This is a genomic window from Streptomyces sp. CB01881 (assembly GCF_002953255.1).
Taxonomy (GTDB): Bacteria; Actinomycetota; Actinomycetes; order Streptomycetales; family Streptomycetaceae; genus Kitasatospora.
Genome location: NZ_CP026498.1, coordinates 5,287,040 through 5,330,702 on the forward strand (window position 1 = coordinate 5,287,040; position 43,663 = coordinate 5,330,702).

Sequence of the window (43,663 nt, forward strand, 5' to 3'; positions counted from 1 at the left end):
GCCCACTGGTTGCAGGGGCAGGTCGCGGTGGCTCTGCACCCACTTGGAGAAGTACTCGTTGATGATGGTCTCGGAGGTGGGCCGGACGACGACCGGCTCGTCCAGCTGCTTGCCACCGCCGTGGGTGACCACCGCGAGCTCGGGGGCGAAGCCCTCGACGTGCTCCGCTTCCTTGGTCAGGTAGGACTGCGGGATGAACATCGGGAAGTAGGCGTTCTGCGCGCCGGCCTTCTTGATGCGGGCGTCCATCTCCTGCTGCATCCGCTCCCACAGGCCGTAGCCGTACGGTCGGATGACCATGGTGCCGCGCACCGGACCGTTGTCGGCCAGCTCGGCCTTGTTGATGAGGTCCTGGTACCAGCGCGGGAAGTCGTCCGCCTGGGGGGTGAGAACGGGTGCCTTTGCCATGGGGCGAATGGTACGGGGAGCAGGGCCCTGACTTCGAATCGGTAACGGGCCCGGCAGCGGATCGGCCGTCGGGACGACCGGCCCGACGGCCCGCACCACACCTGAACAGCAACGGGATCGGCCATGGGTCGGTCAGCGGGTCGGGCACCGGGGCCGGCAACGGGTCGGGCGACGGGACCGGCAACGCGGCTGCTGCCGGGGGGCGCACGACCGCGACACGCGCGCACCACCCTGCACCCCTCTGGACGCCACGCCCGAGCCGCTGTTCGCTGGAGTGGGGCGGGACTTTGGGGGAGCCGTAGCAGCACACCGAAGGACCGGATGGGAGGCCGCGATGGCTTCAGCTCGAACGACCGGCACAACCGTACGACCCGCGGGCGCACGACCGCACGACCCGCTGCCCCCGGCAGCGTGGCCCGCGCGGGCGCGCGACTGGGCGGAGATCCAGGAACGCATGTTGGTGCCGCTCTACGAAGCGGTCTACGACCGCCTGGAGGTCGGCCCGGCGACCAGCGTGCTGGGTCTGGGCTGCCGGTCGGGCCTGGCCCTGCTGCTGGCGGCCGGACGGGGTGCCCAGGTCGCCGGACTGGAGCCGCAGGACGAGCTGCGCGAGCTGGCCCGGGGGCGTCGGCTCCAGGTGGGCGCGAGTGCCCGGACGGCGTCGGCCGTCCCCCGCTCGGCCCATTCGCTGGTCACGGTTTTCGAGCAACTGCCCGGGGCCGCGGAACCACAGCGCGTGGTGACCGAGGCGGCCCGGCTGACGCTGCGCGGCGGACACGTGGTGCTGGCCGCCTGGGGCCCGCCGGAGCGCTGCGAGAGCGCGGCCGTGCTGGACGTGGCCCGCCGGATGGCGGGGCGCACCACCGCGCGCGACCCGTTCGGGCTGAGTACGCCCGGCGCCCTGGAGGACCTCCTGGCACCGGCCGGCCTGCGCCCGGCCGGCAGCGGCCGGGTGGGCTGCCCGTTCGCCTACCCGGACCTCGACAGCGCGGTGCGCGGGCTGCTCTCCACCGGTCTGTACGACGCGGCGGCGGAGTTCTCGGGGCTGCCGCTGGTGGCGAAGGAACTGGCGGAGGTGCTGCACCCGTACCTGCGCGCGGACGGCTCGGTCCGGATGGAGAACGTCTTCCGCTACCTGGTCGCCGAACAACCCCGCTGACCACCCGATCGCCCGACTCCCCGCCACCCGACCGCCCCGACCGCCCCGACCGCCAGACCGCCCGACCGCCCGCCTGCGGCAAGCGCAGCGACGGCACACCGGAGGGGCGCCCGCACCCACCGCGAGCGCCCCTCACCAGCCCGCCCCCGACGGACCCACCCCGACGGACAACCCGTCCCGATGGACACCCACCCCGACGGACAACCCGCCCCCGGACAGCCCTCACGCACCAACACCCCCGTCCGTGCAGGCGCCTCAGGCCTGGTCGAGCGCCTTCCGCGGCACCCCCGCCGCCCGGTACGCCTCCTCCTCGTCCAGCGTCTCCGCCTCCAGCAGGGCCGCCGCCAGCGCGTCCAGCCGGTCCCGCTGCTCGGTCAGCAGCCGGAGCGCCTCGTCGTAGCACTCGGAGACGATCCGCCGGGCCTCCTCGTCCACCGCGTCCAGCGTGGTCGGCGCGGCGGAGAGCCCGTAGGCGCCCTGGGGGTCGGAGGGGACGGCGGTGAGCCGGCCGACGCGCTCGCTCATGCCCCAGCGGCCGGCCATGCCGCGGGCGATGTTGGTGACCTGCTCCAGGTCGCTCTCCGCGCCGGTGGTGATGACGCCGTAGACGACCTGCTCGGCGGCCATCCCGCCGAGCGCGCCGATGATCCGCCCGCGCAGGTAGGGCTCGGTGTACGAGTAGCGGTCGGTCTCGGGGGTGGAGAGGGTGACGCCGAGGGCGCGGCCGCGCGGCACGATGGTGATCTTGCGAACCGGGTCGGCGCCCGGTTGGAGCATGCCGAGCAGCGCGTGGCCGCTCTCGTGGTACGCGGTGCGCTCCCGCTCGTCCTGCGGCATCACCAGCGGCCGGACGGCGCCCAGCTGGACCTTCTCCAGCGCGTCCGAGAGGTCCCGCTCCCCCACCGCGTCCTGCTTGCGCTTGACGGCCAGCAGGGCGGCCTCGTTGACCAGGTTGGCCAGGTCGGCGCCGGTCATGCCGGGGGTGACCTTGGCCAGCTGGGCGAGGTCGGTGCCCCCGGCGAGCGGGACGGTCCTGGTGTGGATGCGCAGGATCGCGGCGCGGCCGTCCCGGTCGGGCGGGCTGACGGTGATCCGGCGGTCGAACCGGCCGGGGCGCAGCAGGGCCGGGTCGAGGACGTCGGCCCGGTTGGTGGCCGCGATGACGATGACGCCCTCGGAGCCGGTGAAGCCGTCCATCTCGGTGAGGATCTGGTTGAGCGTCTGCTCGCGTTCGTCGTGGCCGCCCATGCCGCCGCTGCCGCCGCGCTGGCGGCCGATGGTGTCGATCTCGTCGATGAAGATGATCGAGGGGGCGACCTTCCGGGCCTCGGTGAAGAGGTCCCGGACCCGGCTGGCGCCGACGCCGACGATCATCTCGATGAACTCGGAGGCGGAGGCGGAGAAGAACGGCACGTCGGCCTCGCCGGCGACGGCCCGGGCCAGCAGGGTCTTGCCGGTGCCGGGCGAGCCGCTGAGCAGGACGCCGCGGGGCATCTTGGCGCCGAGCCTGCGGTACTGCTGGGGGTTCTTCAGAAAGTCGACCACCTCGGCGAGTTCGGCCTCGACCTCGTCGATGCCGGCCACGTCGGCGAAGGTGGTGCGCTTGCCGGACTCGGCGGCGACCGGTTTGGGCGGGGCCTTGCGGCCGAGTGCGCCACCGCCCAGGCCGCCGGCCATCCGGCGGGCGAGCAGTACCCAGACCAGGATGAGCAGCAGCATCGGGGCGAGCGAGATCAGCAGGTTGGCGAGGAAGCTGCGCTGCTGGACCACCGGCTTGGCGGTGACCTCGACGCCCTGCTGCTGGAGGGTGGTCCAGAGGCTGTCACCGGCGAAGGAGGGCCGCTGGGTGTCGAAGTCGGTGTAGTCGCCCTTGCCGCCGTCCGGCTTGGGCGCGGCGTTCTTCAGGGTGCCCTCGATGGCGTCGCCCTTGGAGTAGATCTTGGTGACGTTGCCCTTGTTCAGCTGGTTGTTGAACTCGGTGTAGGAGATCGTGGTGGCGCCGGCGTTGCCGAAGAAGGACAGCAGCAGGTCGGTGATCAGGAAGACCACCAGCGCGGTGAGGATGAGGCCGGTCCAGCCGCCGGGCATCCTGCGGCGCGGGGGCGGCGGGGGCGGTGCACCCTCGGAGCGCCAGGGCTGGTCGGGGATCTGGCGCGGCGGCGCTGGTTCGGTCACCTGTCGGACAATACGGATATCTGCTCGGGTGATCCATCCGCAACGCCGCCCCCCGGACCCCCGGCCCCAGGCCCCCGGCCCCCGAACCCCGGCCCCCGGGCCGCCGGAAGCACCCTCCCCCGACGGCTACGCCGCCGCGGAGCCCGGCCACTCCTCGGCGGTCAGCGCGAACCGCTCGTGGTCCCGCCATTCGCCCTGCAGGAACAGCATCCGGGGCGTGAACCCCTCGTGCCGGAAGCCCAGCCGCTTGGCCAGCCCGATCGAACGCCCGTTGTCCGGCTGCACGTTGATCTCCAGCCGGTGCAGTCCGAGCCCGCCGGCCGCCTGCGGGGCGAAGCAGCTGTCCAGCACCAGCCGCATGCCCTCGGTCATCCGGCCGGTGCCGGCGAACGGCAGGTACGCGTCGTAGCCGAGCGCCGCGTTGCAGAACCGCCCCATCACGATGTTGGCCACGTTGACCTTGCCGACCAGCCCGCCGGTCTCCCGGTCGAAGATCAGGAAGGTCCGCAGCCCGGCGCCCTGCCGCTCCATGAGGTCCGGCAGGCCGTCCGGCTCCACCGGGTTCCACCGTCGGATGTGCTCGGCGGACCGTCGGACCGCCTCGGCGTACGCAACCACGTCCTCGGCCCGCGGGGCCCTGATCGTCACTCTCACCCCCTCATCATCGGACATGCGGATCATCCGACATGCGAACGGCCGCACCAGACCGGCCAACGCCACCCCGGACGCGTGAAAGGCCTTACCGGACCTGCGGACGGGCGCACGGGACCGGCGAACGCCTGCCCGGACATGCGAACGGCCCGCCGCCCGGAGGAAAACCGGACGGCGGGCCGAGCGAGGCTGCGCAGCGGACCTACAGCAGGTCCTTGAACTCCTTCGGCAGCTCGAAGTCGGCCGGGCCCTTGCCCGCGCCGATCCCGAACGCGCCGCCCTCGGCCGGGGCCTGGCCGCCGCCCGCGCCGAGCGCGCGGCGCTCGGCGGCCGCGGCCTCCTCCTGCGCGCGCTTCAGCGGGTTGCCGCTCTTGCGCTTGCCCTTGGCCGCCGGGGCCTTCTTCGCGGACTTCTTCGAGCCGCCGCCCATGCCCGGGATTCCCGGCATCCCGGGGATGCCCTTGCCGGAGGCCATCGCCGACATCATCTTGCGGGCGTCGAAGAACCGCTCGACCAGGTTGTTGACCTCGCCGACCTGGACGCCCGAACCCTTCGCGATGCGGGCGCGGCGCGAACCGTTGATGATCTTCGGGTCGGTCCGCTCGGCCGGGGTCATCGACTTGATGATGGCGCCGACGCGGTCGACGTCCTTGTCGTCGATGTTGTTGATCTGCTCGCGGATCTGGCCCATCCCGGGCAGCATGCCCAGCAGCTTGGAGATCGAGCCCATCTTCCGGACCTGCTCCAGCTGGGCCAGGAAGTCGTCGAGCGTGAAGTCCTTGCCGCCGCCCTGCAGCTTGGAGGCGATCTTCTCGGCCTCGGCCTGCGAGAAGGTCTGCTCGGCCTTCTCGATCAGCGACAGCATGTCGCCCATGCCGAGGATGCGCGAGGCCATCCGGTCCGGGTGGAAGGCGTCGAAGTCGTCGACCTTCTCACCGTTGGAGGCGAACATGATCTGGCGGCCGGTGACGTGCGCGACCGAGAGCGCGGCACCACCGCGGGCGTCGCCGTCGAGCTTGGAGAGCACCACGCCGGTGAAGTCGACGCCGTCGAGGAAGGCCTGGGCGGTGGTGACCGCGTCCTGGCCGATCATCGCGTCGACGACGAACAGGACCTCGTCCGGGTTGACCACGGCCCGGATGTCGGCGGCCTGCTGCATCAGCTCGGCGTCGATGCCGAGGCGGCCGGCGGTGTCGACGATGACGACGTCGTACTGCTTCTGCTTCGCGTACTCGATCGAGTCGCGGGCGACCTGCACCGGGTCGCCGACACCGTTGCCCGGCTGCGGGCCGTAGAAGGCCACGCCCGCGCGGTCGGCCACGACCTGGAGCTGGTTGACGGCGTTGGGGCGCTGGAGGTCGCAGGCGACCAGCAGCGGGGTGTGCTTCTGCTTCTTCAGCCAGTGGCCGAGCTTGCCCGCGAGGGTGGTCTTACCGGCACCCTGGAGACCGGCGAGCATGATCACCGTCGGGCCGCTCTTGGCGAACCTCACCCGGCGGGTCTCGCCACCGAGGATCGCGATGAGCTCCTCGTTGACGATCTTGATGATCTGCTGCGCCGGGTTCAGCGCGCCGGAGACCTCGGCGCCGAGCGCCCGCTCCTTGACCTGCTTGATGAAGGCCCGCACGACCGGCAGCGCGACGTCCGCCTCCAGCAGCGCGATGCGGATCTCGCGGGCGGTGGCGTCGATGTCCGCCTCGCTGAGGCGGCCCTTGCCACGGAGGTTCTTGAACGTCGCTGCGAGGCGATCGGAAAGGGTGTCGAACACGTCGTCGCGGGTCCTCTGCGGCATCGGTATCGGTACGGTCGTCGTCCCCAAGGGTATCCGGCCGCCCTGGGAACGGTCTCCACCCCCGGGACGACCGGCCCCGGAGCGTTCCCCGGAGCACGCCGGGAGCACCGCCGAGCACGCCCGGAACACCGCCGAGCACGCCCGGAGCGTTCCCGGACCACCCCCCGCCCCGACCCCGGGAGGCCGCTCCCGGGGCGCGGGGTTCAGCCCAGCGCCGCCCGGACCGCCGCCGCGACCTCTCCGGCCCGCTGGGCGGTGAGCGGCCGGCCCGCGTCGTCGGTCAGGTAGAAGGAGTCGACGGCGTCGGCGCCGAGCGTGGAGACGTGCGCGGTCCGGACCCGGACGCCGGCGCCGTCCAGCGCCCGCCCGATCCGGTGCAGCAGGCCGGGCGCGTCGTGGGCGCGCACCTCCAGCACGGTCGCGGTGGCCGAGGCCACCGCGGGGGCCACCGCGACCAGCGGCGGCGGGGTCGGGATGCCGCGCCGGCGCGGGGCGGCCGCGTCGCGCTCGGCGAGCCGGCGCGAGACGTCCAGCGAACCGTCGAGCGCCCTGCGCAGGTCGGCCCGGAGCCGGGCCGCCTCCGGCAGCTCCCCGAACTCGGCCGCCACCGTCCAGGAGAGCAGCAGCACCGGGCCGGCACCGATCGGGTCCAGCTCGCGCAGGCCCGCCGAGCGGACGGTCAGCCGGTGCAGGGCCAGCACCCCGGCGACGGTGCCGAGCAACCCCGGCTGATCCGGGACGGCGAGGGTCAGCCGCACGCCCATCGGCTCGGTGCCGGGACCCCCTCCACCCGGCCGGCCCGGCCCCGCGGCCAGGCCCGCCTCACCCGTCAGGCCCGACTCACCCGTCAGAGCCGGCTCACCCCTCAGGCCCGCCTCCCCGGCCTGGGCCGCCACCTCGGCCTGTGCCAGCAGCGAGAGCGCCGGACCGCACGTCCGGGCCGCCTCCACCGCGAGCCGCTCCTGCTCCGCGGTCGGCGCGGCCTCCCCGGGATGGGGGTACCCCCGGCCGAAGGCCCGGGGAGGGTACGCGCCGGCCAGCTGGGCGGCGGCCCTGGCGGCCAGGCCGTCCACCAGCGAGGCCCGCCAGCGGCTCCAGGCGGCCGGGCCGGTCGCGGTCGCATCGGCCTCGGTCAGCGCGTGCAGCAGCTCCAGCTGCGGCAGGGTCGCGACCACCTTGGTGATCGCCTCCACGGTCGCGGGATCGTCCGGGTCCCGCCGGGTCGCGGTGTCCACCAGGGTCAGGTGGTGGCGGACCAGCATCGCCAGGGTCTCGACCGACTCCCGGTCGAAGCCCATCCGGACCGCCACGTCACGGACGATCACCTCGCCCGCCTCGCTGTGGTCGCCGGGCCAGCCCTTGCCGATGTCGTGCAGCAGCGCGGCCACCAGCAGCAGGTCCGGCCGGGCCACCCGGCGGGTCATCGCGGCGGCCCGCACCGCCGTCTCGACCAGGTGCCGGTCGACCGTCCAGCGGTGCACGGCGTTGCGCTGCGGGCGGCAGCGGACCCGCTCCCAGTCGGGCAGCAGCCGGGTGATCAGCCCCTCCGCCTCCAGTGCCTCCCACACCGGCAGACAGGCCTCGCCCGCGCCGAGCAGCGTGACCAGCTGCTCGCGGGCCTCGTCCGGCCAGGGCACCGGCAGCGGCCGGCACTCGGAGGCCAGCCGGCGCACCGTCGAGTAGGAGATGGTCAGGCCGTTCTGCGCGGCGGCGGCCGCGGCGCGCAGCGGCAGCACCGGGTCGGCGGCCGGGCGCGCTCCCTGGGCGAGCACCGCCTCGCCGTCCTGCTCGACCACGCCCTCGGCCAGCGGACGGCGCTCGACGGCGCCACGGGCCACCGCGCCCGCTCCGCGCCCGGCACCGGTGAACGGGAAGGAGAGCCGGGAGGTGCGCCGCCCCCGGCCCGCGCGGGCGGCCAGCACCCGGTCCACCGCCCGCCAGGTGACGTCGCTCGCGTAGGCGATGGTGCGGGCGGCCTCGTAGACCTGGCGCAGCAGGGTGTCGGCGTCCAGCACACCGAGCCGCTCGGCGACCTGGTCCTGGTCCTGGAGGCTGAGCCGCTCGGTGGCCCGGCCGGTGGCCAGGTGCAGGGCGTCCCGGACGTCGGCCAGGCGCATCGCGGCGGCGTCCAGGCCGTCCCGCGGGGCGTCCGCCAGCCAGGTGGCGGCGATCGCGTTGAGCGCGACGACGTCCCGCAGGCCGCCGCGGGCCTCCTTGAGGTCCGGCTCCAGCAGGAAGGAGAGCTCGCCGTGCCGTTCGGCCCGCTCCCGGCCGAGTTCGCGCAGCTCGGGCAGGCGTGCGGGGGCGGCGGCGCGCCAGTCGGCGAGGACGGCGGAGCGCAGCGAGGCGGTGAGCGCCGGGTCTCCGGCGACGTGGCGGGCGTCCAGCAGGCCGAGCTGCGCCTTGAGGTCGGCGGCCGCCACCGCGCGGGCCTCGGCGGGGGTGCGCACCGAGTGGTCGAGTGCGGTGCCGGTGTCCCAGACCGGGTACCAGATCCGTTCGGGCAGCGCGGGGTCGAGCGGGCCGTCGTGCAGCAGCAGGACGTCGAGGTCGCTGCGCGGGGAGAGTTCGCCGCGCCCGTAGCCGCCGACGGCGACCAGGGCGACGCCGACCGGGGCTCCGGCCGCCGTGAGCAGGCCGGCCAGCCAGTCGTCGGTGAGCGCGGCCAGCGCGGCGCGGCGGGCGCTGCCGGCGGGGCCGGGCTCGTCCAGCAGCCGGGCACGGGCGGCGCCGTAGTCGCAGGGGTCGTCGGTTTCGGTGGCCATGCGAAGTCCCCGTCCGTCGTGCGGTTGAACCAACGGCGCCGATACGCCGTCGGCGGACCCGCGACCGGGGGCCGGCCGCAGGTCCGCCTGCGTGATCAAGCTGAATGCTAGAGCGTGTCCTAGAGGGCGTCGGGGCCGCGCTCGCCGGTCCGCACCCGGACGGCGGTCTCGACCGGGATGCTCCAGACCTTGCCGTCCCCGATCTTGCCGGTCCGGGCCGCCTTGACCAGGACGTCGATCAGCTGCTCGGCGTCGTCGTCCTCGACCAGGACCTCGATTCTGACCTTGGGCACCAGGTCCACGGTGTACTCCGCGCCCCGGTAGACCTCGGTGTGGCCGCGCTGGCGGCCGTAGCCGCTGGCTTCGGTGACGGTCAGGCCGTGTACCCCGAAGGCCTGCAGGGCGGCCTTCACGTCGTCCAGGCGGTGCGGCTTGATGACTGCGGTGATGAGCTTCATCAGGCGTCGACCTCGGTCTTCTCGGTGTTCTTCTCCGCAGGCTTCCCGGCGGGCTTCCCGGTGCTCTTCGCAGCGGCCGACGCGGCGGCCGGTGCAGCGGCGGGGGCGGCGACCACGGCCGCGGCCGGGGCGGGGGTGCTCCTGGCCAGGCCGGCGCCCAGGGCGCTGAAGTCGTACGCGGACTCGGCGTGCTCGGCCTGGTCGATGCCGGCGACCTCGACCTCCTCGGCGACCCGGAAGCCGACCGTCTTGTCGATCGCCTTGGCCAGCAGCCAGGAGAGCACGAAGGAGTAGGCGGCGACCACGGCCACGCCCATCGCCTGCTTGCCGAGCTGCTCCAGGCCGCCGCCGTAGAAGAGGCCCTTGGCGGTCTGGCCGACGGTGCCGGTGGCGAAGAGGCCGACCAGCAGCGAGCCGATCGCACCGCCGACCGCGTGCACGCCGACCACGTCGAGCGAGTCGTCGAACCCGAAGCGGTACTTGAGGCTGATCGCGGCGGCGCAGACGGCGCCGGCGATCAGGCCGATCGCCACCGCGCCGAGCGGGCTGACCGAGCCGCAGGCCGGGGTGATGGCGACCAGGCCGGCCACCGCGCCGGAGGCGGCGCCGAGCGTGGTGAAGGCGCCGTGCCGCAGCTTCTCGTAGGCCAGCCAGCCGACCAGCGCGGCGCCCGTGGCGACCTGGGTGTTGACCAGGGCCATCGCGGCGACGCCGTTGGCGGCCAGTGCCGAGCCCGCGTTGAAGCCGAACCAGCCGAACCAGAGCAGCCCGGAGCCGAGCATCACCAGCGGCAGGCTGTGCGGGCGCATCGGGTCCTTCCGGAACCCGACCCGCTTGCCCAGCACCAGGCAGAGCGCCAGGCCCGCGACGCCCGCGTTGATGTGCACGGCGGTGCCGCCGGCGAAGTCGATCACGCCGTTGCGGTCGCCGAGCCAGCCGCCGTTGCCGCCGTCGAAGAAGAAGACCCAGTGCGCGACCGGGAAGTACACGACGGTCACCCAGAGCGCGATGAACAGGCCCCAGGCCGTGAACTTGGCGCGGTCCGCGATCGCACCGCTGATCAGCGCCGGGGTGATGATCGCGAACATCAGCTGGAAGGCGGAGAACGCGGTGACCGGGATCGTCCCGGTCAGGTCGTTCAGCCCGATGCCGCGCATCCCGAGGAAGTCCAGGTTGCCGATCAGACCGGCGCCCGCGTCGGGCCCGAAGCTGAGCGAGTACCCGTAGAGGACCCAGAGCACGCTGACGATGCCGAGCGAGAGGAAGCTCATCGCCAGCATGTTGAGCGTGCTCTTGGCCCTGACCATGCCTCCGTAGAAGAAGGCCAGGCCCGGGGTCATCACCATGACCAGGGCCGCACAAATGAGCACGAAGGCGGTATCGCCCGCGCTGAAGCCGTCCGGCATCGGCGTCTCCTCATGAATGGAAGCCGCTCCACACCCGGGTTACCTGTCCCGTGCCACCCGGGGTGTCGGCGATGAGAAGGAGAGTGCCGAAGGCTGGTTTCGGCCGATGCGGCCCGTTGTTTCGCGACCGTGACGACGGCGACGGTGGGGTTACGCCTGCGTGAACCACGGCCGTGCCGCGCCGCCGGATGGGCTACCGTGCCGCCGCACGGCACGGGGAGTGCGGCAACGGCCACCGACCGTGGCGGCGGCGGCCGTCACGGTCGGCGGGGTTCGCGGTGGGCGGGGTTCGCGGTGGGCGGGTTCGCGGTGGGCGGGTTCGCGCGCGGCGGGGTTCACGGGCGGCGGGCGCGGGCCGGACCGCGCGGACGGGCCGGACCACGCGGACGGGTCAGACCACCGAGACGTACTCCGGGATGTCCTGGACCACCCGCTCCTGGAGCCGGCTCACCGCGTCCACGCCCCTGAACCGGACGGAGGCGGCCTCCGTGGTCTTGCGCACCCGCGAGTTGAGCCGCTCCGAACGCACCTTGCCGGCGATCTCCACCGCCTGCTCGGCGTACTCCACGGCCTGCTCCGGCTCCTTCTGCAGCAGGTGGACGCTGGCCATGCCGATCAGGTTGAAGGCGTAGGAGCGGACGTGGTCGCCGTCCTGGCGGAAGAGGTCGACCGCGCGCTCCATCACCGGGGCGGACATCGAGGCGTACAGCTCGGCGTTGTCGGAGTGGTAGGCGAGGTCGCGGAAGGAGTGCGCGTTCTCCGCGTTCAGCTCGGCCGGTGAGAAGAACTTCAGCCAGTCCGGGTCGCCGTCGCCCTCGCGGATGTCGGTGAAGGTGTCCTCGGCCAGCCGGACCGCGCGGGCACAGCGGTTCACCTCGCCGATGGTGGCGTACGCGCGGGCCTCCATCGCGTACAGCAGGGACTGCTGGCGCGGGGTGGCGGTGTCGCGGCTGCCGTACTGGGCCAGGTGGATCAGCTCCAGGGCGTCCTCGCCGCGGTTGAGGTGGATCATCTGGCGGCTCATGTCGGTGAGGATCAGCGCGCCGAACGGGCGGTCGCCGGCCTCCTTGGCCGCGTGCAGCGCCAGCACGTAGTACTTCTGCGCGCTCGGGTGCATGCCGACGTCGTACGACATCCAGCCGGCCAGGTGGGCCAGCTCGGCGGTGAGCCGGAACAGCCGCCGGGTGGTCTGCTCGGGGTACGTCTCCTGGAGCAGGTCGGTGACCTCGTGCAGCTGGCCGACGACGGCCTTGCGGCGCAGCCCGCCGCCGTTCTGGGCGTCCCACTGGCGGAACATGACGGTCGTCTGCTCCAGCAGTTCCAGCTCGGGCTCGGAGAGCCGGCCGGTGAACGGCTCGCCGCCGTTGGCCGCGGTGAGGATGGGGGTGGGAATGCCGGTCGGACCGGGGGCCAGCCAGCGCTGCATCGGCTCGATGAGCGCGGCGCCGGCCGTCAGGGCGAGCGAGGTGCCGAGGAAGCCGCGCCGGTTGAGCATCAGGTCGCTGCGCGAGTAGTCGCTGATCAGCTGGACGGTCTGCGGCGCGCTCCACGGCAGGTCGACGCCGCCGCCCACGGTGGAGACCGGGATGGCGGCCCGGAGCCCGAGGTCCTCGATGGAGACCACGGAGCCGAAGCGCTCGGAGAACAGCTCCGACATGATCTTGGGGATCGGCTCGCGGGGCTGCTCGCCGTCGAGCCAGCGGCGCACCCGCGAGGTGTCGGTGGAGACGTGGTGGGCGCCGATCTGGCGGGCCCGGCGGTTGACCTGGCGCGCCAGTTCGCCCTTGGACCAACCGCTACGGGTGAACCACGTGGTCAGCTTCTCATTGGGTTGCTTCTCTGCCATGGGAACGTCCCCATCCCGCCCGGCCCCTGCTGCGGGGCCCCCGATCGTGACCGCCCGACGGTTGCGGGCTCTTGCCAGACGTGCCGTACCTGAGGTGCCGCCGGGAGCGCGGGCCGGTGCCGCCGGCCGAAGCCGGGTGCCGGACCGTTCGCCGCAGCGGCCTTCCGGGGCCGTCGCCCCGCCTCCGTTGTTCCGCGTTGTTCCGTACCGCTGTTTGAACCGCTGTTTGAAACCGCTGTCGTACTGGTGTGCCATCCTTGCGAAGGGACCGTCGGTTTCCCCAACTCCCGTCCCCCGAGGGCCTGGAGCGGACTCGACGACGACGTCCGTGTGCTGAACGTAATGCCCCGTGTGGTACCCGTGGGAGCGGCCCTGGCGAAACGCCACCTTTCGCCACCCCCATGAGTGAACCGAAGCAAGTCCGCACACGCTTCACTGGATAGTCCCGACGGCCCGGCATATGCGGGCTGCCAAGTCCCCACCGGCCCCCCTGCTCAGACCGGCAACACACGGCGGCCACCGGCGAGTTTGCCGCCGAGCCGGCCGACCACCATCCCGCGCACCCGACGATCCGGCACCGGCCCCGCCCCCCACAAGGCGGCGCCCGAGGCGCGACCCCGCAAATGGCGCACGCCACGCGCTGCGCGCCGCCACCGCACAACGCACCACGCAATGGACAATCAACACAAAGTCACCATCCCGTAACCATCGGCAACGAGAACCTGTTGGGGGAGGCATGGACAACCTGTTCGGCGAACTTCGACTGGGGCACCTGCGGTTGGCCCCGCTGAGCGCGCGCCGCCGCACCCGGGCCACCGCGTCCCAGGCGGCCGCGGAGTACACCGGCCGCTGGGGCTGGGCGGTCGCCGTCGGCAACCCGGCCGGCCCGGTCACCACACCGGCCCGCTGCCACTGCGGCACCCCCCGCTGCGCCGCACCCGGCCTGCACCCCGCGCCCGGCGGCCAGCCGGCCGCCCGCTCCGGCGCCGACGTCTCCGTACTGTTCCCCACCGGCCGCGCCTTCGACGTCCTGGACGTCCCCGAGCAGGCCGGGCTCCAGGCCCTGGTCCGGCTGGAGCGGATGGGCACCCAGGTCGGCCCGGTGCTGGCCTCCCCCACCGGCCGGCTGCAGTTCCTGGTCGCCGCCGGCACCGCCCGCCGACTGCCCGACCTCCTCTACCGGATGGGCTGGGACGACGCCGCGCTCGACCTCATCTGCCACGGCGAGGGCAACTACGTCGCCGCCCCGCCCACCGTCCTCGGGAGCCTCGGCCCGGTCCGCTGGCTGCGCCGGCCGACCCGCGACAACGCCGGCTGCCCGCCCGAGGCCCGGCTGCTGCTCGGCACCCTCGCCTACGCCTGCCACCGCGGCCGCGAACGCTCCGCCGAGCCCGCCTGGCTCGCCTCGTAGGCAGCCGCTCCTGGCCACCCCTCGCAGGCACCGGCCGCACGTACCGCCCGGACGCGCCGCCGGCCCCTCCCGCCCGCCACCTCCACACCGGCGGAGAACGCAGGCGCCGGCGGAGAACGCGGACACCGGCTGGGAAGGCAGGCACCGGCGGAGAACGCCGAAGGGCCCGCCCCTCGCGAGGCGGACCCTTCACCGGTGGAGCGGTGCCCGGGATCAGTCCCCGATCAGCGCGTCCACGAAGGCACCCGGCTCGAACGGCGCCAGGTCGTCCGCGCCCTCGCCGAGACCGATCAGCTTCACCGGCACGCCCAGCTCCCGCTGGACCGCGACCACGATGCCGCCCTTGGCGGTGCCGTCCAGCTTGGTCAGCACGATGCCGGTGATGTCGACCACCTCGGCGAAGACCCGGGCCTGGACCAGGCCGTTCTGGCCGGTGGTGGCGTCCAGCACCAACAGCACCTCGTCCACCGGGCCGTGCTTCTCGACGACCCGCTTGACCTTGCCCAGCTCGTCCATCAGGCCGGTCTTGGTGTGCAGCCGGCCGGCGGTGTCCACCAGGACGGTGTCGGCGCCCTCGGCGATGCCCTCCTTGACCGCGTCGAACGCGATCGAGGCCGGGTCGCCGCCCTCCGGGCCGCGCACCGTGCGCGCGCCGACCCGCTCGCCCCAGGTCTGCAGCTGGTCGGCGGCGGCGGCACGGAAGGTGTCGGCGGCGCCGAGCACCACCTTGCGGCCGTCGGCGACCAGGACGCGGGCCAGCTTGCCGGTGGTGGTGGTCTTGCCGACGCCGTTGACGCCGACCACCAGGACGACGGCCGGGCCCGCCTGGTGCTTGGTGGAGTGCACGGTGCGGTCGGCGTCCTTGCCGATCAGCTCGACCAGCTCCTCGCGGAGCAGCCCGCGCAGCTCGTCCGGGGTGCGGGTGCCGAGCACCTTCACCCGGGTGCGCAGCCGCTCGACGAGCTCCTGGGTGGGGGTCACGCCGACGTCGGCGGTCAGCAGGGTCTCCTCGACCTCCTCCCAGGTGTCCTCGTCCAGGTGCTCGCGGGCGAGCAGCGAGAGCAGGCCCTTGCCGAGCGAGTTCTGCGAACGGGAGAGCCGGGAGCGCAGCCGGACCAGCCGGCCGGCGGTGGGCTCGGGGACTTCGAGGGCCGGGGCCTCCTCGACCTCCTCGGCCGTCTCGGGGACGGCCTCGGCCTCGGGGAGCTCCACCTCCTCGACGGTGCGCCGGGGCTCCTCGGTCGGCGGCGCGGCCTCCTCGCCGACCTGGGGCTCCTGCGGGGTCGGAGGCGCCGTGATGACCGGCGCCTGCGACTTCGGGGGCAGCTGCTGGCGTCGTCTGCCGGAAACGACGAGGCCGGCGATCGCAGCGATGGCGATCACCGCGATGACTACGGCGAGGATCACGTATTCCACATAAATCTCCTTATCGGGATCCCACGACAGAGTGATCCTTCGGTCACCGACGCACGGAGCGCCGCCGCCTCCCTTACGCTGACGCCGTGCCGTCGGGCACCGGTCAGGGCTTGGCCGTCATGAGGTCGTCAAGCGGCTGGGTCAGAAGCCCCCTCGCACGCGAGGGGGAGGAGTCACAACCCGTCCAGTATCGGTGATCGGGTCGCCCGCGGGCATCCGCCCCGGCGTTGGCCGGTGGATCAGTCCGCCGGGCCGGAGGCGGTCGCCTCCTCGTACTGCCGGGGCCGCGTCGCGCGCGTGCCGCGCTCGCGGTGCTCTCCCCCGGTCCGGCGGCCGGCAGGTTCCGCCGCGCGCAGGCGCTGGCTGATCACCTGGGAGATGCCGTCGCCCTTCATGGTCACGCCGTAGAGGGCGTCGGCCGATTCCATGGTCAGCTTCTGGTGGGTGATCACGATCAGCTGGGAGCTCTCCCGCAGCTCCTCCATGATCCCGATCAGCCGGCGCAGGTTGGTCTCGTCCAGCGCCGCCTCCACCTCGTCCATGACGTAGAACGGGCTGGGACGGGCCTTGAAGATCGACACCAGCAGTGCCACCGCGGTCAGCGAGCGCTCGCCGCCGGAGAGCAGTGACAGCCGCTTGACCCTCTTGCCCGGCGGACGGGCCTCCACCTCGACACCGGTGGCCAGCATGTTGTCCGGGTCGGTCAGCACCAGCCGTCCCTCCCCGCCGGGGAAGAGCCGTGCGAAGACGCCCTCGAACTGGGCGGCGGTGTCGTGGTACGCCGAGGTGAACAGCTGCTCGACCCGCTCGTCGACGTCCTTGACGATGTCGAGGAGGTCCCGCCGGCTCCGCTTGAGGTCGTCCAGCTGCTCGCCGAGGAACCTGTGCCGCTCCTCCAGCGCCGCGAACTCCTCCAGCGCCAGCGGGTTCACCTTGCCGAGCTGCTGGTAGGCCTTCTCGGCCGCCCTCAGCCGCTTCTCCTGCTCGGCCCGGTCGTACGGGCGCGGCTCGCCGGGCTCCCGCCCGTCCTCGGGCGGCGACGGCGGGACGAGCCGGTCCGGCCCGTACTCGCCGAGCAGCTCGCCGCCCTCGATGCCGAACTCCTCCAGCACCCGCGCCTCCAGCTGCTCGATCCGCAGCCGCTTCTCCGCCCGCAGGACCTCGTCCCGGTGCCCGGCGTCGACCAGCTTGTCCAGCTCGGCCTTGAGTTCGCGGCCGTGCTCGCGGTGCTCCCTGAGCTCCGCCTCGCGCTCGGCGCGCGCCTGCTCGACGGCGGCCCGCCCGGCGTCCGCGCGGGCCAGCGACGCCTCCAGGCAGGCGAGCAGCTGCCGGGCGCCCGCGGCGACGGCGTCCGCCACCCCGGCGTCGTGCTCGGCACGCCGACGGCGCTCGGCGGCCCGGGCGCGCGCCTCGCGCTCGGCGCGGGCGGCCCGGTCCAGCTGGTCGGCGCGGCCGTTGAGGGCCCGCACCCGCTCCTCGTGGGTGCGTACGGCCAGCCGCGCCTCCAGTTCGGCCTGCCGGGCGGCGGTGGCGGCCTGGATCAGCCGCTGCTGCTCGGCGGCGTCCGGCTCGTCCTCGCCCGCGTCCGCCGACTCCTCGGCCGTGGCCAGCCGTTCGGCCAGCTCCTCCGCGGTGGCGAGCAGTTGGGCGAGCCCCTGCTCCGCGCGGCCGGCTGCGGCGGCCAGCCGCTCGGCCTCTCCGGCGGCGGCCCGGGACTGCCCGCCGAGGCGGCCGAGGACACCCGCCACTTCGGCCCGCTCCTTCTCGGCCTGCCGTCGCCGGGCGGCCAGTTGCTCCAGCCCGGCGGCCGACTCCCCGCGCAGCCCGGTGAGTTCGGCCAGCCGTGCGGCCGACTCGGTACAGCGGACGTCCAGCCGCCCGATCGCCCGGGCGGTCTCGTCCACCGCCGCCTGGGTCTCCAGCAGGCTGGGCGCGCCGCCCGAGCCGCCGTGGGCGAAGCCGGTGCCGAGCCGGTCGCCGTCGGCGGTGACGGCGGCCAGGCCGGGGTGGGCGGAGACCACCCGGAGCGCCTCGTCGAGCGTGCCCACCACCGCGACGCCGGCCAGCAGGGCGCGTACGGCCGGCAGCAACTCGGCAGGTCCGTCCACCAGTTCAGAGGCCCAACGGGCGCCGGCCGGCAACTCCCCCGGGGCGGGGCCGGGTTCGGGGGCTCCGGCGATCAGCAGCGCGGCCCGCCCCGCGTCCTCCTTGCGCAGCAGCCGCAGCGCCTCGGCGGCGGTGCCGGGCGAGTCGACCGCCACCGCGTCCGCCGCCACGCCGAACGCCGCGGCGAGGGCGGTCTCGTGGCCGGGGGCGACGGTCAGCAGCTCGGCCGCCGGGCCGAGCAGCCCGGCCGGGCGGTCGTCGGACGCCAGCAGCGTGCCGCTGCCGTCCTTGCGGCGCAGGCCGAGCGCCAGCGCCTCGTGCCGCGCGGTCAGCCCGGCCCGTTCGCGCTCGGCGGCACCGGCGGCCTCGCGGGCGTCGGCCAGGTCGCGCTCGGCGGCGGCGAGCCGTTCGCGGGCGGCCTCGTGCGCAGCTTCGGCGCGCTCGTCGTCCCCCGCCGTGCCGTCGACCTGCGCGCGCAGGTCCTCGTACTCCTGCCGGGCGGCCTCGGCGCGCAGCAGCGCCTCGTCCCGGGCCTCGGCGAGCCGGCCGATCTCGGCCTGCGCGGCGGCGGCCTTGGAGCGGGCGGCCGCGGCCTGCCCCTGGAGCCGGGCCAGGCCCTCCCGGCGGTCGGCGATGGCCCGGGCGGCGTCCTTCAGCCGCCGCTCCTCCGCGTCGAGCGAGCGTTCCAGCCCGCTCCTGGTCTCGACCGCCTCGGCCAGCGCGTACTGCGCCTCCTCCAGCGCCTCGGCCAGCGCGGCCTCCTCCTCCCGGACCCGCCCGGCCTCCCGTTCCAGCTCCTCCGGGTCGCGGCCGGGCCGCTCCTCGGCCTGACCGCCGGCGGCCGCGTGCCGGGCGCGTGCCTCGGCCAGGCCGACGGTGCCGCGGGTGCGTTCGGCCAGCGCCGAGAGCCGGTACCAGGTCTGCCGGGCCGCCTCCAGGCTCGGGCCGAGCTGCTGGACCTGCGCCTCCAGCACGGCCTCGCGCTGCACGGCGCGGGCCAGTTCCTGTTCGACGGTGGAGCGGCGCAGCTTGAGCGCCAGCTCGTCGGCGACCTCGGCCTCGACGGCCCGGCGCAGGGTCAGCAGGTCGTCGGCGAGCAGCCGGAGACGGGCGTCGCGCAGGTCGGCCTGGATGCCCGCGGCGCGGCGGGCGATCTTCGCCTGCCGGCCGAGCGGGCCGAGCTGGCGGCGGAGTTCGGCCACCAGGTCCTGGACGCGGTTGAGGTTGACCTGCATCGCGTCCAGCTTCCGCAGCGCCTTCTCCTTGCGCTTGCGGTGCTTGAGGACGCCGGCGGCCTCCTCGATGAAGGCGCGGCGGCCCATCGGGTCGGCGTGCAGGACGGAGTCGAGCTGGCCCTGGCCGACGATGACGTGCATCTCGCGGCCGATGCCGGAGTCGGAGAGCAGCTCCTGGATGTCGAGCAGCCGGCAGGTGTCGCCGTTGAGCGCGTACTCGCTGCCGCCGTTGCGGAACATCGTCCGGGTGATGGTCACCTCGGCGTACTCGATCGGCAGCGCGCCGTCGGAGTTGTCGATGGTGAGGCTGACCTCGGCGCGGCCCAGCGGGGCGCGCCCGCTGGTCCCGGCGAAGATGACGTCCTCCATCTTGCCGCCGCGCAGCGACTTGGCGCCCTGCTCCCCCATCACCCAGGAGAGCGCGTCGACGACGTTGGACTTGCCGGAGCCGTTGGGGCCGACCACGCAGGTGATCCCGGGTTCGAACCGCAGGGTGGTGGCGGAGGCGAAGGACTTGAACCCGCGCAGCGTCAGACTCTTCAGGTGCACGCGCCGGTCTCCTCATCGCTCGCCAGGGCCCCGGCTTGCGACTGTATCCGGCCCACCCGCCCCACCTGCCCGGACGCTCCCCGGACACGACGAAGGGACGCCACACAGGGCGTCCCTTGCAAGCTGCGTCCCTTTCGGGGCGGCTCAGTGCACAACGGCGTCGATCTGCGAGGACCGGGCGGGACTCAGGTGAGAGCCGGCTCCCGCTGGTCCAGATCGATGCTGCTGAGCAGCGAGTGCTCGTCAGCGACAGCGGTGAGAGCGTCGTTCTCAGCCTGCATCCGAAGGAGCTCGGACTCCAGGTCCTGGACGCGCTGCTGAAGCCGTCGCATCTCGGAGAGCATTCGCGGGTCGGGGCCGCCGACGTACCCGAGAAGCGCCTTTGCCATGATGAATGGTCCTCCACGCTGAGTGACCGAACCGGAACGGTACAGGTCTAGGGGGAAGGGGGACGCACGCGCGGCGCGCACCGGCGGTGCTGGCTGGGCACCATGGCACAACCACCGTGAGCTGGGCCCACGGGGTATACGCCTACCGGATAAACGCGGTCGTGTGCGCGGGCTTCAAGCGTCTCACCAAAGACGGAAAGGGTCAACACGATCACCCCACGCTACCGCGCCCCTGTCACCTGCATGGCGGTGTGGTCACGCCAGGCGGTCTCGGGCCGGTCTCCACCAGGTGCTCGTGGATCATCGTTCGATGCGGAGTCAACCACGAGTCTGCCCCGATGGCAACCGCATGACACCGGCAGTTGCCGATCATTTCGGGTGCGACCCGCGGCGACGGGCCCGTCACCCGCTCGGGTGCCCGGTTCAGCGGATCTCGAAGCCCTCGTAGCCGGTGCCGACGGCCGTCCAGATCTCGGTCACCCCGGAGACGGCGCCGGGCGTGTCCGGGCCGCGCAGCAGGGCCAGCAGCTCCTCGCAGTCGGCGGCGAGACCCTCGGCCACCACCTGGACCCGGCCGTCGCCGAGGTTGCTCGCGTACCCGGTCAGGCCGATCTCCAGTGCACGCGCCCTGGTCCACCAGCGGAAGCCGACCTGCTGGACCTTGCCCCGCACCCAGGCGGTCGCCCGGACCGGTTCATCACTGTGCGCGTCACGACCGTGCATGCCCCGACCCTATCCGGCCCGGCGGCACCCTGCGTCACGGCGCGATGGGGCCCTCCACCGTCCAGCCCGGGCTGTGGATCTCCACGTGGAGGTCCTCGCGCCGCCCCTCCCCGCCGCAGGTCCGGCAGACCCAGGCCGGGTCGTAGGGGTGCGGCTTGTGCCCGTCCGGCGTGTGGGCGAAGCTCACCGGCGGCTCGGGGAACAGCCAGCGGTCGCCCCAGCCCAGCAGTGCCTGGGCGAGCGGCGCCAGGTCACGGCCGGCCTCGGTGAGGTGGTACTCGTACCGCGGCGGCCGCTCGCTGTAGGCGCGGCGTTCGACCACGCCCGCCTCCTCCAGGGCCCGCAGCCGGGCGGTGAGCCGGTCGCGCGGTGCGCCGGTGTTGCGGGCGATCCGGTCGAAGCGGTGGTTGCCGTAGAACAGCTCGCGGACGGCGAGCAGTGCCCACTTCTCGCCGACCACGTGCAGCGCGGCGGCGATCGAGCAGGGCCGGCCGGGCAGGGCGGGCGGGGCCGAAGGCGTGTGGGAGGTCACAGAACCAGCCTGCCACACAGGGTTGCGTTCTCAAACCCGGCCGCCTCCGCACCCCTCACGGGCGGCACCGGCCCTTCCGGACGGCACCGCTGGTCCGGACGCCGCGGCCCCGCCGCGGACAGCACTGCGGCCCCGCCGGTCGATGGCGGGGCCGCAGTGCCGGTCGTCGCGTCCGGCGGGGTCAGAACCCTCCGCCGAAGTCGCCCCCGCCGCCGAAGTCACCACCGCCACCGAAGTCGCCGCCGCTGTCGAAGCCGCCGCCGAAGTCGGAGGAGTTGTAGTCGGCACCGGTGTAGTCGCCGCCCTCGTAGCCGGAGCCGGCGTCGACCGGGGCGCCGTAGGCGGGAGTGCTCATCATCGAGCCGAGCATGGTGCCGACCAGCAGGCCGGGCAGCAGCCCGCCGCTGCCGAAGCCGCCGAAGTAGCCGCCCGCCCAGGGTCCGTACGCCGGGCCGGCGTTCCAGTAGGGCTGGGGGCCGTGCTCGGTGGGGACGGTCCGGATGTCCGGGTCCTGGCCGGCCGCCAGCCGGTCCGCGTCCGCCCGGCAGACCGGGACGGTGCGCGCGGCGCCGTCGGCGGGGGCCCAGTCGGCGTCCTGAACGGACGGGCCGTGGCGCGGGTCGAAGAAGCACGGCGGACGGCGCTCGGGCAGCGGACGCTTCTCCCGCCGGGCGGCCAGGGTGGCCAGCGCGAACCGGCCGTCCTCCAGCGCCTCGGTGACCGGCTTGACGTCCTCCGGCCCCTTGGCCGCGTCCATGCTCTGCTTGGCCCGCTCGTAGGAGTCGAGCGCGTGCGTGTAGTCGGCGCGCTGGACGTCGTCGGCGTCCGCGGCGCCCGGGTTGAAGTCGAGCCGGTCCAGCTCCTCGCCGAAGGCGGTGATGTCCTCGTCCACCACCTGGCGCAGCTGCGCCAGCTCGGCCTGCCGCTGCTCCTCCTTGCGCTTCTTCGCCCGGCGGAAGAGCAGGAAGACGCCGGTGCCGGCCAGCGCCAGCAGGGCCAGCGGGACGACGATCGCAGCGGTGGAGACGCCGCCCGTGGTGCTGTTCACGCCGTGGCCCTTGACCTGCGGGGCCGCGGTGTCGACGAAGTCGTTCAGGGTGGCGTCGATGTCGCCCGGGTGGGAGCGGAAGGCCGCGCCCGCGATGCGTTCGGCGCTCGCGGTGGGCAGCGCCTCGGGGTTGGAGCGGGCCTGGAACTGGTCACCGCGCCAGACGCCGTAGGCGCCGTCGATGCCCACCTTGGTGCGCAGGTCGTTGAAGATGGTCTGGGCGCCGTACGGGTCGGCGGCCGGGACCACCGCGACGAAGATCGGTTTGTCCGCCTTGCGGATCTTCTCGGTCAGCGCGTCGGCCTGGCTCTGGCTGAACCTGCCCGTCATCGCCGGGTCGACGTACACCCGGCCCTGCTTGAGCGTCGCGGCGGCGTCGTCCAGGCCGCCGGCCGCGGAGGCCGCCGGCGCCAGCAGGAGCAGCAGCCCGAGCAGCGCCGCCACCAGGGCCAGGGGCCCGGTGCCCCGGGAACGTCGTCGAGCAAGGGTTCTCATGCCACCGACGCTACCGCTACCGGCGTCCCGGAAAGGCATACCCTTCGCGTACGGGCGGACGGGCGCACCCCCACCGTCCGCCGGGGCCGCTCCCCTCCTCGGGGATGATGTTTCCCTCGACCGCCCCCGAATCGCGCCACCGCCGGGAACCGGACCACCGGCCCGGACGTACGTTCCGGCGGGCCCGGGTGATCGCGGGGCGGTCGCCGGGCGGTCCGACGCTACCCCGCGACCGGGCATAGTGGTGGCCGCACCTCCTCCCCTTGACCTTCTCTTGACCACTTCTCTCGATCGGAGCACCGGGTGTTCATCGGCCTCGTCACCGCCGTGGCGGCCTCTGCCTGCTACGGCACCGGTTCGGTCCTGCAGGCCGTCGGATCACGGCGCTCCGCCCGGGAGGAGGCCGCCGCCGGGGGCGCCTCGGCCGGCACCACCGCGCACGGCGGGCCCAGCCTCGCCTCCACCGCGAAGGCCGCCGTCACCTGGGAGTTCATCCTCGGCACGGTGCTCGACTTCATCGGGTTCGGGCTCGGCGCGCTGGCCGCGCGGCTGCTGCCGCTGTTCCTCTCGCAGACCATCATCAGCGCCAACCTGGTGATCACCGCGCTGCTGAGCATCAAGCTGCTGGGCCTGCGGCTGAAGCAGCTGGAGTGGGCGTCGATCGGCGTGCTCTGCTCGGCCCTGGTGCTGCTGGCCGTCTCGGCGGGTCCGGAGGGCGGCCACCACGCGGCGATGTCCTTCCACTGGTGGCTGCTGCTGATCACCACGGTGCTGCTGGTCGGCGGCAGCCTGCTGGTGCGGCGGATGGGTGCCAACGGCGCGATCGTCGCCGGCCTGCTCTCCGGCCTCGGCTTCGGCGCACTCGGCGTCGGCGTGCGCATCCTCAACGGCGTCGACCCGTTCGAGCTCGGCAAGCTGCTCTCCGACCCGGCCCTGTACGCGATCCTGGTCGGCGGCCTCGGCGGCATGTACGTGCACACCGTCGCCCTGCAGATCGGCTCGGTGAACGGCGCGACCGCCGCCCTGGTGGTCGGTGAGACGGTGCTGCCCGGTGCGGTCGGCGTCATCTGGCTGGGCGACTCCTCGAAGGAGGGCCTCGCCTGGCTCGGCGTGCTCGGCTTCGTGCTCGCCGTCGTCTCGGCGGTCGGCGTCGCCTACTTCGGCCAGGACACCCACGGCCCGGCCGAGTCGGACCACCCGCAGCCCGAGCTCACCAAGCGGTAGGCCCCGCTCAGCCCCCGGTGCGGACGCGCGGGACGCGCTGGCAGCGGGGGCAGAAGTAACTGGAGCGGTTCATCCAGGCGGCCCGGCGGATCGCGGTTCCGCAGCGGCGGCAGGGCTCGTGATCGCGGCCGTAGGCGTCGAGGTCGCGGGAGAAGTAGCCGCTCTCGCCGTTCACGTTGACGTAGAGGCTGTCGAAGCTGGTGCCGCCGACGGCGAGGGCCGCCGTCATCACGTCCCGGGCGTTGGCCAGCAGGACGGCGGCCTGCGGGCGGGTGAGCGAGGCGGTCGGGCGGTCGTAGTGCAGCCTGGAGCGCCAGAGCGCCTCGTCCGCGTAGATGTTGCCGACCCCGCTGATCAGGGTCTGGTCGAGCAGCGCCCGCTTGACCGTGGTGCGCCTGGCGCGCAGCGCGGCCACGAAGGCGGCGTCGTCGAAGCGCGGGTCGAGCGGGTCGCGGGCGATGTGCGCGAGGGAGACCGGGGTGCCCTCGGGGTCGCCGTCCTCGGCCTCCTCGACGGCCAGCCCGCCGAAGGTCCGCTGGTCGACGAAGCGCAGCTCGCGCCCGCCGTCGGTGAACCGGAGTCGGACCCGCAGGTGGGTCTCGTCGGGCACCGCCGCGTCTTGGACGAGGAGTTGGCCACTCATCCCGAGGTGGCCGATCATCGAGAATCCCCCGGCCTCCGGCCTCGCGCCGGAGCCCGACAACGGCACCCAGAGGTACTTGCCGCGGCGCTGCGCGGTGCCGAGCGTGGTGCCGGTCAGCCGCGCGACGAAGTCGGCCGCGCCGGCGGGCTGGCGGCGTACCGCCCGCGGGTGCAGCACCTCGACACCGGCGACCGTCCGCCCGGCGACCCAGTTGGCCAGGCCCCGGCGGACGACCTCTACCTCGGGGAGTTCGGGCACGTGAACCTGCCTCCTGCGACGGGAATCTGCAGGAGGAAGGTTACTGCGTGCACGGGAGACCCTGCCGCGGTGTCCACGGCGGGGGTTGCCGCTCAGGCGCCGCCGGGCAGCCGGTCGGCGTACTTGTCCTTGATCGCCCGCCAGGCGCTCTCCGCAGCCTTCTGCTCGGCTTCCTTCTTCGAGCGGCCGACGCCGCTGCCGAAGTCCTCGCCGGCCACCCGGGCCGCGGCGGTGAAGGTCTTCTCGTGGTCCGGGCCGGACTCCTCGACCACGTACTCCGGCACGCCGATGCCCACCGAGGCGGTCAGCTCCTGGAGGCTGGTCTTCCAGTCCAGGCCGGCGCCCAGCTGCGAGGACTCCTCGATCAGCGGGTCGAACAGCCGGTGGACGAAATCGGTGGCCGCGTCCAGGCCCTGGTCCAGGTAGACGGCGCCGATCACGGCCTCGACGGTGTCGGCGAGGATCGACGACTTGTCGCGGCCGCCGGTACCCTCCTCGCCCTTGCCGAGCCGGATGAAGGTGCCGAGCTCCAGGCCGCGCCCGACGTCGGCGAGCGCGCGCGAGTTGACCACCGCGGCGCGCAGCTTGGCGAGCGTGCCCTCCGGTACGTCCGGGTGGACGCGGTAGAGGGTGTCGGTCACCACCAGGCCCAGCACCGAGTCGCCGAGGAACTCCAGGCGCTCGTTGGTGGGCAGCCCGCCGTTCTCGTACGCGTACGAGCGGTGGGTCAGTGCACGTACCAGAAGGGCGCGCTCGAGCGTGTACCCGAGGCGCCCTTCCAGAACGTCGTATTCGGTCGAAGCCGGCCCGCCGGCCCTGCCTCCGTTGGAAGCCGACTTGCGGGAGGAGTTACCGTCCGACATCGATCCGTACACCCCGCCGATCAGACCGAGAGGACCTGGCGACGGTTGTACGTGCCGCAGCTCGGGCACGCGATGTGGCCGAGCTTCGGCTCGTGGCAGCGGTCGCACGCCACGAGGGCCGGAACGACGGCCTTCCAGTTGGAACGGCGGTGGCGCGTGTTGCTGCGCGACATCTTCCGCTTCGGAACAGCCACGGCTACTTCTCCTGGTTCTCGGCGGCACCCTCACGGGTGTCGCTGTTCTTGATCCCGTCACCCTCGTCGCCGGGGGCGGCGGAGAGTCCCTGCAGAGCCGCCCACCTGGGGTCGACGGCGTCGTGGTGGTGCGCCGGGTCGTCGCTCAGGCGCGCTCCGCACTCGGAGCACAGGCCCAGGCAGTCTTCCTGGCACACCGGCTGCAGCGGCAGTGCGAGCACCACCGCGTCACGCAGCACCGGCTGGAGGTCGAAGAAGTCGCCCTCCAGACGGTAAGTCTCTTCTTCCGGGTCCTCGTCGAGGTCCTCGGCCCCGGCGGTCCGGGCGCGGTGACGCTCGTCGGACTCCGGGTAGTAGTACAGCTCCTGGAAGTCCACGTCGAGGTCGTCCTCGACGGGCTCCAGGCACCGCACGCACTCGCCCTCGACGTGGGCCTCGGCCGTGCCGGTGACCAGCACACCCTCGACCACCGACTCCAGGCGGAGCTCCAGCCGGATCTCGCTCTTCTCCGGGACGCCGATCACATCGATGATCCCGAGGCCCTCGGGGGCCTCCAGAGTGCGGGACACCTTGCGCAGCGAGCCCGGGCGACGGCCGAGCTCGTGCGTGTCGAACACGAGGGGGTCGCGGTGGTCGAGGCGGTTCAAGGTGTCCTGACTTCCTGAGAAAACTGATGCGCGGCGCTGCTCACCGGAGGATGCGCGGGCAGACCGACAGCCCGACACGGAGAGGCCGGAGTGGTCAGACTACCGGAGTCTCCCGCCAGGCCCAACTTCGGTCCTTCCGGCCCGACCGGTCCGGTGCCCCGGACCGGGCCGCCGGCTGGCCGGCGCCCGGCTCAGCGGCCGCCGAGCTCCCGCAGGCGGGTCATGTCGATCATGCTGGTGTCGAAGAAGCTGGTCTCGTCCAGGCCGGCCTGCTGCTGCTGCGGGAGGGCGGGCGGGTTGGCCGGCTGCTGCGGGTAGCCGTAGGCGTCGTACTGCTGCGCCGCGTAGCCCTGCTGCGGCTGCTGGTAGCCCCCCTGGCCCTCGGGCCCGGGCTGCCCCCATTCGCCCTGCTCCTGCCCGGCCGGGTAGGCCGGCTGCTGCTGCCCGTAGGCGTACTGCGCGCCGTACGGGTCGGCCTGGCCGGCCGGGTCGTAGCCGCCGCCGTACACCTCGGCGTACTGCCCGCCGGGCTGCTGCGCGGCCGCGGCGTACTGGTCGGTGCCGGGGTCCTGCCAGCCGGCCGCGGCCGGGGTCTGCTCGGGCCAGGTCTGCTGCTGCGGCACGTCCTCGCGGTACCAGGCGATGTCGTCGCCGTTGGCCTCGGCGGCGAAGCCGGCGGCGACCGCCTCGGCCCGGTCCTTGGCCTGCTGGGCCTGGTCGGCGGCGGCCAGGTAGGCGCCCAGCTCGTCGATCGGGGCCTTGCCGAGCAGCTTGTCGCGGCCCTTGCCGACGGCCTCCAGGGTCGCGCCGAGCACGTTCTCCAGGGTGGCGAGCTTCACGTCGACGTACTCGTCGACCTCGGGGCTCGGGGTGATCCTCGGCTGCGGCCGGAACTCCTCGCCGTCGCCCTCGCCGTCGTGCTCGGTCTCGAAGACGCTGGAGTCGCCGCGCAGCTTGGTCCGGCCGCGGCCGACGGCGCCGAGCGTCTTGGTGAGCACGACCTCGAAGTTGGCGAGCTTGCTGTCCACGTAGTCGTCGGCCTCGGCGCGCTTGGTCTCGACCTCGGCGCGCGCCTCGGCGAGGATCCGGTCCGCCTCGGCCTGGGCCCGGCGGACCACCTCGGTGTCCGAGATCAGCGAGCCGCGCTCGGCGTGCGCGCCCTGGATGATCCGCTCGGCCTCGGCCTCGGCGTCCGCCACCACCTGCTCGTGGTCGGCCATCACCGACTGGGCGTGGGCCAGCTCGGCGGGCAACGCCGACCTGAGGTCCTGGAGCAGGCCGACCAGCTCGGCCCGGTTCACCACGCAGGAGGCCGACATGGGCATCGAGCGGGCGTTCTCGACGGCCGCGACGATCTCGTCGACCTTGTTCTGCACGTCCACGGGGCTCCGTCTTTCCGTGTGCCGCCGACGGTCCGGCGGAGGCAGGCCCGGCGCGGTGGACCTCACCGCAGGGCAGGGAGTACAGACTGTACGGCCACTGCGGGGCGAGGTCACAACGCCCGGACCGGCCCACCCGGCCGCACCCGGGACAAGTGGTGATGAACCGGCAGAAACGGACGTGCCCGTTCCGCGGCCGCTACTGCTGCGCCCGGCGCTCCGCGATCCGCTCGACCAGCCGGCGGTGCACCGTCTCCGGCAGCAGGTGCGAGACGTCGCCCCCGTACGAGGCGACCTCCTTGACCAGCGTGGAGGAGAGGAAGCTGTACGTCGGCGAGGTCGGCAGGAACAGCGTCTCGACGCCGGTCAGCCCGTGGTTCATCTGGGCCATCTGCAGCTCGTAGTCGAAGTCGCTGACGGCGCGCAGGCCCTTGACGATCGCCGGGATGCCGCGCTCCCGGCAGAAGTCCACCAGCAGGCCGAGGTGCGACTCGACCACGATGTTGCCGTACTTGGCAGTGGTCTCCTCGATGAGCTCGATCCGCTCCTCGATGGTGAACATGCCCTGCTTGTTCCGGTTGATCGCGACCGCGACATGCACCACGTCGTACAGCTTCGAGGCCCGCTCGATGATGTCGAGATGACCGTTGGTGATCGGGTCGAACGATCCGGGGCAGACGGCGCGGCGCATGGCGTGGATGCTCCCTCGTGGGGTGACGGGTGCTGCGGGCCTCCTCGGCCCGCTACGGGTTCTGGCGGGCCTCGGCGGCGGCGCGACCGTACCAGAGCGTGCCCTCGCCGTAACGGCGGGAGCGCAGCTCCTCGAAGCCTTCGGGCCAGCCGAACGCGCCGCCTCGGGTGCTGCGCTCCACGGTGACGAGTGCTTCGTCCGCGAGCCAGCCCCCGGCGAGGAGTGTGATCAGCATCTCGCGCACCTCGTCGTCGGTGACGACGTACGGCGGATCGAGGAAGACCAGGTCGTACGGGGTCTCCGGGGTCGGGCCGGCGATCACCTTCTCGGCACGGGCGGCCTGCACCACCGCGCCGGTCAGGCCGACGGTCCGCACGTTCTCCCGGATCACCCGGGCCGCCTGTCCGTCCGCCTCGACCAGCAGGACGTGCTCGGCGCCGCGCGACAGCGCCTCCAGGCCGACCGCGCCCGAGCCGCCGAAGAGGTCCAGCATCCGGGCCCCGTGCAGGGTGCCGCGGAGCGCCTCCAGGGTGGAGAACATCGCCTCACGGGCCTTGTCGGAGGTCGGGCGGGTGCTCCGGCCGGGCGGTACGGCCAGCCGGCGGCCGCCGGCCGCCCCGGCGATGACGCGGGTCATGGTGGTGGGAGGTCCTTTCGTCGCTGCCCGCCCACGCTATACGGACGGTGCCCCGCCGGTCCGACCGGCGGGGCACCGCGTCACGCGGTCAGCTCGCGTCCGCCGCCGCGGACTGGGCCGGGACCGCCGCGCCGAGCAGCGCCGGCGAGGCGTAGCGGGACCACGAGAGGCAGCCGTCGGGCGGGCAGAACTCGGGGCGGCGCGGGTCGTGCCCGAGCTCGCGCAGCTTGGTGCGGACGGAGTCGGGGGTACGGCCGAAGCGGGCGGCGATCCGGGCGACGGTCTCGCCGTCGTGGAACCGCCGGACCAGCTCCTCCTCGTGCTGCGGCACCCAGGGGGCGCCGTGGCCGGGGTACAGCTCGCGCAGCACGTCGCGGTCGGGGATGGGCTCGGAGACGTCGGCGACGATCGCCAGTGCCCGGAGTGCGCGGTTGAGCGCGATCCGCAGCGAGGCGACGTCCTCGACCGGCAGGCGGAGCTTGCCCGAGGCGAGCGGCGCGGCGGCCGCCCCCTCACGCCAGCCGGTCAGGGTGAGGGTGACCTCGCGGTCGTCGTCGCTGGCGAGTTCGATCCGGAAGACCTTGTCGCCCAGCGGGAGCTCGTTGAGATGACGGAATGCCATGGCAGGACCCCCAAGTGTCGTGCCAGGTACGCACCTTGAGGGTGCGCCCTGAACAACTACATTCTCTCGCGGGGGTCTGACAATCCGGGGGCCCGGCCCTCAGCCCTTCTCCATGTAGGCGGCGCGGTCCGCGTCGAGCAGGCTCTCCAGTGCGGTGCGCAGGTCCGGGTGGGCGGCCAGCGCCGGGTCCTCCGCGACCAGCCGGGTGGCCTCGGCCCGGGCGGTCACGATGACCTCCTCGTCCTCCAGCACCGAGAGCACCTTCAGCGAGGACTTCACCCCGGACTGCGCCTGGCCCAGCACGTCGCCCTCACGGCGCTGTTCGAGGTCGATCCGGGACAGCTCGAAGCCGTCCAGCGTGCCGGCCACCGCGTCCAGCCGGGCCCGGGCGGGGCTGGCCGCCGGCATGTCGCTGACCAGCAGGCAGAGGCCGGCCGCGCTGCCGCGCCCGACCCGGCCGCGCAGCTGGTGCAGCTGGGAGACGCCGAAGCGGTCCGCGTCCATGATCACCATCGCGGTGGAGTTCGGGACGTTCACGCCGACCTCGATCACCGTGGTGGCCACCAGGACGTCCACCTCGCCGGCGGCGAACCGGCGCATCACCTCGTCCTTGGCGTCGGGCGCCAGCCGGCCGTGCAGGATCTCCACCCGCAGCCCGGCCAGCGGGCCCTTCGCCAGCATCTCCGCGGTCTCCACCACGGAGAGCGGGGGCCGCCGCTCGTCGCTCCCGGCGCCCACGTCCTCCAGGTCGTCCTCGGCGGCCGGGGCCTGGCGCTTCTTCTTCGCCGCCTTCGGGTCGGCGGGCTCCTCGTCCCCGATCCGGGGGCAGACCACGTACGCCTGGTGGCCCTTGGCCGCCTCCTCGCGGACCCGCTCCCAGGCCCGGGCCAGGAAGTTGGGCTTCTCCACGGCCGGGACGACGTGGGTGGAGATCGGCGAGCGGCCGGCCGGCAGCTGGTCCAGCACGGACGTCTCCAAGTCCCCGAAGACGGTCATCGCGACGGTGCGCGGGATCGGGGTGGCCGTCATCACCAGCAGGTGCGGCGGCTGCTCGCCCTTGGCGCGCAGCGCGTCCCGCTGCTCGACGCCGAAGCGGTGCTGCTCGTCCACCACCACCAGGCCGAGGTCCTGGAACTGCACCTTGTCCTCGATCAGCGCGTGGGTGCCGATCGCGATGCCCGCGTCCCCGCAGGCCATGTCCAGCAGCGCCTGGCGGCGGGCCGGGACGCCCATCGAGCCGGTCAGCAGCACCACCCGGGTGCCGAGGTCGGAGCCGCCGAGCATGCCGCCCTCGGCGAGGTCCCCCATCATCTCGACGACCGAGCGGTGGTGCTGCTGGGCCAGCACCTCGGTGGGCGCCAGCAGCACCGCCTGGCCGCCGGCGTCGACCACGGCGAGCATGGCGCGCAGCGCGACCAATGTCTTCCCCGAGCCGACCTCGCCCTGGAGCAGCCGGTGCATCGGGTGCTCGCTCGCCAGGTCGGCGGCGATCTCGGCGGAGACCTTCTCCTGGCCCTCGGTGAGGGTGAACGGCAGCCGGGCGTCGAAGGCGTCCAGCAGGCCGCCCTCGCGGGCCCTGCGCGGCTTGGCGGGCAGGGCGGAGTCGGCCGCCCGGCGCTGGGCGAGCGCGACCTGGAGGACGAACGCCTCGTCCCACCGGAGCCGGCCCTGGGCGCGCTCACGGTCGGCCTGGCTGCGCGGGCGGTGGATCAGCTCCAGGGCCTCGGGCAGCGGGATCAGGTCGTGCCGCTCGCGCAGCTCGGCGGGCAGCGGCTCGCCGACGTCGCCGAGGTGCTTGGTGAGGGCCGTCTCGATGCAGATCGACAGCTTCCAGCTGGGCATCTGCGCGCTCGCGCCGTACACCGGGATGAGCCGGCCGGCGAACTGCTGCGCGGCGTCCGACCCGGCCTCCTCGTCGAGGAGTTGGTAGTCCGGCGAGACCAGCTGGCGGGTGCGGTTGAACACGCCGACCTTCCCGGCGAACAGGCCCTGGGCGCCGGCCTTGAGGTCCTTCTGCCGCCACCCCTGGTTGAAGAAGACCAGCGAGAGCCGGCTGCGGCCGTCGGTGACGACCACCTCCAGGCGGTCCCCCTTGCGGCCGCGGAACGGGATCAGGGTGACCTTCTCGATCCTAGCCAGCACGGTGACGTGCTCGTCGATCTCCAGCTCGTCCAGGCTGGTGAGCTGGCCGCGTTCGACGTAGCGGCGCGGATAGTGGTGCAGCAGGTCCCCGACCGTGCGCAGCTTGAGGCTGTCGGCGAGCACCTTGGCGGTCCGGTCGCCGACGAGCTTGGTCAGTGGTTCATCGAGAGCGCCCATCAGGCCCTTGTTTACACCACCGGACCGACAATCCGGGCACGGCCCAGCCGGGCCGCTGCGCCCCGGCGACCGGCTACTCCACCCCGATGAGCAGCGGCGCGGACTCCTGGCCGCCGTGGAAGACCACCGCGTCGACCTCGGGCCTGCGGTGCCGGGCGTGCGCGACCAGCTCCTCGGCGAGGCCCTCGGGCGCGCCCCCGCCCAGGATCAGGGTGACCAGTTCGCCGCCGGCGCCGAGCATCCGGTCCAGCACCATCGTCCCGACCTCGGCCGGGCCGGTGCCGATCACCACGACGTCCCCGTCTATCAGACCGAGCACGTCCCCGGCCTGGCAGACGCCCGCCATCGTCCAGGACTCCCCCTCGGCGACGGCCAGTTCGGCGTACCGGGTGGCACCGGCCGCCGAGGTCATGGCGACGACGTCCTCGTCGAAGCGCCGGCCGGCCTCGTGCACGGCGAGCGCGGCCAGGCCCTGGACCGGCGACCGGGTCGGCAGGACGGCGATCCGCACGCCCTCCTCGCGCAGCTGGTCGGCGGCGGCGCCGGCGGCGGCCCGCAGTTCGGGGTCGTTGAGCAGCAGGACGACCTCGCGGGCGCCGGCCCGGCGGACGGCGGCAGCCAGTTCGGCGCTGGCCGGCGGGCGGTCCGGGTCGGCGTGCAGGACGACGGAGCCGGCCTGCTCGCAGAGTTCGGCCAGGCCGGTGCCGGAGACCACCGAGAGCACCGCCCTGGTGCGCTCCTCGCGCTCGCCCCGGTCGTCGGCGGTGCCGGAGCGGGCGGCGGCCTCGGCGAAGTGGGTGATCCGGATCTGGTGCGGCCGCCCGGCGCCCACCCCGGCCTCGACGGCGGCGCCCGCGTCGTCCACGTGCACGTGGACGTTCCAGAGGCCGTCGCCGCCGCCGACCACCAGCGAGTCGCCGAGCGCGGCGAGCCGCTCGCGCAGCGCGGGCAGGGCCGTGTCGGGGGCGTCCAACAGGTAGATCACCTCGAAGGCGGGGTGGCCGGGGCCGGGCGGCCGGACGTGGCTCAGGCAGCGCTCCGCGAGCCGGACTTCCCCGCGCAGCGCGACCGGGCCCATCGGCTGGTGGCCCGCGACGGCGTCGGCGAGGGCGCCCAGGACGGCGACCAGGCCGCGGCCGCCGGCGTCCACCACCCCGGCCTCGGCCAGGACGGAGAGCTGCTCGGGGGTGTGCCGCAGCGCGTCCCGGGCGGCCCGGTAGGCGGTCTCGGCGACCTGGCCGAGGCCGTCCCCGGCCCGGACGGCCTCCCTGGCGGCAACCCGGGCGACGGTCAGCAGCGTCCCCTCGACCGGCTCGGCGACGGCCTGGTAGGCGGAGTCGGCGGCCCGCTGGAGGGCGGCCCGCAGCTGGTCCGCGCCGCCGCCCTCGGCCAGCTTCTCGGCGGTGCCGCGCAGCCACTGGGCGAGGATCACCCCGGAGTTGCCGCGCGCGCCGATCAGCGCGCCGCGGGCCATCTCCCGGACCGCCTCGGCGAGGCCGGGCGGCGGGCCGGCGGCGGGGTCGGCGAAGCGGCTCTCCACGGCGGCGGCGGCCGACTCCACGGTCAGGTAGAGGTTGGTGCCGGTGTCGCCGTCCGGGACGGGGTAGACGTTGAGTGCGTCGATCTCCTCGCGGGCCTGGCCGAGCGCACGCAGGGCCAGCTGGCACCAGCTGCGCACGGCCGGGGCGTCGAGCGTGTGCAGCACCAGGTCTCCTCCGGATGGGACGCCGCGATGGCCTGAGGGGCAGCAACACATTCAGGGCAGCGGCAAGGGGTGATACCGGCAGGTTATCGGGGGCCGGGGGCGGGTGCCGGGGGCAGCGGGCGCAGCGATCACCTGCGCGGTCGTGGTAGTTTCGTTGAACGGAAGCAAGCGTTGTATGCTCTTCCGGTTGCCTGGAACAGTCCAGGCTCACCCCCTTGGTCCGGTCTGGTTCACGTGAGTGCTCCGGTGGGTCGGCGGGGTTTCGAACGTAAATGATCTGAAGTCTTGGAGTGACTCCTGTGGCTGCCAACTGCGACGTCTGCGGCAAGGGGCCGGGCTTCGGCAACAGCATCTCCCACTCTCACCGCCGTACCCCCCGTCGTTGGAACCCCAACATCCAGACGGTGCGCGCTGTGATTGGGCGGACGCCGAAGCGGCTCAACGTCTGCACCTCGTGCATCAAGGCCGGTAAGGTCTCGCGCTGACGCGCAGACCGGTATGCCGGTCCTCCAGTGAGCCGGTCCATCCTCGGATGGACCGGCTTTCTGTCTCTCCGGCAAACCTGCCGACCTCTGCCGAAGGGCGGGCCTCCGGGCCCGCCCTTCGGACGTTTCAGCGCCAGCGCCAGGCGTGGTCGACCGGGCCGATGCCGGCGCCCAGCGCGAAGCCGCCGGCGATCGCGCCGGTGATGTACTCCTTGGCCGAGGCCACCGCCTCGGGCAGCGGCTCGCCCTTGGCCAGCCCGGCGGCGATCGAGCTGGCCAGCGTGCAGCCGGTGCCGTGGGTGTGCCGGTTGTCGTAGCGGGGGGCGCGGTACCAGTACTCCTCACCCGCCCCGCCGTAGAGCAGGTCGGCGGCCTCGCCCTCCAGGTGCCCGCCCTTGACCAGCACCCAGCGCGGCCCGAGGTCGAGCAGCGCCTTGGCCGCGTCCAGCATCTGGCCCTCGTGCTCGACGGTGCGGCCGGTGAGCTGCGTCACCTCGTGCAGGTTGGGCGTGGCGAGGGTGGCGACCGGCAGCAGCCGCTCCCGGACGGTGGCGACGGCCTCGGCGGCCAGCAACGCGTCGCCGTGCTTGGAGACGCCGACCGGGTCGACCACCACCGGGGCGTCCACCCCGGCCAGCAGTCCGGAGACGGTCTCGACCAGCTCGATCGAGGCGAGCATGCCGGTCTTCACGGCCTGGACGCCGATGTCGTCCACCACGCTGCGGAACTGGGCCCGGACCGCCTCGGCCGGCAGCTCCCAGTACCCCTGGACGCCGAGCGAGTTCTGCGCGGTGACGGCGGTGATCACGCTCATGCCGTGGACGCCGAGGGCGAGCATCGCCTTCAGGTCGGCCTGGATCCCGGCGCCGCCGCCGGAGTCGGAGCCGGCGACGGTGAGGACGCGGGGAGGTGCCACACGGGGAGGGACTTCGGAGGGGCCGAGCGGAGCGCGGCCACCGGGGGCGGGGGCGGGCGACGGGAGGGACATGAGGTCAACCTACCCCCGACCGCTCAGAGCACGGCCTCCGATTCCGCCCAGCGGTCCGGCGGCACGGTCTTGAGCCGGGTGACCGCCTCGGCGATCGGCACCAGCGCGATGTCGTTGCGGCGCAGCGCGGTGAAGTGGCCGAACGCGCCCTCGTGGACGGCCTCCACCGCGTGCCAGCCGAACCGGGAGGCGAGCACCCGGTCGCGGGCGGTGGGGGTGCCGCCGCGCTGGGTGTGGCCGAGGATGACCGGCCGCGCCTCCTTGCCGAGCAGGTTCTCCAGCTCGTGGGCGAGCCGGTTGCCGATCCCGCCGAAGGTCTGGTGGCCGAACTGGTCGACGTCGCCGTGGTCGAAGCGCAGGGTGCCGGGCAGCGGGGCGGCGCCCTCGGCGACGGCGATGATGGCGAACTTCTTGCCGCGGGAGAACCGGTCCTCGACCATCCGGGCCACCGCCTCGATGTCGAACGGCTTCTCCGGGATCAGGATGCCGTGGGCGCCGCCCGCCATGCCTGCGGTGAGGGTGATCCAGCCGGTGTGCCGGCCCATCAACTCCACCACCATCACGCGCTGGTGGGACTCGGCGGTGGTCTTCAGCCGGTCGATCGCCTCGGTGGCGACGTGCACCGCGGTGTCGAAGCCGAAGGTGACGTCGGTGGCGTCGATGTCGTTGTCGATGGTCTTCGGGACCCCGACCACCGGCAGCCCGGCGTCGCTGAACATCCTGGCCGCGGTCAGCGTGCCCTCGCCGCCGATCGCGATCAGCGCGTCGATGCCGATGTCCCGGGCGAGGGTCTGCGCATTCTCCACGGCCCAGGCGATCCGCTCGCGCTTGACCCGGGCCGAGCCGAGGATGGTGCCGCCGAGGGTCAGCAGACCGGTGACGTCGTCGTGCGAGATCGGCCGGGCGCGGCCCTCGATCAGGCCGAGGAAGCCGTCCTCGATGCCGACGATCTCGTCGCCGTGGACGTCCGTGCCCCGGTGCACCACCGAACGGATCACCGCGTTGAGGCCGGGGCAGTCGCCGCCGCTGGTCAGAACACCGATGCGCATGGTGGGTGGGCTCTCCCGCTCTGCAGTGGTTCAGACCACCCGCGCCGGACGGGCGGGCGGGATCGGTTCGGCGCAAGCCTACGCCGTCCTCCCGCCCGGGCCCGTGCTGCTCGCCGGAGCGCCGCGCGCCGTCCGTACGCCGCCGCCCGCCGGGTGCGGCCGCCCGGCCGCGCCGGTCACTCGGCGAAGTGGTCCCAGCCGCCGACCCGGTCCCAGGCCTGCCCGTCCACCGTCACCCGGCCGCCGCGGGCCGCCCGGGCGCGGGCCGTGACCTCACCCACCACGCGCCAGCGGGCGGGGAGTTGGACCCCGCGCGGGAAGGTGGCGACGATCGCGTGGTCCTCGCCGCCGGAGAGCACCCAGACCAGCGGGTCCACCCCGACCGCCTGGCCGATGTCGGCCATCTGGGCCGGGACGTCGAAGTCGGCGGCACGCAGGTCGATGTCCACGCCGCTGGCCCGGGCGACGTGGCCGAGGTCGGCCACCAGCCCGTCGCTCACGTCGACCATCGCTGTGGCGCCCAACTCGGAGGCCGCCGGGCCCGCGTGGTACGGCGGCTCGGGCCGGCGGTGCGCCTCGACGAAGGCGCGCGGCGAGCGGAAGCCGCGCTGGAGCACGGTCAGCCCGGCGGCGGACCAGCCGAGCCAGCCGGTGACCGCGACCACGTCGCCCACCTGGGCCCCGGCGCGCGTCACCGGCGCGCGCCCCTGAAGGTCCCCGAGCGCCGTGATGGCCAGCGTGATGACGTCGCCGCGCACCACGTCGCCGCCGACCACCGTCGCACCGGCCACCTGGCACTCGTCGCGCAGCCCGTCCATCAGCTCGGTGGCCCAGGTGGTCGGCAGGTCGGCGGGGGCGACGAGGCCGAGCAGTATCGCGGTCGGCACCGCGCCCATCGCGGCGACGTCGGCGAGGTTCTGGGCGGCGGCCTTGCGGCCCACGTCGTAGGCGGTCGACCAGTCCCGGCGGAAGTGCCGGTTCTCGATCAGCACGTCCGTGGTCGCCACCACCCGGCCGTCCGGCGCCTTCACCACGGCGGCGTCGTCGCCCGGGCCGAGGTCGACCGCTTCGGTGAGCGGCACCCGGGCGGTCAGCTCCCTGATGAGGCCGAACTCGCCGAGCTCGCCCACGGTCCCCTGCATCTGCCGTCCTCTCGCGTTTCCATCAGAACTCGTTGTCCGCGCACCCCCGCGCGCAGCGTACGCCCTCCACGGGTGCAGAGGTCTCCCCTCCCCGGCCCGCTGCGCGGTAGCGTGGTGATCAGTCTGCCGGTGAGCCCGCTCCCACCCCCGACGCCTGACCGGGCGATCACGGCGGCAGTCCCCGTACCCAGCCGCCGGGAGGTCCCCCCGTGGTACAGGCATACATCCTGATCCAGACCGAGGTCGGCAAGGCCACCGCCGTGGCCGATGCCATCTCCAAGATCCCCGGTGTCCTCCAGGCCGAGGACGTCACCGGCCCGTACGACGTGATCGTGCGGGCGGAGGCCTCGACCGTGGACGACCTCGGCCGCCTGGTCGTGGCCAAGGTCCAGCAGGTCGAGGGCATCACCCGGACCCTCACCTGTCCGGTGGTCCACCTGTAAGGCCCGGCTACCATCGGCGGGTGGCCCGAGAACTCCGCGTCCCCCGCTTCCTGGCGGCACTGCCGGCCCCGGTCCGGTGGCTGGCACTGCCGCTTGCGCTGACCTGCACCGTGGTGGTGCTGCTCGGCAGCTGGAGCGCGCCCGCGAAGATCGAGGTGCCCGAGCCGGCCCCCAAGGCGGCCGGGTACTGCCGGGCGCTGGCCGCCGCACTGCCGCAGGAGCTGCTCGGCCACGCCCGCAAGGACCCGACGCCGGCCTCCCCGTACGTGGCCGCGTGGGCCAGCTCGCCGCGCACCGTGCTGCGCTGCGGCGTGGACCGCCCGGAGGAGCTGAACGGCCCCGCCGCCGGCGACCTGTCCCCCACCGTCAACGACGTCACCTGGTGGCAGCAGAAGCTGGACGACGGCGGCTACCGGTTCACCTCGACGATGCGCAAGGCCTACGTCGAGATCACCGTGCCCAGCGGCGCCTTCACCAACCCGCTGGACCCGGTCTCCGCCCTCTCCGACCTGGTGAAGGCCAACATCCCGTAGCGGTACGAACGGCGGGACCAGCGGTACGACCGCGCGAAGGGCGGGCCGGGAGCTTCCCGGCCCGCCCTTCGTCCGTCCGTGCGCGCGGTTACCGCAGGCCGGTCGAGCGGCGCAGCGCCGCCTGGAGCAGCCGGTCGATCAGCTCCGGGTACGACAGCCCGGTGGCCTCCCACATCTTCGGGTAGGCCGAGATCGGGGTGAAGCCGGGCATGGTGTTGATCTCGTTGATGATCCAGCTGCCGTCGTCCAGCAGGAAGAAGTCGACCCGGGCGAGGCCCTCGCAGCCGAGCGCCTCGAAGGCCTCGACCGCCTGGCGGCGGATCTCGGCGGTCTCCGCCTCGGTGAGCTCCGCGGGGACGCGGACCTCGGAGGAGTCGATGTACTTGGCCTCGAAGTCGTAGAACTCGTAGTCGCCGCCGACCAGCACCTCGGCCGGCACGCTGGCCCGCGGGCCGTCCTCGAACTCCAGCACCCCGCACTCGATCTCGCGGCCGGCGACCCCGGCCTCGATGATCAGCTTGGGGTCGTGGCGGCGGGCCTCCTCGATCGCGGCGTCGAGCGCGGCGAGGTCCTTCACCTTGGTGATGCCCATGCTGGAACCGGCCCGGCACGGCTTGACGAAGAGCGGCAGGCCCAGCCCGGCGGCCCGCTCGCGGACGGCGGCCCGGCCGGCCTCGGTCTCCCACTCGCGCGGGCGGACGATGGTGTACCGGCCGACGCCCAGGCCGTGCGAGGCCAGGATCCGCTTGGTGAACTCCTTGTCCATGCCGACCGCGCTGGAGAGCACGCCGTTGCCGACGTACGGCACGCCGGAGAGCTCCAGCAGGCCCTGGAGGGTGCCGTCCTCGCCCCAGGGGCCGTGCAGCAGCGGGAAGACCACGTCGACCTCGCCGAGCGCCTTGGGAGTGGCCCCCGGCTCGCTGAGGACCACCTCGCGGTGGCCCGGCGCGACCGGCAGCGCGACCTGGCCGTCGACGGCCTCGGCCACCTGCGCCACGTCGGGCATCCGGCCGTCGGTGATGGACATCCGGGCCGGCTCGTCGCCGACCAGGGCCCAGCGGCCCTCCTGGGTGATGCCGATCGGCAGCACGTCGTACTTCTCGCGGTCGATCGCCCTGAGCACACTGCCCGCGGTGACGACCGAGACGCCGTGCTCGGAGCTGCGGCCACCGAAGACGATCGCTACGCGCGGCTTCGCGGACGGGTTCTGGGAGGTCTGTTCGATGCTCATATCGCGTTTGAGAGTACCGTGCGGGGCGTTTCCGGAAAGTCAGCCACCCGGTCTGTACCCGCCCGGTGCCGTCGGCGCGGTGCCGACGGCACCGGGCCGGCTCAGCGGCGTTCCGCCTTGGCCGAGCGGGACATCAGGGTCTGCAACGCCTCCTGGGTGGGGCGCCCGTTGTGCACCACGTCCACCACCGCCTCGACGATCGGCATGTCGACGCCGCTGCGCCGGGCCAGGTCGAGCACCGACTCGCAGGACTTCACGCCCTCAGCGGTCTGCCGGGTGGCCGCGATGGTCTCGGCCAGCGACATCCCGCGGCCCAGGTTGGTGCCGAAGGTGTTGTTGCGCGACAGCGGCGAGGAGCAGGTGGCCACCAGGTCGCCCATCCCGGCGAGCCCGGCGAAGGTGTGCGGGTCGGCGCCGAGGGCGGTCCCCAGCCGGGTGGTCTCGGCCAGCCCGCGGGTGATCAGCGTCGCCTTGGTGTTGTCGCCGAGCCCCATGCCGTTGGCCATGCCGACCGCCAGGCCGATCACGTTCTTCACCGCGCCGCCCAGCTCGCAGCCGATCACGTCGGTGTTGGTGTACGGACGGAAGTACGGGGTGTGGCAGGCGGCCTGGAGCCGCTTGGCGACGGCCTCGTCGGTGCAGGCCACCACGCTCGCGGCGGGCTGCCGGTTGGCGATCTCACGGGCCAGGTTGGGGCCGCTGACCACCGCGACGCGCTCCGGGCCGACCTTGGTGACCTCCTCGATGACCTCGCTCATCCGCTTGGCGGTGCCGAGCTCGATGCCCTTCATCAGGCTGACCAGCACGGTCTGCGGCTCGATCAGGGGGGCCCAGGCGGCGAGGTTCTCGCGCAGCGTCTGCGAGGGGACCACCAGCACCGCGAAGTCGGCGCCGGCCAGCGCCTCGGCGGCGTCGGTGGTGGCCCGGACCGAGGCCGGCAGCTCCACGCCCGGCAGGTAGTCCGGGTTGACGTGGGTGGTGTTGATCGCGTCGGCCAGCTCCTGGCGGCGCCCCCAGAGCACCACCTCGCAGCCGGCGTCGGCCAGCACCATCGCGAACGCGGTCCCCCAGGAACCCGTCCCGAACACGGCGCATCGGGTCACTTGCCGGCCTCCTCGGTACCGTTGCCACGCTTGCCGCCCGCGGCCCGATGCCGCTCGGCCGAAGCCGCCGTGGCCCGGTCCCGGGCCGCCGTACGCATGTCGTAACGCTCGGCGGGCGGCTCCTCGCCGCGGATGCCGGCCAGCACGACGGTGATCGCCTGCATGATGTCCTCGGTGGCGTCCCGGAGCACCTGCGAGGTCAGCTCCTGGCCCTCGTACCTGCTCAGGTCCACGGCCGGCCCGGCCGCCACCGTCACCTTGTGCCGCGGGAAGAGGTTGATTCTGCCTCTGCCCGCGGTGGCTCTGCCGTACGGCGGGATGATCTCCTGCGCGCCCCAGTGCGCCACCGGGATGACCGGCGCGCCGGTCATCAGCGCGACCCGGGCCACGCCGGTCTTGCCCGTCATCGGCCACAGGTCCGGGTCCCGGGTGAGCGTTCCCTCGGGGTAGAACTGCACGCACTGGCCGTCGTTCACCGCGTCGACCGCGGCCCGGAAGGCCCGCGCGGCGTCGGTCGACTCCCTGAACACCGGGATCTGGCGGGTCTTGCGGAGCATGAAGCCGATGAACGGCACCGAGAACACCGAGGACTTGCCGAGCATCCGCGGCGGCCGCCCGCTGTTGTACTGCCAGTGCGCGTAGATCACCGGGTCGAGGATCGAGTTGTGGTTGACCGCGGTGATGAAGCCACCCTCCTTGGGAAGGTGCTCCCAGCCCCGCCAGTCGGGCTTGACCAGCGCGGTCGTCACCGGCTTCACCAGCACGGCCGCGAAGCGGTACCAGATGCCGTAGTCGGCGTTGCCGAAGCTGGCGTACGAGCGGCGGGCCACCCCAGGTCCTCCTCATCCGGTGCGGCACGTGGGGTGCCGCAGTCTCTCGCCATCCGCGGCCCCCGTTCGGGGCCCGGAGCGCGGAACAGTCTCGCCCGACCGCGAACGCCTGTCGAGCAACCCCGCCAGCACGTCGGGGCGGGCGTGACCAAACGCACGTCCGTACAGCTCGGACGGCCTGGCGAGGGTTCCGGGACCGGCGTCACAATGACGCCGATGACCCAGGACACCGTACGCCCCAGCGGGCCCGTCGCGCCCGCCGCACCCACCGCCGGCTGGTCGCTGGTACTGCCGCTCAAGCCGCTCGCCCTGGCGAAGACCCGGCTGGCCCCGTTCGCCGGGGAGCACCGCCCGGACCTGGCACTCTCCTTCGCCCTGGACACCGTCGGCGCGGCGCTGGCCACGCCCGGCGTCGCCCGGGTCCTGGTGGTCACCCGGGACGCCGTGGCCGCGGGCCGGCTGGCCGCGCTCGGCGCCGTCGTGGTCGGCGACGAGCCGGGCGGCGGCCTCAACCACGCACTGGTGCACGGCGCCGCGGCCGCGCTGGCGATCGCTCCGCGCGCCCCGCTGGCCGTGCTCTCCGCCGACCTGCCGGCCCTGCGCCCGGCCGAACTGGCCCGGGTGCTGGCCGCCGTGCCACCGGCCGGCCGGGCCTTCCTGGCCGACGCCCCCGGCCTGGGCACCACCCTGCTCGCCTGCGCCCCCGGCAGCCCGCTCTCCCCCGCCTTCGGCGACGGCTCACGGGCCCGGCACGCGGCCGGCGGCGCCCTCGAACTACGGCTGGACGGCGTGCAGTCGGTTCGCCGGGACGTCGACACCGGGGCCGACCTCGGCGAGGCCCTGGCGCTCGGCGTCGGCCCGCACACCGGCGCCCTGTCGGCCCGGCTCGGCTACGCCCCGGGGCCGCCCGCCGGACTCGGCCGAGACGCCGCCGGGACTGTCGGTGCCGCTCGCTATGCTGCTTTCATGCAGGCCACCGCGTTCACCTTCGACCCCGCCACCCGGGCCGGCTCCGTGCTCCTCGACGACGGGACGCCGGTGCCGTTCGACGCCGCCGCCTTCGATGCGGGCGGCCTGCGGCTGCTCCGTCCCGGCCAGCGGGTGCGGATCCGCACCGAGGGCACCGGCGAGGCCCGCCGGGTGGTCTTCGTGACGCTGCAGACCTTCCCGGACCCGGCCGGGCCCTGACGCCCGCGCGCACCCGCCGGGCCGCGCCCCGGAAACCGAAGAGCCGTGGCGGTCCCGTCCGCCCGGGCCCCGGGTGGAGGTGCGCCACGGCTCTGGAAGGCCGTCCGCGGACTACTTCGCGGTGCTCTTGCGCGCGGTGGTCTTGCGGGTGGCGGTCTTCTTCGCCGGAGCCGTCTTCTTGGCCGTGGCGGTCGCCTTCTTCGCCGCGGTGGCCGTGGTCTTCTTGGCGGCGGCGGTGGTCGCCGTCTTCTTGGCGGCGGCCGTGGTCTTCTTGGCGGCGGTCGCGGTGGTCTTCTTCGCCGCGGCCGGGGTGGCCTTCTTGGTGGCGGTCGCCTTCTTCGCGGCGGTGGCCGTGGTCTTCTTGGCGGCGGCGGTGGTCGCCGTCTTCTTGGCGGCGGCCTTCTTGGTCGCGGCGGCCGGGGTCGCGGCGGCGGCAGCGGCACGCTTGGTGGCGGCGGCCGGGGTCGCGGCGGCGGCAGCGGCACGCTTGGGCGGCCGGGGTCGCGGCGGCGGCAGCGGCACGCTTGGTGGCGGCGCGCTTGGCGGCCGGGGTCGCGGCGACACCGCTCTTGCCCGGGGTGAGGGAGCCCTTGGGGGCCTTCTTCACCGAGGGGCCTTCCTTCGGCAGCTTCTTGCTGCCGCTGACCAGGTCCTTGAAGCCCTGGCCGGGGCGGAAGCGGGGCACCGAGGTCTTCTTGACCTTGACCTTCTCGCCGGTCTGCGGGTTGCGGGCGAAGCGCGCGGAGCGCTCCACCTTCTCAAAGGTGCCAAAACCGGTGACCGACACCCGGTCACCGGCCACAACGGCGCGGACCATGGTGTCGAGCACTGCGTCGACGGCCTCTGCGGCAGCCTTGCGACCGCCCAGCTGCTCGGCCACCGCTTCGACAAGCTGAGCCTTGTTCACGTCTTCCCCTTCGGAAAC

The 43,663-nt window shown here is 73.7% G+C and carries 35 protein-coding genes and 3 pseudogenes; 7 read left to right on the forward strand and 31 right to left on the reverse strand.

The genetic code is table 11. The features are described from left to right. Positions 1-408, reverse strand: a pseudogene (locus tag C2142_RS39715) (proline--tRNA ligase); the annotation flags it as partial. A gap of 454 nt (positions 409-862) precedes the next feature. Here C2142_RS39715 and C2142_RS12905 point away from each other — a divergent pair. Continuing rightward, positions 863-1,567, forward strand: a complete 705-nt coding sequence (locus C2142_RS12905; protein WP_241002548.1) for a methyltransferase domain-containing protein — start codon at positions 863-865, stop codon at positions 1,565-1,567. Positions 1,568-1,822: 255 nt separating this feature from the next. Here C2142_RS12905 and ftsH read toward each other — a convergent pair whose 3' ends face one another. The 7 genes from ftsH to C2142_RS12940 all read right to left on the reverse strand — a co-directional run bounded on the left by ftsH (position 1,823) and on the right by C2142_RS12940 (position 12,660). Continuing rightward, a complete protein-coding gene (gene ftsH / locus C2142_RS12910) occupies positions 1,823-3,742 on the reverse strand; it encodes an ATP-dependent zinc metalloprotease FtsH (RefSeq protein WP_148642774.1) in 1,920 nt (639 codons plus the stop codon). A 126-nt stretch (positions 3,743-3,868) separates the two neighbouring features. Further along, a complete protein-coding gene (locus C2142_RS12915; protein ID WP_148642775.1) occupies positions 3,869-4,414 on the reverse strand; it encodes a GNAT family protein in 546 nt (181 codons plus the stop codon). 181 nt (positions 4,415-4,595) lie between these two features. After that, entirely contained in the window at positions 4,596-6,161 is a 1,566-nt protein-coding gene (gene ffh / locus C2142_RS12920) for a signal recognition particle protein (RefSeq protein ID WP_148644751.1), read from the reverse strand. Positions 6,162-6,388: 227 nt separating this feature from the next. Then, entirely contained in the window at positions 6,389-8,950 is a 2,562-nt protein-coding gene (locus C2142_RS12925) for a [protein-PII] uridylyltransferase (RefSeq protein WP_148642776.1), read from the reverse strand. A 119-nt stretch (positions 8,951-9,069) separates the two neighbouring features. Continuing rightward, positions 9,070-9,408: a P-II family nitrogen regulator gene (locus C2142_RS12930; RefSeq protein ID WP_148642777.1), complete on the reverse strand. Its 339-nt coding sequence runs from the start codon at positions 9,406-9,408 to the stop codon at positions 9,070-9,072. Next, entirely contained in the window at positions 9,408-10,814 is a 1,407-nt protein-coding gene (locus C2142_RS12935; RefSeq protein ID WP_148642778.1) for an ammonium transporter, read from the reverse strand. The genes C2142_RS12930 and C2142_RS12935 overlap by 1 nt, the downstream gene beginning before the upstream one ends. Positions 10,815-11,205: 391 nt before the next feature. After that, entirely contained in the window at positions 11,206-12,660 is a 1,455-nt protein-coding gene (locus C2142_RS12940; RefSeq protein ID WP_148642779.1) for a tetratricopeptide repeat protein, read from the reverse strand. A 736-nt stretch (positions 12,661-13,396) separates the two neighbouring features. On the opposite strand from C2142_RS12940, the gene C2142_RS12945 reads away from it, so the two are divergent. Continuing rightward, positions 13,397-14,071 (forward strand): bifunctional DNA primase/polymerase, encoded by a 675-nt coding sequence (locus tag C2142_RS12945; protein WP_148642780.1) that lies wholly within the window; start codon positions 13,397-13,399, stop codon positions 14,069-14,071. Positions 14,072-14,284: 213 nt separating this feature from the next. Here the strand turns inward: C2142_RS12945 and ftsY are convergent, their stop codons facing one another. The 6 genes from ftsY to C2142_RS12975 all read right to left on the reverse strand — a co-directional run bounded on the left by ftsY (position 14,285) and on the right by C2142_RS12975 (position 22,564). Next, positions 14,285-15,487, reverse strand: a complete 1,203-nt coding sequence (ftsY, locus tag C2142_RS12950; RefSeq protein ID WP_148642781.1) for a signal recognition particle-docking protein FtsY — start codon at positions 15,485-15,487, stop codon at positions 14,285-14,287. A gap of 239 nt (positions 15,488-15,726) precedes the next feature. Beyond that, positions 15,727-19,377, reverse strand: a complete 3,651-nt coding sequence (gene smc, locus C2142_RS12955) for a chromosome segregation protein SMC (protein ID WP_148642782.1) — start codon at positions 19,375-19,377, stop codon at positions 15,727-15,729. A 185-nt stretch (positions 19,378-19,562) separates the two neighbouring features. Further along, positions 19,563-19,766: a hypothetical protein gene (locus tag C2142_RS12960; RefSeq protein WP_148642783.1), complete on the reverse strand. Its 204-nt coding sequence runs from the start codon at positions 19,764-19,766 to the stop codon at positions 19,563-19,565. A gap of 423 nt (positions 19,767-20,189) precedes the next feature. Next, positions 20,190-20,489 (reverse strand): acylphosphatase, encoded by a 300-nt coding sequence (locus C2142_RS12965; RefSeq protein ID WP_148642784.1) that lies wholly within the window; start codon positions 20,487-20,489, stop codon positions 20,190-20,192. Between the two features lie 34 nt (positions 20,490-20,523). Further along, positions 20,524-21,021 carry a helix-turn-helix domain-containing protein gene (locus C2142_RS12970; RefSeq protein ID WP_241002549.1) on the reverse strand — a complete coding sequence of 166 codons (498 nt, stop codon included), beginning with the start codon at positions 21,019-21,021 and terminating at the stop codon, positions 20,524-20,526. Positions 21,022-21,202: 181 nt separating this feature from the next. After that, positions 21,203-22,564 carry a transmembrane domain-containing protein gene (locus tag C2142_RS12975; RefSeq protein WP_148642785.1) on the reverse strand — a complete coding sequence of 454 codons (1,362 nt, stop codon included), beginning with the start codon at positions 22,562-22,564 and terminating at the stop codon, positions 21,203-21,205. 303 nt (positions 22,565-22,867) lie between these two features. On the opposite strand from C2142_RS12975, the gene C2142_RS12980 reads away from it, so the two are divergent. Then, positions 22,868-23,788, forward strand: coding sequence for a hypothetical protein (locus tag C2142_RS12980; RefSeq protein WP_148642786.1), 921 nt, complete (start codon positions 22,868-22,870; stop codon positions 23,786-23,788). Positions 23,789-23,795: 7 nt separating this feature from the next. Here C2142_RS12980 and mutM read toward each other — a convergent pair whose 3' ends face one another. The 10 genes from mutM to C2142_RS13030 all read right to left on the reverse strand — a co-directional run bounded on the left by mutM (position 23,796) and on the right by C2142_RS13030 (position 33,746). After that, positions 23,796-24,689: a bifunctional DNA-formamidopyrimidine glycosylase/DNA-(apurinic or apyrimidinic site) lyase gene (mutM, locus tag C2142_RS12985; protein ID WP_148642787.1), complete on the reverse strand. Its 894-nt coding sequence runs from the start codon at positions 24,687-24,689 to the stop codon at positions 23,796-23,798. A 92-nt stretch (positions 24,690-24,781) separates the two neighbouring features. Next, complete coding sequence (rnc, locus tag C2142_RS12990) at positions 24,782-25,552, reverse strand: ribonuclease III (RefSeq protein ID WP_148642788.1); 771 nt, start codon at positions 25,550-25,552, stop codon at positions 24,782-24,784. A 20-nt stretch (positions 25,553-25,572) separates the two neighbouring features. Continuing rightward, entirely contained in the window at positions 25,573-25,746 is a 174-nt protein-coding gene (gene rpmF / locus C2142_RS12995; RefSeq protein ID WP_030056747.1) for a 50S ribosomal protein L32, read from the reverse strand. A gap of 2 nt (positions 25,747-25,748) precedes the next feature. Beyond that, positions 25,749-26,393 carry a DUF177 domain-containing protein gene (locus tag C2142_RS13000; protein WP_148642789.1) on the reverse strand — a complete coding sequence of 215 codons (645 nt, stop codon included), beginning with the start codon at positions 26,391-26,393 and terminating at the stop codon, positions 25,749-25,751. Positions 26,394-26,584: 191 nt separating this feature from the next. Continuing rightward, on the reverse strand, positions 26,585-27,775 hold the full coding sequence (locus tag C2142_RS13005) for an ATP synthase F0 subunit B (protein WP_148642790.1): 1,191 nt from the start codon (positions 27,773-27,775) through the stop codon (positions 26,585-26,587). A 196-nt stretch (positions 27,776-27,971) separates the two neighbouring features. Next, on the reverse strand, positions 27,972-28,463 hold the full coding sequence (coaD, locus tag C2142_RS13010) for a pantetheine-phosphate adenylyltransferase (protein WP_148642791.1): 492 nt from the start codon (positions 28,461-28,463) through the stop codon (positions 27,972-27,974). A gap of 52 nt (positions 28,464-28,515) precedes the next feature. After that, positions 28,516-29,100, reverse strand: a complete 585-nt coding sequence (gene rsmD / locus C2142_RS13015; protein WP_148642792.1) for a 16S rRNA (guanine(966)-N(2))-methyltransferase RsmD — start codon at positions 29,098-29,100, stop codon at positions 28,516-28,518. Between the two features lie 88 nt (positions 29,101-29,188). Continuing rightward, the gene (locus C2142_RS13020; protein WP_148642793.1) at positions 29,189-29,722 is read right to left on the reverse strand and encodes a hypothetical protein; all 534 of its coding nucleotides are present in this window, start codon (positions 29,720-29,722) and stop codon (positions 29,189-29,191) included. A 99-nt stretch (positions 29,723-29,821) separates the two neighbouring features. Next, complete coding sequence (gene recG / locus C2142_RS13025) at positions 29,822-32,041, reverse strand: ATP-dependent DNA helicase RecG (protein WP_148642794.1); 2,220 nt, start codon at positions 32,039-32,041, stop codon at positions 29,822-29,824. Positions 32,042-32,114: 73 nt separating this feature from the next. Next, on the reverse strand, positions 32,115-33,746 hold the full coding sequence (locus tag C2142_RS13030) for a DAK2 domain-containing protein (RefSeq protein ID WP_241002550.1): 1,632 nt from the start codon (positions 33,744-33,746) through the stop codon (positions 32,115-32,117). A 299-nt stretch (positions 33,747-34,045) separates the two neighbouring features. On the opposite strand from C2142_RS13030, the gene rpmB reads away from it, so the two are divergent. After that, positions 34,046-34,231, forward strand: coding sequence for a 50S ribosomal protein L28 (rpmB, locus tag C2142_RS13035; RefSeq protein WP_014138233.1), 186 nt, complete (start codon positions 34,046-34,048; stop codon positions 34,229-34,231). A gap of 127 nt (positions 34,232-34,358) precedes the next feature. Here rpmB and thiD read toward each other — a convergent pair whose 3' ends face one another. From thiD to C2142_RS13050, 3 genes are all read right to left on the reverse strand, one after another. Further along, the gene (thiD, locus tag C2142_RS13040) at positions 34,359-35,147 is read right to left on the reverse strand and encodes a bifunctional hydroxymethylpyrimidine kinase/phosphomethylpyrimidine kinase (RefSeq protein ID WP_241002551.1); all 789 of its coding nucleotides are present in this window, start codon (positions 35,145-35,147) and stop codon (positions 34,359-34,361) included. Positions 35,148-35,242: 95 nt separating this feature from the next. Continuing rightward, positions 35,243-36,268, reverse strand: coding sequence for a 6-phosphofructokinase (locus C2142_RS13045; RefSeq protein ID WP_148642797.1), 1,026 nt, complete (start codon positions 36,266-36,268; stop codon positions 35,243-35,245). 176 nt (positions 36,269-36,444) lie between these two features. After that, positions 36,445-37,410, reverse strand: a complete 966-nt coding sequence (locus C2142_RS13050) for a thiamine-phosphate kinase (protein ID WP_148642798.1) — start codon at positions 37,408-37,410, stop codon at positions 36,445-36,447. Positions 37,411-37,619: 209 nt separating this feature from the next. On the opposite strand from C2142_RS13050, the gene C2142_RS13055 reads away from it, so the two are divergent. After that, entirely contained in the window at positions 37,620-37,853 is a 234-nt protein-coding gene (locus tag C2142_RS13055) for an Lrp/AsnC ligand binding domain-containing protein (protein WP_148642799.1), read from the forward strand. Between the two features lie 20 nt (positions 37,854-37,873). Next, complete coding sequence (locus tag C2142_RS13060) at positions 37,874-38,386, forward strand: DUF3515 domain-containing protein (protein ID WP_241002552.1); 513 nt, start codon at positions 37,874-37,876, stop codon at positions 38,384-38,386. A gap of 88 nt (positions 38,387-38,474) precedes the next feature. On the opposite strand, the gene C2142_RS13065 is transcribed toward C2142_RS13060, so the two are convergent. The 3 genes from C2142_RS13065 to C2142_RS13075 form a co-directional block, all read right to left on the reverse strand. Beyond that, positions 38,475-39,617: a D-alanine--D-alanine ligase family protein gene (locus C2142_RS13065; protein WP_148642800.1), complete on the reverse strand. Its 1,143-nt coding sequence runs from the start codon at positions 39,615-39,617 to the stop codon at positions 38,475-38,477. A gap of 101 nt (positions 39,618-39,718) precedes the next feature. After that, the gene (locus tag C2142_RS13070) at positions 39,719-40,720 is read right to left on the reverse strand and encodes an NAD(P)H-dependent glycerol-3-phosphate dehydrogenase (RefSeq protein WP_148642801.1); all 1,002 of its coding nucleotides are present in this window, start codon (positions 40,718-40,720) and stop codon (positions 39,719-39,721) included. Then, on the reverse strand, positions 40,717-41,550 hold the full coding sequence (locus C2142_RS13075; protein ID WP_148642802.1) for a lysophospholipid acyltransferase family protein: 834 nt from the start codon (positions 41,548-41,550) through the stop codon (positions 40,717-40,719). The genes C2142_RS13070 and C2142_RS13075 overlap by 4 nt, the downstream gene beginning before the upstream one ends. A 216-nt stretch (positions 41,551-41,766) precedes the next feature. Between C2142_RS13075 and cofC the strand changes: the two are divergent. Further along, positions 41,767-42,438, forward strand: a pseudogene (cofC, locus tag C2142_RS13080) (2-phospho-L-lactate guanylyltransferase); the annotation flags it as partial. 411 nt (positions 42,439-42,849) lie between these two features. Here cofC and C2142_RS13085 read toward each other — a convergent pair. After that, positions 42,850-43,645 (reverse strand): annotated as a pseudogene (locus C2142_RS13085) (HU family DNA-binding protein). Between the last annotated feature and the right edge of the window lie 18 nt (positions 43,646-43,663).

Bases quoted from the DNA above. Each gene is read 5' to 3' on its own strand.
- rnc (WP_148642788.1), bottom strand. From the start codon at position 25,552: ATGTCGGACGGTAACTCCTCCCGCAAGTCGGCTTCCAACGGAGGCAGG.
- C2142_RS12935 (WP_148642778.1), bottom strand. From the start codon at position 10,814: ATGCCGGACGGCTTCAGCGCGGGCGATACCGCCTTCGTGCTCATTTGT.
- C2142_RS12940 (WP_148642779.1), bottom strand. From the start codon at position 12,660: ATGGCAGAGAAGCAACCCAATGAGAAGCTGACCACGTGGTTCACCCGT.
- C2142_RS13050 (WP_148642798.1), bottom strand. From the start codon at position 37,410: ATGCAGGGGACCGTGGGCGAGCTCGGCGAGTTCGGCCTCATCAGGGAG.
- C2142_RS12945 (WP_148642780.1), top strand. From the start codon at position 13,397: ATGGACAACCTGTTCGGCGAACTTCGACTGGGGCACCTGCGGTTGGCC.
- C2142_RS12925 (WP_148642776.1), bottom strand. From the start codon at position 8,950: ATGGCCACCGAAACCGACGACCCCTGCGACTACGGCGCCGCCCGTGCC.
- C2142_RS12915 (WP_148642775.1), bottom strand. From the start codon at position 4,414: ATGTCCGATGATGAGGGGGTGAGAGTGACGATCAGGGCCCCGCGGGCC.
- C2142_RS12965 (WP_148642784.1), bottom strand. From the start codon at position 20,489: ATGCACGGTCGTGACGCGCACAGTGATGAACCGGTCCGGGCGACCGCC.
- C2142_RS12960 (WP_148642783.1), bottom strand. From the start codon at position 19,766: ATGGCAAAGGCGCTTCTCGGGTACGTCGGCGGCCCCGACCCGCGAATG.
- rsmD (WP_148642792.1), bottom strand. From the start codon at position 29,100: ATGACCCGCGTCATCGCCGGGGCGGCCGGCGGCCGCCGGCTGGCCGTA.
- C2142_RS12975 (WP_148642785.1), bottom strand. From the start codon at position 22,564: ATGAGAACCCTTGCTCGACGACGTTCCCGGGGCACCGGGCCCCTGGCC.
- C2142_RS12905 (WP_241002548.1), top strand. From the start codon at position 863: ATGTTGGTGCCGCTCTACGAAGCGGTCTACGACCGCCTGGAGGTCGGC.
- C2142_RS13045 (WP_148642797.1), bottom strand. From the start codon at position 36,268: ATGCGCATCGGTGTTCTGACCAGCGGCGGCGACTGCCCCGGCCTCAAC.
- C2142_RS13020 (WP_148642793.1), bottom strand. From the start codon at position 29,722: ATGGCATTCCGTCATCTCAACGAGCTCCCGCTGGGCGACAAGGTCTTC.
- C2142_RS12930 (WP_148642777.1), bottom strand. From the start codon at position 9,408: ATGAAGCTCATCACCGCAGTCATCAAGCCGCACCGCCTGGACGACGTG.
- C2142_RS13065 (WP_148642800.1), bottom strand. From the start codon at position 39,617: ATGAGCATCGAACAGACCTCCCAGAACCCGTCCGCGAAGCCGCGCGTA.
- coaD (WP_148642791.1), bottom strand. From the start codon at position 28,463: ATGCGCCGCGCCGTCTGCCCCGGATCGTTCGACCCGATCACCAACGGT.
- recG (WP_148642794.1), bottom strand. From the start codon at position 32,041: ATGGGCGCTCTCGATGAACCACTGACCAAGCTCGTCGGCGACCGGACC.